This is a genomic window from Sphingobium xanthum, assembly GCF_019737615.1.
Taxonomy (GTDB): Bacteria; Pseudomonadota; Alphaproteobacteria; order Sphingomonadales; family Sphingomonadaceae; genus Sphingobium; species Sphingobium xanthum.
This window is the reverse complement of sequence record NZ_JAHKKS010000013.1, coordinates 56041-101747: the sequence shown is the minus strand read 5'-3', so window position 1 is coordinate 101747 and position 45707 is coordinate 56041. Positions and strand designations below refer to the sequence as shown.

Below are 45707 nucleotides of genomic sequence, written 5' to 3'. Positions count from 1 at the left end.
GCGCATGTTCTGTCGCTTCAAAGACTGGCGACGCATCGCCACCCGCTTCGATCGCAACCTCAAAAACTTCATGGGAGCCATCTGCATCGCCGCTGCCGTCATCTGGTGGCTGTAGTGAGTCCGGACCCTAATTTGCTTGGGTGTCGCGATTCGATCCTTTGTTTCTTCCTCTTGCGTCGATAGCAAATCAAACATCGATGTCTGAAGCGACTGAGGACGAATTTCGTATAGCTCCTCTTCCCAAGATTCCGTCCCGAATATCTGAGATAGCTTTGCGCGCTTGGCCTGATCAACGCCTTTTATATTATGTGCTAGCTGTTGAACCACGGCTTTCCGGGGGAAAAGATGCCAAACATCTACACGTTTTGTCTGAGCTAATATCTCTAGCGTCGACCAATCAACGCTCATTCCATACGGATCTAGAAAAACTACACCGCGCTGACGGCCGGCGTTTAAACCTCCACGCCAAGGCGGAGAAGTAAATAGCATATTCAGTGCAGCATTCGCTTCGCCGGTCTGTACGGTGATTTTACGGTCAAACTCGGTGATCAGCGAGCGCAGAACTTTTGCTCGACCCTGATGCTGTTCGGTGAACCAGTAGTGGCTGAACGGCGGGTCAATCTTAAGGGCCTTTCGAGCACTTCCATCGAGTATTATTTCGACTTGCTCAATAGGGCTATCTTCAAACATATCCCCCAGTTGCATCTCGGCATGCCGATCGCCTGTCCCAGCGAAAGCATCAATATACCAAGTTTCAAACCCCTGATTCTTAAGGGCATTCTGGTAAAAATGGAGATACTCAGTGAGGGCTTTAAGCTTAATCTCTGTCCAGATGCCACCGAACCGATGAGCTACCCGCTTTTTTGGAGTCAATGTTATTCCCTCCAACAAGAGTATTCGATCATACTTGAAAAAACTACACGCTCCAATGAAAATGTTCTGGCATTGTTCCTTAGGGAATCCCCCTTGACATCGTAACGCTGATCTGGTACAAATCAAGAACATCGCGAGCTGCAGGCGTCTGACCTGCGGCTCGCGTTTTCGTTTCAGCAGATCGGGATCATCCACATGGACAAGATCGGGACGGCGCTGGCGCCGCTCGTGGGGCACGTCGTGCGCCCGGAGAAGAACGGCAAGACCAAGATCATCCGCGTCGAGAGTCAGGCGCGCTGGACGGACAAGAGCGAGCGCATGTTCCTGGAGACGCTGGCGGGCACCTGTAACGTGCGGCTGGCGGCGGCGACCTGCGGCTTCTCGACCGTGACCGTCTACAAGCGGCGGGCGCGCTATCCGGGCTTTGCGGCGCTCTGGGCCGAGGCGATCGAGCAGGGTTATGCGCGGATCGAGGCGATGCTGGTCGAGCGGGCGACGGACAGCGTGGTGCGCGTCGAGCTGGACGGCGACTGGGAGCCGGAGGGGCCGCCGCTCTCCAATGCCGAGATGATGAACCAGCTGAAGCTGCATCGCGCCGCCGTGCGCGGGGGGCGGCCGCAAAATTATGGCTGGGCGAGCAAGCCGCCGGACATGGACGAGGTGCGCAAGGGGATCCTGCGCAAGATCGAGGCGATTGCGCGGCATGATGAGCGCGAGGCGGCGCGGAAGGCGCGGCGGGAGGCGCGGGCGGCGGAGAAGATGGCGGGGGAGGGTGGGGCCTAGGCAGGGGCCGCTCGCTCTGAAGGGGAGGGGCTAAAGGCAGCTTTTGCTCCGCCGAATTTGGCCACGCGGCCTCGGCTCTCTCCCAACAATCTCAGGAGACATATCATGACCTTGATCCGCGAGTTTTTCGTCGAGCGGCTGGAGCAGCGGCCCGAGCTTGAAGAGCGGGTGATGCGCGCGCTGACTCCGAAGGAGCGGGACGGGTGGACGGCGGACTGGCCGGAATGGGCGCATCCGGGGCAGCTGGCGCCGGCGGGCGACTGGCGGACCTGGGTGCTGATGGCGGGGCGGGGCTTTGGCAAGACGCGGGCGGGGGCGCAGTGGGTGGATGCGCTGGTGCGCGTGGCGGCGGTCTCGGGCGAGGGGCCGGTGCGGATCGCACTGGTGGCGGCGACCGATGTCGAGGCGCGGCGGGTGATGATCGAGGGGGCGAGCGGGCTGCTGGGCGTGCCGGCGCACAAGAACGAGCGGCCGGTGTTCGAGCCGAGCCGGGGGCGGCTGGTCTGGCCCGGCGGATCGGAAGCGACGCTCTATTCCGGCGCCAATCCGGAGGCGCTGCGCGGGCCGGAGCATCATTATGCTTGGTGCGACGAACTGGCCAAATGGCGGCACCCGCAGGCGACATGGGACAATCTGCAGCTCGGCCTGCGCGCCGGGGCGCATCCGCGCGCGCTGGTGACGACGACGCCGCGGGCGGGATCGGCGGTGCTCAAGGGGCTGCTGCGCGCGGAGGGGACGGTGCTGACGGAGGGGGCGAGCCGGCTCAACCCGCATGTGCCGGACGCCTGGCTGGAGGCGATGGAGGACGCCTATCTCGGCACGGCGCAGGGGCGGCAGGAGCTGGAGGGCGAGTTGATCGACGATGTGGCGGGGACATTGTGGCCGGCGGCCCTGATCGAGGCGAGCCGGGGCGCGATGCCGGCGCGCGCGCGGCTGGTGCGCGTGGTGATCGGCGTCGATCCGCCGGCGAGCGCGCAGGGGACATGCGGCATCGTGGCGTGCGGGATCGATGCGGACGATGTCGCTCATGTGCTGGCGGACCATTCGCGCGCGGGGCTCTCGCCGGAGGGCTGGGCGCGGGCGGTGGCGGCGGCGGTCGAGAGGCATGAGGCGGACCGGGTGGTGGCGGAGAGCAACCAGGGCGGCGACATGGTGCGCGCGGTGCTGGCGGGGGCGGGCGTGCGGCTGGGCGTGCGGCTGGCGACGGCGCTGGACGGGAAGGTGGCGCGGGCGGAGCCGGTGGCGGCGCTGTTCGAGTGCGGACAGGCGCGGCTGGCCGGGCGCTTCCCGGCGCTGGAGGCGGAGCTGGCGGGGATGATCGCCGGCGGGCGCTACGAAGGGCCGGGGCGATCGCCGGACCGGGCGGACGCGATGGTCTGGGCGATGACGGCGCTGGTGCTGGGGGCGGGCGGGGAGCCCAGAATTTGGAAGTCTGACTAGCCCCTCCCTTTCAAGGGAGGGCGCATCAGGTAAACAGCGCGGGGCGCTGTTTACCTGATGCGGGGTGGGTGTCGCGCAGCGATCAGCGAAGGTGCGGCACCACCCCAACCCCTCCTCTGAAGAGGAGGGGCTATAAGATTGGCTCAGTGCGGCTTTTCCGCGCCGTTCGGATAGTCGATGGGCTTGGGCGTGCGGAAGTCGTTGGCGGCGGGCGGGTCGCTGGAGGGGAAGGATTCGTCGGACGCCTGATCGAGCGCGTCCCAGTCCTCGCCGGTCTCGTCGCGGATATTGTCCGGCCCGGCATCGCGGGTCTGGACGGGCGAGGCGGGATGCGCGCCGGTGCCGGCGAAGGCGGCGGCGGGGGCTTCCGCTGACGCGGCGCGGTCTTTCAGAAATTTCCAGATCAGCGCGCCGGCGCCGGCAAGGCCCGCGACGAGGCCGAAGGCGACGGCGGCTTTGGCGGAGCCGGATGCGGACTTGAAGGTGCTGGCCATGTGAGATGTCCTCCCATATTGAATGCACTGGACGGAGAACGACCGGATAAGGGGAATCGTTCCGCGCGGGATGGCCGCTTTTCCTTGACTTTTGCGCGCGAATCCGCTTTTGGGCGGCGCTTCAATCCCTTGCAGGGGTCGGGCTGTTGGCAGTGGCCCTTATTCGCTGCCTGGTCTGGGGTCCCGTAAGACGGCCCCTTAACGAACGAAGGACAGACACATGCGTCATAAGGTTGGCGGCCGCAAGCTGCAGCGTACTGCGGGTCACCGCACCGCGATGTTCCGCAACATGGCGGCCTCGCTCATCAAGCACGAGCAGATCAAGACCACGCTCCCCAAGGCGAAGGAGCTGCGTCCCTATGTCGAGAAGCTGATCACGCTGGCGAAGCGCGGCGGCCTCTCCAATCGCCGTCTGGCCCATGCCCGCCTGCTCGACGACACGCAGCTGACCAAGCTGTTCGACGTGCTGGCCGAGCGCTATGCGACCCGCGAAGGCGGCTATACCCGCATCATCAAGGCCGGCATCCGCGCCTCGGACGCGGTGCAGATGGCGATCATCGAGCTGGTCGACCGCGACGAGAGCGCCAAGGGCCAGGACTCCGGCCCGGTGCAGACTGCCGACGAGGACGAGCTGGAAGCGGCCTGATCCCTGCCGGATCGCCGAACGAAGGACCCGCCGGTTTCGGCGGGTTTTTCTTTGGGCGTGGCGACGAGGCGGGCGTTTCAAATCCTCCACAAGCTTGCGCTGGGTGGTGGAAGGGAAATGGCGTGGGCTTTCCGCCTTGGAAGGTGAAGGGAGTCACGTGCCTCCCTTCAGCTCCGCCAGCCTCGCTGGTCCCCGTGTCGGGGAGGAATTGCGCGGTTCATCTCCGCTAAAGGCAAAAGCGCACACAAAGGCCGCACCCTCGCCAAGGGAGCGCTGCCCATGATTCGCAAGACCCTGCTTGCCCTCGCTGCCTGTTCCGTCATCGCCGTCGCCGCTATTCCCGGCGAAGCGAGCCTGCGCGATCGCATCCGCGAGCGCATGGCCAAGCGCATGGGCGAGCAGATCAAGGCCGACCAGACGACCGACGGCCGAGACATGGCCTATGGCGCGGACCCGCTCCAGACGCTGGCCTTCTGGTCGCCTGCCGCGAAAAGCGCCGGCCCCGCGCCGCTCGTCCTCTTCGTCCATGGCGGCGGGTGGAAGCGCGGCGACAAGAGCAATGGCACCGGCAAGGCCAAGATCGCGCATTATCGCGCGCAGGGCTATGCCGTCGCCTCGGTCAATTACCGCCTCGTGCCCGACGCCACGGTCGAGCAACAGGCATCCGACGTCGCCAGCGCGCTTGCCTATGTGAAAGCGCATGCCACCGATCTCGGCATCGATCCCGCGCGCATCGTGCTCATGGGCCACAGCGCCGGCGCGCATCTGGTCGCCCTGGTCGGCACCGATCCGCGCTATCTGCAAGCCGCGGGCCTCAGCGAGCGCGACGTGGCGGGCATCGTCCCGATCGACGGCGCCGCCTATGACGTGCCGAAGCAGATGCGCATCGGCGCGCGCATCATGGGCGAGACCTACGAACAGGCGTTCGGAACCGACCCCGGCCGCCAGCGCGCCATCTCGCCGACGCTTCAGGCGGCTGCGCCCAATGCGCCCGCCTTCCTCATCATCCATGTCCAGCGCAAGGACGGCATCGAGCAGTCGCGGGGCCTTGCCGATGCGCTGCGCAAGGCCGGCACCAGCGTCCAGATCAACGATTTCGAAGGCCGGGGGCTGCAGGGCCATATGGACATCAACCGCAAGCTCGGCCTGCCCGATTATCCCGCGACCCCCGTGGTCGATGCCTGGCTGAAGACGCGCCTCGGGGCCTGAGCGTCGGGGCCTGAGCGCCGCGACACCTCACTCGAAATAGGCGGTGCAGCGCACCTCGATGCTGGCCCGGATTTTCGTGTCCGGCAGGCTGGTGTCGTGAAAGGCGGTGTGCGGGCAGCGCCAGGTCACGTCATGATCGCTGTCGAAGAATTTGAACAGCAGCACGTCGTCCGCGCTCATGTTCGAGAAATACCACCAGCGATGCTCCGGCCGGTAGCGGAAGATCGACGCCGCGATCATCTGGTCCTCGCCCTCGACCGGCGCGGTGAGCGCATCGCCCTCCGGGAAGCTGTCGACCACGAACAGCGTGTTGCTGGCCAGCTCGTCGCCCACGATCGAGCGGCCGTCCATCACGGCCAGCGGCCAGTCTTGCGGTCCCGGCAGGAAGCTGCGCCAGAAGGAGAAGCAGATGTGCCGCTTGAAGCCGGGGCCGTCCGGCCGCCGCTGGCGATAGCCGCGCTCGCCGACCATCATGCCGGTGCGCGGATTATAGTCGATATGCGCTTCGCCGGCCGGGGGCTGGATGCCGCCGACATGCTGATAATTCTCGACTTTCTCCTTCGCCCGCGCCGTGAGGTCGGCGCTGGTGCGGATCATCCAGCCTTGCGCCACGACGAAGCTGGCGCCGGTCATCGCCTTCACCACCTCTTCTACCTCGGCGTTGTAGGCCTGATTGACCGTCTCGCGATCGTCGAAATCGGTTACGGCAGAGCGATGCTTGCCGATCGTGAAGCCGTGCGTATCGAGCGTGAAATGGTCGCGGATCGGCATGCCGTCGCGGATCCGGACGGGATGATCGACATACTCTCCCGTGTTGATCTCCGCGCCCTGCATCACATAGCGGCGCGTCACGAAATCGCCGTCGCCCAGATAGCGCACCAGCGCGGGCGCCTCGCGCATCCCGTTCTCCAGTTCTTCCGCCGTTTGCACCAGGGTCGCCATCGACAATCATCCTCGCCTGTCCGCGGAGCCAGTCGCTCCGCTCAGACGATTTATACAAACGTATAACGCAGTGCAAGGCGTTCTTTTACATTTGCATAAACGGCATCGTCCGGTCATGCCGACCCCATGGGGAAGGACGAGACGACGCGGCCGGATGAAACCAGGACGAGACTGTTGCAGGCCGCCGAGCGCATCCTGCTGGAGCAAGGCGTCCACGCGCTCACCGTCCGCCATGTCGGTCATGTGTCCGGCCTCAACGGCACGCTCGTCACTTATCATTTCGGCGGCGTGCGCAGTCTGCTGAGCGAACTCGCGCACCGCAATCTCGCGCTGATGGCTGCGGATTGGTCCGTCCTTCCCGGTCACGGCATGACGCTGGACGAGATTCTGACGGCCTGGCTGCATCCGCTGCTGCGCCCCGCCGCGTTCAATCCACAGGGACGCGCCCTCATCGTGCTCGATGAAATCGCCGCGCATGGCGCGGCCGAGCTCAGCGAGGACGTGATGGCGCATATGGTCGCGACCGGCCAGACCGTGCAACAGGCGCTCGCGCCGCATCTGCCGCACCTTGATGAGCAGACCCTGCGCGCCCGGCTGCGCTTCATTGCCGGCGCAGCGCTCGGCCCGCCCCCGCGCCTGCCCGAATCCGGCGCGTCGCTCGGCGATCTTGCCAGTTTCGATCAGTTCTTCGCCTTCGCCAGGGCGGCGCTCACACAATGAGCCGCAAGCGCATTCGATCCCGGCCCGATCTGCGCTAGGGAGCGCATCATGCAACTCATCCATTTCGATATCGACCGGTTCCTCTCCGACCATTGGCAGAAGACGCCGCTGCTGATCCGCAATCCTTGGCAGGACTGGGCCAATCCGCTGGCGCCGGACGAACTGGCCGGCCTTGCCTGCGAAGACGAGGTCGAATCCCGCATCATCCGGCAGACCAAGGGCAACTGGGCGCTGGAGCACGGCCCTTTCCCGGAGAGCCGCTTCGCCAGGCTCGGCAAGACGCACTGGACGTTGCTGGTGCAGGCGGTCGACCAGCATGTGCCGGATGTCGCCGCGCTCATCGCGCCGTTCCGCTTCATTCCCAACTGGCGCATCGACGACGTGATGGTGACCTATGCCGCCGATGAAGGCGGCGTCGGCCCGCATTTCGATCAATATGATGTGTTCCTCATCCAGGGCCTCGGCCGCCGCCGCTGGCAGATCGGCGCGCTGTGCGACGGCAGCACGGCCCTGCTGCCGCATGACGATCTGCGCCTGCTCGCCGATTTCAAGGCAACCGACGAATGGGTGCTGGAGCCCGGCGACATCCTCTATGTCCCGCCCGGCGTCGCGCATAACGGCGTCGCGGTCGGACCGGATTGCATGACCTATTCGGTCGGCTTCCGCGCGCCCTCCCGCAGCGACCTGATCGAAGGCTGGTCGGAGCATCTGCTCGACACGCTGGCCGACGATGACCGCTATGCCGACCCGGATCTGCGCGCGCAGCCCAATCCCGGCGAAATCTCCCCGGATGCGCTGGCCCGTCTCCACGCGATGGTCACGGCGAAGATGGCGGACCGCGACGCCTTCGCCCGCTGGTTCGGCCAGCATAGCAGCACGCCCAAATATCCCGAACAGGACTGGCGGCCGGACGAGCCGGTCGATGAGGCGGCGGTGCGCGCGGCGATTGCCGATGGCGCGGACTTGGCTCGCAATCCCGCCAGCCGCTTCTCGTTCGTGCGACAGAGGGAAGATGCGCTGCTGCTGTTCGTTGACGGCCAGTGCTTTGAATGCGGGCTGGACACCGCGCCGTTCGCGGAAGAGCTGTGCGCGACGGAACAGATGTCGCTCGATCCAGAACTTGTCGGATTGGATGAGGCGGTCGCTCTGATCGCAGCACTACTCAATCAAGGCAGCATCGCATTCGACGAGGACGAGTTTGAAACCTGAAACCCCGTCATTCCCGCGAACGCGGGAATCCAGAAACCAGCCGCGGTGGAGTTGCGCCCCTGGATTCCCGCGTTCGCGGGAATGACGAGGGATGGGCAGCAGCGCTCTCCTGCCTATCAGCGCAAGCGCCCCACATCCCCATCCTGCCATTCCCCCGGCGCGATCCCGTCCAGCGTCCACTCCCCGATTGCCCAGCGGACCAGCCGCAGGGTCGGCAAGCCCACTGCCGCCGTCATGCGCCGCACCTGCCGATTGCGTCCCTCGCGGATCGTCAGTTTCAGCCAGCAATCGGGCACCGTCTTGCGGAAGCGCACCGGCGGATCGCGCGGCCAGAGGGTAGGGTCATCGATCCGCTCGGCCTCTGCCGGCAGAGTGAGGCCATCCTTGAGCCGCACGCCCTCACGCAGCGCCTTGAGGCTCTCCTCACCGGCATCGCCCTCGACCTGCACCAGATAGGTCTTGGGCATCTTGTAGCGCGGCTCGGCGATCCGCGCCTGCAAGCGGCCGTCATCGGTCAGCAGCAGCAACCCTTCGCTGTCGAGATCGAGCCGCCCCGCCGGATAGACGCCCGGCACATCGACAAATTGCGAAAGCGTCGGCCGCGCAGACCCTTCCGTGCCCTTGTCCGTGAACTGACACAGCACGCCGAACGGCTTGTTGAACAGGATCAGCCGGCTCATGCGCCGACCAGCTCGGCACTCTCCGTCTCGGCGATCCAGCCGCCGCCAAGCACGCGCTCGCCCGCATAAAGCACCGCCGCCTGTCCCGGCGCGACGCCGAACTCGTGGCTCTCGAACACCAGCCGCTCGCACTCCAGCCGCGCCGCCACGGGCTTCGCCATCGAGCGCACCTTGGCGCGCAGCGGTCCGGCATGACCGCCACCCAGCCAGTTGATCTCCTCCAGCCGCGCGGCCTGCACGGCGAGCGCCGCCTTGGGACCGACGATCACGCGCTTCGATGCCGCCTCCAGCCGCACCACATAGAGCGGCTCAGCCTGCCCGCCGATCTCCAGCCCCCGGCGCTGGCCGACCGTATAATGGATCAGCCCCTTATGCGGCCCGAGCACGCGCCCATCGACATGGACGATCTCGCCGGCATCGTCCGCGTCCGGCCGCACCTTGCGCACCACCTTGGCATAGTCGCCGTCCGGCACGAAGCAGATGTCCTGGCTGTCCGGCTTCATCGCGACGACGAGGCCGAGCTCGGCTGCGATCGCGCGCACGGCCGGCTTCTCCATGCCGCCGAGCGGGAAGCGCAGATAGTCGAGCTGCGCTTGCGTGGTCGCGAACAGGAAGTAGCTCTGGTCCCGCGCCGGATCGACCGCGCGGTGCAGCTCTGCGCCGTCCGCGCCCATCACCCGCCGCACATAATGGCCGGTCGCCAGGCAATCGGCGCCGAGATCGCGCGCCAGCGCAAACAGATCGGTGAACTTCACGCCCATATTGCAGCGAACGCAGGGGATCGGCGTGCGGCCGGCGAGATATTCGTCGGCGAAGCGATCGATCACCGAATCCCGGAAGCGGCTTTCATAATCGAACACATAATGCGCGATGCCGAGCCGGTCGGCGACCTGGCGCGCATCGCGAATGTCCTGTCCGGCGCAGCAGCTGCCGACCCGGCCGACCGCCGCGCCATGATCGTAAAGCTGCAAGGTGACGCCGATCGTCTCCGCTCCCGAGCGCGCGGCGAGCGCCGCGACGACGCTCGAATCGACGCCGCCGGACATGGCGACGATGATGCGCTTGCCCGAAAGCGAGCCACCAAGCTGAAAAAGATCCTCCATTCGTCGCATATAGGCAGGTCCGGCGGATAACCCAACAATCTCGCGCGCCTGGGGTCGTCGAAGCGCTCTGAATGGCGGATTCCCCGCCGTCACGGCGCGGGCGGATGGGCGTTGCGGGCAGGCCGCCGCAAGCCGGATTCTCGAAGAGCGTTACCCGCCGTTTACGCGCCCTAACAAGCTGTGACCGCGCCTTTTACGCCCATTTATCCTTTCATCTGTAGACATTTGGCCATGGGCAATAGTGTACCACCCGATGCTCAGGGAACGCCTCTCAACCTGGCAGGGGGCCGTGGAACCCGGATTCCGGATCTGCGACTCCTGCTCGCCATGCACGCGGCGAAACAGGCGACGGCACCAACGGCACGGCTCGTCCGCGAGTCCGACCTTCCGGTCGTGACAGGCAACGAACCGGACCGGATGACCCTGATCTTCGCAACGAACGAGGCCAGTCCCGCGACCCTTCATCGGGTGGCAGGACCGTTCAACGCAGCGGTGGCGGCACATTTGGCGGTGGGGGCGGATGGTGAAGGCAGGGTTTACCCTGTGGCTTAGTCAGGGGGCAAAACTTTGCTGCCAACACCGTCGAACAAGGAACGAGTGAGACCGATCCCCATCGGTGAATGAGGAAACAATGATCGAGAACCAGAAGATTCGCCCCGCTCAAGTCGTTGGCCCCCTCGGGGAGCCGCTGACGATCGAGTCGCTTCCCGCGCCGGGCACGACGCGCTGGGTGGTGCGTCGCAAGGCGGAAGTCGTGGCGGCCGTCAATGGTGGCCTTCTCACCGTGGACGAGGCTTGCGCGCGCTATTCGCTGACCGTCGAGGAATTCGCGAGCTGGCAGCGCGCGGTCGATCGCTCCGGCATGCCGGGCCTACGCGTCACCCGTATCCAGCACTACAAGTCGCTGTACGAGCGCCAGCAGCGCTACTGATCGATCATCGGAACTGCCGGGCCGCGCTTCTCCCACAGCCGCCCGGCTCGTCTTGCAAGGCCTGCCCTCCTGGGGCGGGCCTTTTTCTTGTGCGCCGCTCCCGCGCCAGATGCGCTTCCTGCACGCATTGCGTGACAATCGCGCACGCAACATGGTAAATGTCCGTTACGGAATCGTTTGATCCGTGCCGCCTGTGGGAGCCCGATCGGGTCAGGTGGCTAGAAACGTGGGAGAATATTCATGAAGCTCGCAAAGACCGTTCTGACAGCGCTTGCCGCGCTGACGCTGCCAGCCGCCGCGCAGGCCGTCGTCATCGACTTCGATGACCTCGGCAATGGCGTTGTCGTCACCAATCAATATGCCGGCGTCACCTTCTCGTCCGATCCGGGTTTCGAGGTGCTGACCACCGCTCAGAGCCTCGGCTCCTCGACACCGAATTTCATCTGCTCGGGCCAGGGCGGTTCGATCAACTGCGTGAGCCCGATCTATGTCGATTTCGCCACTGGCGTCAGCGGCCTCAGCTTCCTGCAGGTCGGTGACAATACGCCCGGCGACGTCGGCGACGTGCGCGTCTTCTCCGGCGCTACCCTGCTCGGCACGGTCGATATCATGAGCGACGCCGCACCGTTCACGCCGGGTCTCATCGACCTCGGCGCGTTCAGCAACATCACGCGCATCGAGATCGTCAACATCACCGACGCGGCAGGCCTCGGCTTCGACGACTTCACCTTCACTGTGGGTGCCGGCGCGATTCCCGAGCCGGCGACCTGGGCGATGATGATCGGCGGCTTCGCGCTGGTCGGCGCCTCGATGCGTCGTCGCAGGACCGCCGTCAGCTTCGCCTGATCGCCGTCGCAATTCGACAATGAGAGTGCCGGGCCATCTGGTCCGGCATTTTCGCTTCCGGCTATGCGATGTGCTTGAGCGCCTCGCGCTTCGAGAGCCCGCTGAGGCGCGCCTCGTGCCGCTTCACATAGGCCGCGACCCAGGCCGGATCGGTCCGCGCATGTTGCCGCAACGCCCAGCCGATCGCCTTTCTCAGGAAGAACTCCTTCGACGCCATGGACGGCGCAATGCAGGCCTCCAGCAGGGCGAGATCGGTCTCGCTCCTGGCATTGAGCTGGCAGAGGATCGCGCTGCGGCGTTTCCACATATTGTCGCACACCGCCCAGTCCAGCATGGTGCGCTTCATTGCCGCCGGCTCCGCGCGCAGCAGGGCGATCAGCCTCTGCCCGGCAATCGCATCGACAATGTCCCACCAGGCGCCGGTGACGATCATCTCTTCGTACATGCCGAGCGCCGCCATCGTCTGGAATGGCCGCGCCGCGCGAATGCCGCTCAGCTCGATCGCCCCGTAGCGCTCCTCGCGGAACGTCGCGCCGCGCCAGATCGCCAGCACGTCGGCCTGCCAATCGGCGCTGCTCGCATAGTGCAGCTCCGAGAACAGCCGCTTGCAGACTTGCCGCAGCGGCACGGCCGAGACGCCGAGATAGGGCATGGCGGACTTCATATAGGCCTGCATCGCGCCCGCCCGCTCGGGCTGCGCGACCGCCTTCAGCCCGTCCAGCAACGCCTCGCGCAAGGCTGTCATGCCACGTCCCTTCGCCGTCGCATCGCCATTCCCACGCCCGCTGTCGCCAGCGCCGGCAACCAGATCAGCGCCAGCTCGGACCACACCGTCTCCAGCCCGCGCTCGGTGAAGAAGCGCGCGCCGATCGGCGAGACGCGGATCGGCTGCCAGGGCAGGAAATAGCGGGTGAGGTCGAACGGCCAGAAGATTGCCACGCCCTGTCCACCGTCGGTCAGCAGATCGAGCAGCGTATGCGAGGCCATGGCGCAGAACAGGAACAGCACGGCGCGCCGGCTGCGCGCTTCCCGCCAGACCAGCGCCACGAGCAGTGCCATGATGCCCGCGAACAGGAGCGAATGCGTGAACCCGCGATGCCCCCACTCGCTCGCATAGGTAATACCGAAGCGAAAACCGACCACGTCGAAATCCGGCACGATCGCCAGCCAGGCCCCGACCAGAGCGAGCCGCGGCGAGACTCGCGCCCGCCCGGCAGCGGCACCGGCGGCAAGCGGAACGAGCGCATGGCTGAAGATGGTCGGCATCGCCCTCTTGTGCCCGCTCTGACGCGGGAGGCAAGAGCGCCCCGGCTCGTCAGTATCCGACGGTCAGGCCGACCGCGACATATTTGGGCCCGGCATTCCCCTTGAGCGCGACCTTGGGAAAGATCGGCATCGCCACGGTCGCATAAACGCGCGGGTCATCCCCGCTGATCCGCACGCCCAGGCCGACGCGCGCCGTCATCGGCAGCGCGAACGTCGCCTCAACCCGGCCATAAGCATCCGTGTCCCCGTCGCGCAGATAGACGCCCGCGCTTGGCGTCAGCCGGAAGCCCGCAATGCCGATCGCGTAGCCGGCGCCGAGCTCGGTGCCCCACGAGCCATTGGCCCGGGCATAGTTCGCCTCGGCGCCGAGGCCTTCGGCACGAGCGGGGGCAGCGACGAGGCACAGGGCGAGCGCAGGGGAAAGCGCTCCAACAATACGAAATGTCATGATTTTTCAGTCTCCGGCGCCCCTGCCGTACCGGCGCTATGGGACAGGAGGCGACCGCTCAAGAGTCGCCGAGGCGAACCGAATCCTCGCCGCGACGAGCCGAATCCGGTCCACTCAACCTTGCCCGGCAGCTTCCAGGATCAGCCGCGCAATCTCCTGTGGATGCGAGATGAGCGACACATGGCTCGATCGCAGCTCGATCGTCCGAGCGCCCATGCGCTTCGCCATGAAGCGCTGCAGATCGGGATTGATCGTGCGGTCCTCCGTCGACACGGCGTAGAAGCTCGGCTTGCTGCGCCATGCGGCCTGCGTCGTCCGGCCGGTCAGCAGGGCGCGATTGAACGGCTGCTGGACGGCATGGAGCGCCTTCGCTCTGGCCTCCGGCAGATCCCCGGCAAAATCGCGCAGAAAGGCCGCCTCGCTCAGCCGCCCCTCGTCGCCATCATAGACGATGCCCGCGCTGGCCGGCGGCGGCGGATAGGTCGCGGCCAGCGCGCCATAATCCTCGCCTGCGTCCGGTGCTCGCGCCGCGACATAGACCAGAGCGGAAACGTCGGGATGCGCGCCCGCCTCGGACACGATCATGCCCGAGAAGCTGTGCCCCGCGAGCACGGTTGGGCCGTCCTGCCGCTCCAGCACGCGCTGCGCCGCGGCGACCGCCTCCGGCAATGTCGTCAGCGGGTTCTGCACGGAGGTGACGTTGAGTCCCCGCGCCTGAAGCAGCGGGATGACCTCGGACCAGGACGAGCCGTCGGCGAACAGCCCATGCACCAGCACGATATTGCGCGCCTTCTGCGGGGCAGCGGCAGCCGCCAGGGCGCGCGGCGCGGCAAGGGCTGCGGCTCCCGCAAGAGCAGCCTTCGTGAATGTACGGCGATCGATCACGGCATCTTCTCCTTCCGCGCCCGGTCAAGGTGAGCCGTCAAGCTCATTCCGGGTGATTCGGAGCGCAGCATACGCACCGTATCTGAACGGCGGCAGAGCGTGGAACCGCTATTTTCGGCCGTCACCGGCGGAATGGCCCGATGCACTAATCCTGTTCCCAGGCGACCGTGCCGAACCGCTCCACCACCTTCGTCCAGCCATCGCGCATGTTGCGATAGGCGACCTCCGCCGGGTCTATGGCGCCGGCGGCTCCTTGCGGAGCCGAGTGATCGGGGCGAAGGTCCCCCGGACCTTCGCTCTTACCCGATCACTCCCACTCGATCGTGCCCGGCGGCTTCGATGTATAGTCGTAAACCACGCGGTTGATGCCCTTCACCTCGTTGATGATCCGCGTCGAGACGCGGCTGAGGAAGGCGGCGTCGAAGGGGTAGATGTCGGCCGTCATGCCGTCGGTCGAGGTGACCGCGCGCAGCGCCAGCACATTGTCATAGGTGCGATAGTCGCCCATCACGCCCACGGTGCGCACCGGCAGCAGCACGGCGAAGGCCTGCCAGATCGCGTCATACAGCCCGGCATTGCGGATCTCTTCAAGATAGACCGCGTCCGCCTTGCGCAGGATGTCGCAGCGCTCGCGCGTCACTTCGCCGGGGATGCGGATGGCGAGGCCCGGCCCCGGGAAGGGATGGCGGCCCACGAAGATGTCCGGCAGACCCAGCTCGCGGCCCAGCTCGCGCACTTCATCCTTGAACAGCTCGCGCAGCGGCTCGACCAGCTTCATGTTCATGCGCTCGGGGAGTCCGCCGACATTGTGGTGGCTCTTGATCGTGACGCTCGGCCCGCCGGTGAACGAGACGCTCTCGATCACGTCGGGATAGAGCGTGCCCTGCGCGAGGAAATCGGCCCCGCCGATCTTGCGCGCTTCTTCCTCGAACAGGTCGATGAACGCGGCGCCGATGAACTTGCGCTTGGCTTCGGGATCGGTGACGCCGGCAAGACCGCCAAGGAATTTCTCGCTCGCGTCTACATGGACCAGTGGAATATTGTAGGCATTGCGGAACAGGCTCACCACCTGCTCCGCCTCGGCCTGACGCATCAGGCCATGGTCGACGAACACACAAGTCAGCTGCTCGCCGATCGCCTCATGGATCAGCACGGCGGCAACCGCGCTGTCGACCCCGCCGGACAAGCCGCAGATCACCCGACCCTTGCCGACCTGCTCGCGGATTTCCCTGATCTTGGTCGCGCGGAATTCCGCCATCGTCCAGTCGCCCGCGCAACCGCAAACATGGCGCACGAAATTGGCGATCAGCTTCGCGCCGTCCGGCGTGTGCGCCACTTCCGGGTGGAACTGCGTGCCATAGAAGCGCCGCTCGTCATTCGCGATCACCGCGAAGGGGGCACCATCCGAGACCGCGACGATGCGGAAGCCCGGCGCGAACTTGGTCACCTTGTCGCCATGGCTCATCCACACCTGATGGCGCTCGCCGACCTGCCACAGCCCGTCGAACAGCACGCAGGGCTCGGTAACGGTGAGGAAGGCCCGGCCGAACTCGCCGTCCCACTCGCCATTGCTTCCCGCCTCGACCGTGCCGCCGAGCTGGTGGCTCATCACTTGCTGCCCGTAGCAGATGCCGAGAATGGGGATGCCCGCCTCGAACAGCGCCTCGGGCGCGCGCGGCGATCCCTCCTCGGGCACGCCGGCCGGCGATCCGGAAAGGATGATGCCGCGCGGCTTCATGCGCTCGAACGCAGCCTGCGCCTGGGTGAAGGGAGCGATCTCGCTGTAGACGCCCGCCTCGCGCACACGCCGCGCGATGAGCTGCGTCACCTGGCTGCCGAAATCGACGATGAGGATGGAATCAGGATGTGCCGACATGGCAGGCCGATAGTGCGCGGGCGCGAGACTGTCCAGCCTCTCGCCCGCCACTTTAACCAGCTATGTCGCGCTCAGATCGACGCGCTGAAGCTCACGCCCTCGACCCGGCCATTGTCGAACGTGCAGCGGAAGCTGCGCGTGCGGCGGTCGTTCGCGCGATAGCTGCTGCGCTGGTCGATCGTGCCGGTCACGTCATAGCCGTTGTTGTAGGGCCGCACGTCGGTGATGCCGCGAATCTCGGCAAAGCCGCCCGAGCTCGCCGCCTGATCGCGCGCGGCGACGGCGCAGGCATCGACTGCCTCGTCCTCGCTCGCATAGGCGCGACCGCTGTCGTAGCTGCGATCGTCCGCGCGCCGCCCGTCATAGTTGCGATCGTCATAGGTCCGGCTGTCCGCGCGGCGCTCGTCATATTGCGGATCATAGCTGCGGTCGCCGGTGCGCGGATCATAGCCGCGCTGCTCGGCCTCGCGCTTCTTCTTCTCGTTGGACGCCGCGATCGCGGCGATCACGCCAACGCCGAGCAGGATGCCGAACACGGCGCCCGCGCTCGGGCCGTCATTGTGACGGTGATGGCGCCAGCGCCCGTCATAGCCGCGCGCGGCGGCGGGGCTCACCGAGCCGATCACCAGCGCTCCCGCCGCAAGGCCGAGAGCCAGTTTCGAACGCACCGTCATGGTCTTTTGCCCTTCCTGAGCGATCGGCACATTTGCCGACAAGGCGTGCAGAATTAGCGACTCGGCGATGAGCGGTGGCTGAATGAGGCGCCGGAGAGGCGCGCAGACGCCCCGACGCGAAGAATTTACAAGTCTGAAGGCCGCCACAATTCCTTGAATTTGCGTTCAATGTCACCATTGCGTCCCACAGCGGAACAAAGCCGCTCAAAACCAAGGTTAATCCTTCTTTTAGAAATCGGAAAAACGGCGCAAAGCAAGGTCGTATCGGGCTTCACCGTAAGGGAACGGGAAGCCCGGGTGGGAAAGGACTTGATCATGAAGCATCTTACTCTGGCCGCCGCCTTGTCGGGCGCCGCGCTTTTGGTGGCCGCTCCGGCCCAGGCCACGCTCGTTTTCCTCGGGCAGTTCGCCGGCAATGATTGCGTGGGCGGTTTCTCCACCTGTTATGCGACCCAGACCGGCGTGGTCCAGGGCAGCGGCAGCGGCGGGTCTCCGGCGATCTTCAAGTATAACAACGGCGGCACCACCGACACATCGACGCTGTTTCCGTCGATCGACGGCTCGGAATTCGCCATCACCTACGATGGTGGCACGAACGTCCTCTCGTTCACCTATACGCCGGGCGCGAACGATCCGATCGTGCATTACTTCACGATGAAGCAGGCCAACGGCCACATTCTCTTCTACGATTCCGATCCGATCACCTCGGGTTCGGTCGATCTGGACGCTTATTTCAAGCAGCCCGGCTACTCGCACATCACCTTCTTCGACACCGGTGCGCCGGCTGTTCCGGAGCCGGCGACCTGGGCGATGATGCTCGGCGGCCTCGGCCTCGCAGGCGTCGCCATGCGCCGCCGCAAGACGGTCGTCAGCTTCGCCTGACGCGCGGTCATAAAGACCTACGACAGGGCGGCACCGGTAACGGCGCCGCCCTTTTTGTTTCCGCGCCGTCAGCCGCCGAGCAGCTTGGCCAGGTTCGCCGCCTGCTCGCCGATCACCCCGTCCACGGCCGGCGCCACCGCATCGACGCCGAACGAGGCATGGCCGCCCACGACATAATCGACGATGATCTTCGTGCCCGTGCCCTCGGGCGTGATCAGATAGGTCAATGTGCCGACCAGCGCCTCGCTCTGCAGTGGCCCCAGCGATCCGCGCAGCCGCAGCACCTTGCCGGTCTGGATATGGATCACCCGCGCATGCTCCGCCCCGCCGCCGCTCCAGCGCTCGCAGAAGCAGCCGCCAAGCTGCGGATCGAGCGTCAGGTTCTTCGCATCGCCGGACCAGCTATGCGCGCTCGACCACCAGCGCGCAGGTTGTGCGAGCGCTGCCCAGACGTCGGCCGGGCTCGCCGGCACGGTCTTCACATGGCTGACCGTGAAGCCGCTGGCGTTCAATTCCTTGACCTCGGCCTGCGCGGGCGCCGCCATGAGCAGCGCGCTGAGCGCCAGAGCCATTCCATATCCCGTCTTCACCGCCATCGCTTCGCCCCCTTCGTCCTTCGGGAGATTAAGCGCCAATCGAACCGGAAGCGAGAGCAGAACGCATTTGCCTGGCGTCAGCGCATCATTGCGACGCGGGCATCTTTAAGCCCCTCTCCTTCAGGGGAGGGGGAAAGGGTGGGGGCGATGCGCAGGCATCGCTAGCGCGGCAATTGATCGGCAACCTCCAACCCCACCCCAACCCCTCCCCTGAAGGAGAGGGGCTAAGATCGAGCTATTTCCCCGTCAGCGCCAGCCCTGTCCAGTGGGCCACGAAGCTGTACATATCGGCATATTCCTCGATCACCTTGTCGGTCGGCTTGCCCGGCCCATGGCCAGCCCTCGTCTCGATGCGGATCAGGCGCGGCCTGGCGCCGAGATCGGCATGCTGGAGCGCGGCGGCATATTTGAAGCTGTGGCCGGGCACCACGCGGTCGTCCGTGTCCGCTGTCGTCACCAGGATCGCCGGATAAGCCGCGCCATCCTTGATGTTGTGATAGGGCGAATAGGAGAGGAGATTGCGGAAATCGGGCTCGCGGTCCGGATAGCCATAATCGTCCACCCAATAGCGCCCCGCCGTGAACCGGTCGAAGCGCAGCATGTCCATGACGCCGACCGACGGCAGCGCCGCCGCGAACAGGTCCGGCCGCTGGTTGACCACCGCGCCGACCAGCAGGCCCCCGTTGGAGCGCCCCTCAATCGCCAACTGCCCCTTGCCGGTATAGCCCATGAGCTGGAGATATTCGGCCGCCGCGATGAAGTCGTCGAACACATTCTGCTTGTTGGAGAGCCGCCCGGCATCGTGCCATTCCCGGCCGAACTCGCCGCCGCCGCGCAGTTGCGCGATCGCCACCACGCCGCCCTGCTCCAGCCACGCCAGCCGCGTCGGCGAGAAGCCGGCGGTCTGAGAGACGTTGAACCCGCCATAGCCGTATAGCAGCGTCGGCGCAGTCTTGTGCGAGGCGGCCAGATCCTTGCGCCGCACCACGAACATCGGCACCCGCGTCCCGTCCTTCGAGGTGTAGAAGATCTGCTCGATCAGATAGTTCGCCGGATCGAACGAGAGCCTGGGTTGCGCGAAGATCTCGGTCGTGCCGGTCTCGACGTTGTAGCGATAGATGGTCGTCGGCGTGGTGAAGCTGGAGAAGGCGAAGAAGGTCTCGGGATCGCCGACACTGCCGCCGAAGCCCGCCGCCGATCCCATGCCAGGCAGCGGCACCTCGCCGCGCAGCCGCCCTTCGAGATCGACGATCTCCGCAATCGTTCGTCCATTGGCCAGATAGGCGACCACGATCCGGCTGCCGACCATCGACGCCCCCGCCAGCGTCTGCACGCGCTCGGCGACGATTTCCTTGGGCTTCTTGCGCGGATTGCGCGCGTCGAGCGTCACCAGCCGCCCGCGCGGGGCGCCCACGGTCGTGCGGAAGTAAAGCGTGTCGCCGACATTGCCGACGAACTGCCATTCATGCTCCAGCCCGCGCACCAGCCGGATCGGCCGCGCATCGGGGTCGGTGAGCGAGAGCAGACTCGGCTCGTGGCGAGGGTCGGTGCCCTGCGTCGTCGTGATGACCAGCCAGCGCCCGTCATCGGTCACGCGCCCGCCATGGCGCAGCTCCGGCCGGTTCGGCGTCGCATGGATCAGCCGGTCGGCCGATTGCGGCGTGCCGACCTTGTGGAACCAGATCTGCTGGCCCTCGACGGTCGACTGATATTTGCTGCCGCTCGCCGGCGGATCGAAGCGCGAATAGAAGAAGCCGCTGCTGTCCCCGCTCCACGAGAGCGTCGAATATTTGACCCACTCGATCCGGTCGTCGAGCGTCTTGCCACTGTCGGCATCGACGACGCGCAGGATGCGCCAGTCCGTGCCGCCGTCCTGCACCGAATAGAGCAGATGGCGCCCATCGTCCGAGGGGAGCCATTCGGCCAGCGCCGTCGCCCCGTCCTGCGCAAAGCTGTTGGGGTCGAGCAGCTTGCGCTCCTCGCCCTGCAGCCCCTCGCGCACATAGAGCGGCGACTGGTTCTGCAGGCCCGAATTGCGCGTGTAGAAATAGCGGCTGCCCGCCTTGCGCGGCGTCCCGTAGCGCTCGAAATTGGTGAGCTTCGCCATGCGGTCGCGCAGCGCGTCGCGCCCCGGCAAGGTCTTGAGATAAGCGAAGGTCGCGTCATTCTCCGCCGCGACCCAGGCCTGAACATCCTTGTCGCCGCGCACGTCATTCTCGAGCCAGCGATAGGGATCCGCGACCGCCACGCCGAACTTGGTCTCGACCAGATCAAGCCGGCGCGTCTGCGGATAGGAGAGCGAAGGTCCGTCAAGGACGATCTCGGCCCGCTCATGCACCGCGACCGGCAGCGCTGCATCGTCATCCTTGCCCCACGCCGGACCTGCGCTCGCCAGCAACAGACCGACGGCACTCAAAACGGACTTGGCAAACGACATGGACAACGCGACTTTCACACACCCTCTCCATCACACACCCTATGCGCCGGACCGGGCTTTTCAAGCGCAGAGAGTACACATGCGCCGATGGAGCCTCCGTTAACGGTCCGGCCGTCGCTCTCTTTTGCGACAATCCGAGCGGAACAATCCTTCGCACTCGGCAGTTCACAAAATAGAATAAATCAACTGCGGACACCCCAATGCTCGTTTCCCGACAGGAAAGCGAACGCCTGCGTCAGGCTTTCGAGAATTTCATTCGCGCCAAGGACTTCCCCTGCGTCGGCGCCAAGTCGGCGCTCTCGCGTGGTACCTTGCGCACCCTCGTCGGCTGGTCGATCGAGAGCGGCTGGGACGATTTGCGCCTGCATGACGAACTGCTCGACTGGTCCGGCGAATATCGTGCCGATCCCGGCCTGTTCCGCAGCCTCGCGATCATCTTCGCCGACCCCGCCGCGCTGGACGAAGCCGCCTTCGAGCAGGCGCTCTGGGCGCGGCTCCAGTCGCTGGCCGACAAGGACGCCTGGCTCGGCCTCCCTTATGACGAGCGCGTCAGCGCCGATCCCGCCAATCCGCATTTCTCGCTGAGCTTCGGCGGCGAGGCGTTCTTCGCCGTCGGCCTGCATCCCCGCGCCAGCCGCCCCGCTCGCCGGTTCGAGCGCCCGGTCATCGTGTTCAATCTGCACGATCAGTTCGAGCGGCTGCGCGCCGAGGGCAAATATGAGACCATCCGCGAGACCATCCTGGAGCGCGACGTGCAGCTTGCCGGCTCGGTCAATCCCATGCTCGCGCGCCACGGCGAGACGAGCGAGGCCGGGCAATATAGCGGCCGCGCGGTCGACGAGGACTGGGAATGCCCGTTCCACGATCCGCGAGCGGCCGCATGAGCGTCGCTCAGCGCATCCCGCCGCGCTCCGCCGTCGCCATCGAGCTCGCCAAGGGGCAGCGCCTCACCGTCATCGACCCCGAGGGCTGCCAGGTCGCCGATCTGCTCGCTTATGGCCACGAGGATATCCGCGAGGTCCTCAGCAACGGCCGCACGCTGGACTATGAGGAGACCATCCGCCTCACCACCGGCAACCGCCTCTGGTCGAACCGTTCGCGCGTCATGCTGACAATCGAGGCGGACACGGTCGGCTGCCACGATTTCCTGCTCACGCCCTGCAGCATCGCCACCTTCGTGCATTTCTATCCCGACAAGCCGGTGCATCGCGGCTGCTTCGGCAATCTCGCCGAGGCGCTCGCGCCCTATGGCGTGACCGAGGATGCGATCCCCGTGGCCTTCAACGTCTTCATGAACGTCCCCGTCGCGCCGGACGGCAAGATCAGCGTCGAGCCGCCGCTCAGCAAGGCCGGCGACAGCTTGACGCTGCGTGCCGAGATGAATCTCGTCATCGGCCTCACCGCCTGCTCCGCCTATGCGAGCAACGGCGGCAGCTTCAAGCCGATCGACTACAAGGTCGAATGAGCGCACCATGCCGGACTGGCTCCTCGACGGCCTCCAATATTACGGCGCCGCCGCCGCCACGCTCGCCGCGCTCCTGGTCTCGCTTGATCTCGGCCGCCGCTGGACCGGCTATGCGATGGTCATCTTCGTCACCAGCTCGCTCACCCTCATCGCCTGGGGCTTCCTCCAGCCCGAAAGCGCCGGCATCGGCTTGCAGAATGTCGTGCTGCTGGGGATCAACCTGATCGGCGTGTGGCGCTATTTGATCCGGCCGCGGGAGAAGGCGGCCTAGTCTTTTTGCTGCCCGGAGGTCCCGCCGAGGTCTCGATTGATGCACCGCGCCGCCACCGGCATGCGCCTCCGAAGATCGCTCCAAGCCGCCCCCGGCTCGGTTAACCCCGGCACACCCTTGCCGTTAAGCTGGCGTCCACATGGCCTGCCTACCCACGGCGCGCCGGGGTCGAGCATCGCATGTCCAGGCCCACGCTAAAGGATGCTCGGACACGGGTCGACCCGTCGTGCGTCACCCCGGCAACCCGCTCGCGCTCAGGGCGCATCGTGAAAAATGATCCCCAGCGTATGCCGGGCGCCCGCGCGCAGCGTGCTCACCCCATGCCGCATCGTCACGCGGTAAGTCCCGCGCGTCCCGGTCACCGGCCGGCTGTTCACCGCGAACAAGGCCATTCCGCCCTGTTTCAGCGGCACCACCTGCGCGCGGGACTGCATGCGCGGCCGCTGCTCGGTCAGCACCAGTTCGCCGCCGGTGAAGTCGCTCTCCGGCTCGGACAGCAGGATCACTGCCTGGATCGGGAAAACCAGCGGCCCGTAAATATCCTGATGCAGCCGATTATAATCGCCCGGCCCATAGCGCAGGATGAGGGGCGTCGGCCGCCGCTGCCCCACCTCATGGCAGCGCGCCACGAAGTCCGCATGCGCCTCCGGAAACGTCACGGCCGCGCCCATCCGCGCCTGCCAATAATTCGCCAACGGCGCCAGCCGCGCATACAGCCCCGCCCGCAGCGCCGCCACCAGCGGCGGCAGCGGATAGGCGAAGTAGCGATATTCGCCTTGCCCGAAGCCGTGCCGCTGCATCACCACATGGCTGCGAAACCCCTCCGGCGCGTCGAACATCGCGGCCGCCTCCCGGCACGCCGCCGCATCGAGCAGCCCCGGCACGTGCGCCCAGCCCTGCTTGTCCAGCTTCTCCACCAGCCCCGCCCAGTCGAGCGCGGCGATCCTCTGCTCCATGTCCTTCTTCATGGCGCCGGGTCTAGTGCCCCACGGCGCCCGGCGCTTCCCGGCGCTTGCGTCCAAAGCGCGCCTCGAAAAGCCTCTTGTCGAATCGATATTTCAACGATAGTAGAACTATCGAACAACGGAGACCCGACATGAAACGCATGCACCTCCACGTCAGCGTGCCGAATATCGATCAGGCCATCGCCTTCTACAGCACCTTGTTCGATGCGCCGCCGGTCGTCGTGAAGCATGACTATGCCAAGTGGATGCTCGACGATCCCCGAGTGAACCTCGCCATTTCCTCCCGCGCCCGCGCCATCGGCGTCGATCATGTCGGCATCCAGGTGGACGCGCCAGAGGAGCTGGCTGAGCTCGCCACGCGCCTCAAGGCTGCCGGCAACATCACGGTCGATCAGGAAGCAACGACCTGCTGCTACGCCGTGTCGGACAAGAGCTGGGTGACGGACACGGCCGGCGTCCGCTGGGAGACCTTCTATACGATGGGCGACGCAACCGCCTATGGCGAGGATGAGGTCATCCCCGCGCCGTCCTCCGCTGCCTGCTGTGCGCCGAAAGCGGCCGGCTGCTGATGCTGCTGCCGGACGCCGTCGAGAGGCTTTCCGCGCTCGCGCACGGGCATCGGCTCGCCGTATTTCGGCTTCTCGTGTGCGCCGGTGCGGAAGGGATGCCGGCCGGCGAGATTGCGCGCGAGATCGGGCTGCGGCCCAACACGCTGTCGAGTCATCTGACGATCCTGTCTCATGCCGGCCTCATCAACTCGCGCCGCGAAAGCCGATCGATCATCTATTCGGCCAGTTATGACGGGATGAGCGATCTGCTCGGTTTTCTCGTTGAGGATTGCTGCGCGGGACGGCCGGAGATTTGCGCGCCGCTCGCCGACGTGGCGCAAAGCTGCTGCGATCCGCAATGAACCACTTCCGACGCTTCGCCGCGGAAGGCGTCGGCACGGCGCTGCTGCTCGCCGTGGTCGTCGGCTCGGGCATCATGGGCGAGCGCCTGTCGGACGGCAATGACGCCATTGCCCTGCTCGGCAATACGATCGCGACGGGCGCGGCTTTGGTCGTGCTGATCCACATCTTCAGTCCGGTGTCCGGCGCGCATTTCAATCCCGCCGTGACGATGATGGCCCTGCTCCGGCGCGAACTGCCCGGATCGACAGCGGCCGTCCATGTCGTGGCGCAGTTCCTCGGCGCGATCGCCGGCGTCTGGCTCGCGCATGCCATGTTCGCCGAGCCGCTGCTGCAGGTCTCGACGAAGTTGCGCGACGGGCCGTCGCAGGGCTTGTCCGAGTTCGTCGCCACCTTCGGTCTGATCGGGACGATCCTCGGCACCGCGCGCTCGCGCCCCGCCTTCGTGCCGGTCGCCGTCGGTCTCTACATCACCGCCGCCTACTGGTTCACGGCGTCAACGTCCTTCGCCAATCCGGCGGTAACGGTGGCACGGAGCCTGTCCGACACCTTCGCCGGCATCGCGCCTTCGTCCGCCCCTTTGTTTATCGCGGCGCAGCTCACAGGCGCGCTGGCGGCGGTCCTGTTCTTCGGCTGGCTGTTCAAGGAGGAGCCCTCGACATGACCGACCCGTTCCCGATCACCATCTATCACAATCCCGATTGCGGCACCTCGCGCAACACGCTGGCGATGATCGAGGCGGCGGGATACGCGCCCATAGTGGTCGAATATCGCCTGACCGGCTGGACCCGCCCGCAGCTCGAAGCGCTGTTCACCGCGATGAGTGCCGCGCCACGCGATCTCATCCGCGAGAAGGGCACGCCCGCCGCCGATCTCGGCCTGCTCGGCGGCGATGTCTCCGATGAGGCGATCCTCACCGCAATGATCAACCACCCCATAATCGTGAACCGCCCCATCGTCGTGACGCCCAAGGGCACGCGCCTCTGCCGCCCGTCGGAAGTCGTGCTGGAGCTGCTCGATGTGCGGCCCGAGCATTTCACCAAGGAAGACGGCGAGATCGTGCGCTGACATGCGGCGGCAACCGCCTCAGCGACTGGCGCGCACGAAATTCTGGCTGATCTGCTGCCCGGACCTGCCCAGTCTGCGCACCTCGGGTAGCCGGGACGCTTCGTAGGAGCGCAGCGCGCCGAGCGGATCGGAGCGCAGCGCTTCAGCGTCCAGAAACCGCGCCAGGGTCAGCGCATCGTCCGCTGCCGTCGCAAAGCCATTGCCCGTCATCGGCGTGCAGACATGCGCGGCATCGCCGACGAGGCAAACCCGTCCGGAGGCGAGCCGATCTGGCAGATATTGCACGACGGGCGTACCCAGCACCGCCTTGCGCGCGATGCATTCCAGGATTGCGTCGCGCCACGGCGATGGCCAGTGCCGGCGCGCCAGTGCTGCCAGCTCGTCGAACAGGGCGTCCGGCATGTCGGCCGGGCGCAGGGAATGCCGCACCAGATCGCCTTCGACCGCGCCGGTCTCGCGCAGGATCGCATTGTGCCCCGCGTCGTACCAGCCCCAGCCCACCCGGCGGCGGCCGCGCTCGGGGCTGCCGTCCGCGGCGGTGAGCGGGAAGCCGAGCAGCAGATAGGGACCGGACTCCAGAAATTCGAGATGGGGCGGAAAGCGGGCCGAAAGCGCCGATTCCTCGGCAAAGCCGACCCAGGCCAGATAGTCCGCGAACATGGCATCCGGCCGCTCCGGGCAGAGATAGCGCCGGACAATGCTCTGATAGCCGTCGGCACCGATCAGGACAGCGCCTTCGAACCGCCGATTGTCGACGGTCGTCGCAAAGGCGCGCCCCTCATCCTCGCCGACCGTCTCGACACGGGCATTCTGCAGGATCAGCATGCCCGCGTCTTCCGCCGCCCCACGCAAACCCCGATAGACCGATTGCCATGCCTGAACGCCCGTTGCGAGCATGCCCGGCGCATGTCGGCGACCGGTCAGTTGCTCGAGCAATCCATAGCCGACCTGCAGGGCAGCGCCGGTCCGGTCGGTATCCGTCGAACGCTCCAGCAGTGCGATGGAGAAGCCGTGCCGCGAGAGCGCGAGCCCCGTCATGAGGCCGGCGAGCGATCCTCCGACGATCAGGATGTCGCTGACGTGCGCCTGACCGGACGACATCAGCTCTTCAAAGTCACCCAGACCTCGACCGGCGCGACAAACTTCCCCGGCGCCGGCTTGCCGACCTGGACCCGATCAGCCGTCACCAACTCGCCCGTCGCAAGATTGAAGCTGGCCCAGGGCTTTGGCATGCGGCCAAAGGTCATTTTCTGGATCGGCTGGCCCGTGGCCGAATTCATGATGGTCGCGATTACACTCATGCGGGGGCCGATAGCCACCGGGACATATATCGGTCCAGCGAGAAACACGCCGCGCGCCTGACGAGAGGCCCCGTCGGAGCGTGAGAGCCTTCGGCTACGCGCGCGGCGCATTTGGGGCCGTTTTGCCGACCTCTCTTATTCCTCCCCGTGCCGGGGAGGATTTGCTGTTGACTTGCGATCCGCCCCACAGCTAGGGCGCGCCGCGGAACGGGCGAGCGCCCTTGATTCCATCCGGTCGCCGAGTCCTGTCGAAGGGCGGTCCGGATCCGCTCTGGCAGGGCGGAGGACGTATATCCATGGCAAATGTAACGGTCATCGGCGCCCAGTGGGGCGATGAAGGCAAGGGCAAGATCGTCGACTGGCTGGCGAGCCGGGCGGACTGCGTCGTGCGCTTCCAGGGCGGCCACAATGCCGGGCACACGCTGGTGGTGGGGGACACGACCTACAAGATCAGCCTCGTCCCCTCGGGCATCGTCACCGGCACGCTCTCGATCATCGGCAATGGCGTGGTGCTCGACCCCTGGGCGCTCAAGGCCGAGCTGGAGAAGCTGGCGGGGCAGGGCGTCACGGTCGATCGCAGCAACTTCGCGGTCGCGGACAATTGCCCGCTGATCCTGCCGTTCCACCGCGACCTCGATGCGCTGCGCGAGACGGCGGCGGGCAAGGGCAAGATCGGCACGACCGGGCGCGGCATCGGCCCGGCCTATGAGGACAAGGTCGGCCGCCGAGCGATCCGCGTGTGCGATCTCGCCCATCTCGACGATCTGGACGCTCAGCTCGATCGGCTCTGCGCGCATCACGACGCGCTGCGCGCCGGCTTCGGCGAGCCGCCGATCGACCGCGCGAAGCTGATCGAGGATCTGCGTGGGATCGCCGATTTCGTGCTGCAATTCGCCGAGCCGGTGTGGAAGCGGCTGCGCGACGTGCGCAAAGCGGGCAAGCGCATCCTCTTCGAAGGCGCGCAGGGCGTGCTGCTCGATGTCGATCACGGCACCTATCCGTTCGTGACCTCGTCCAACACGGTCAGCGGCACGGTCGCCTCGGGCACCGGCATGGGGCCGAATGCGGCGGGCTTCGTGCTCGGCATCGTCAAGGCCTATACGACGCGGGTCGGCTCCGGCCCGTTCCCGAGCGAGCTGGAGGACGAGACCGGCGAACTGCTCGGCAAGCGCGGCCATGAATTCGGCACGGTGACGGCGCGCAAGCGGCGCTGCGGCTGGTTCGACGCGGTGCTGGTGCGCCAGACCTGCGCGCTCAGCGGCGTGACCGGCATCGCGCTCACCAAGATCGACGTGCTGGACGGCTTCGAGACGATCAAGATCTGCACCGGCTACCGGCTCAATGGCGAGATCATCGATTATCTGCCCGCGCATGCCGCGGATCAGGCGGCGGTCGAGCCGGTCTATGAGGAAATGGACGGCTGGGAAGGCACGACGGTCGGCGCGCGCAGCTGGGCCGACCTCCCGGCGCAGGCGATCAAATATATCCGCCGCATCGAGGAACTGATCGAATGCCCGGTGGCATCGGTCTCGACCTCGCCGGAGCGGGACGACACGATTTTGGTGCGCGATCCGTTCGAGGGGTGAAGGGGGGGCGCTTGCTTCCCCTTTTCGTTCGCCCCGAGTTTGTTGACGCCAGCCCCAATCTGCAAGGACAGGCTTCGACGCAAACAATGGATGAGGCGTGTGGAGAGTTCCAAAGCGGATCGGCGCGGGCCGGCCAAGAGATAGGGCCAAGAGATTGCCCTTTTTCGCGCAAGGCCGTAAGGCGCGGCGCATCATGAGCCGGCCGATCATCTTCGCCATTCCCAAAGGACGAGTCCTCGATGAGGCGCTACCGCTGCTGCGGCAGGCGGGCATCGAGCCGGAGGCGGAGTTCTTCGCCAAGGAGAGCCGGGCACTGCGCTTCGCGACCAATGTCGAGGGGCTCTCGATCATCCGCGTGCGCGCCTTCGACGTGGCGACCTTCGTGGCGCATGGCGCGGCGCAGATCGGCATCGTGGGATCGGACGTGATCGCCGAATTCGGCTATTCCGAGCTTTATGCACCGGTCGATCTCGCCATCGGCCATTGCCGCCTGTCGGTCGCCGAGCCGGCCGATGCGCAGCCCGAGGAACTCTCGCAGGCAAGCCACGTGCGCGTCGCGACCAAATATCCGCACCTGACCCGCGCTTATTATGAGCGGCAGGGCATTCAGGCCGAGTGCGTGAAGCTCAATGGCGCGATGGAGCTGGCGCCCTCGCTCGGCCTCTCGCGGCGGATCGTCGATCTGGTCTCGTCGGGTGCCACCCTCAAGGCGAACGGACTGGTCGAGACCGCGACGATCATGGAGATTTCCGCGCGGCTGATCGTCAATCGCGCCGCGATGAAGATGCGCGCGGCCGAGCTGGTGCCGATGGTCGAGCGCTTCCGCGCCGCCGTGGAGACGAGCCGTGTCGCTTAGGCTGGACATGGCGCAGGCCGATTTCGCGGACAGGTTCGATGCGCTCGTCAATGGCCGGCGCGAGGCGGACGAGGATGTCGCGCAGGCGGTGCGTGAGATCATCGCGCGGGTGCGGGGCGAAGGCGATGCGGCGCTGGCCGACCTGACTGCGCGGTTCGATGGCTTCGATCTCGATGCGCAAGGCTGGGCGATCACCGCCGAGCAATGCGCGCAGGCGCATGAGGAGATTGCCGACGATCTGCGCGAGGCGCTCAATCTCGCGGCGCGGCGGATCGCTGCCTATCACGAGAAGCAGAAGCCGGAAGCCAGCGCCTGGACCGATCAGTCCGGCGTGCGGCTCGGCGCGCGCTGGAATGCGGTCGAGGCGGCGGGCATCTATGTGCCGGGCGGCCTCGCGGCCTATCCCTCCTCACTGCTGATGAATGCCATTCCGGCCAAGGTCGCGGGCGTGGAGCGCATCGTCATGATGTCGCCGACGCCGGGCGGGCAGCTCAATCAGGCGGTACTCGCCGCGGCGCATATCGCCGGTGTGAGCGAGATCTGGCGCGTCGGCGGCGCGCAGGCCGTGGCGGCGCTGACCTATGGCACGCAGCGTATCGCGCCCGTAGATGTCGTGGTCGGCCCCGGCAATGCGTGGGTCGCCGAGGCCAAAAGGCAGGTTTATGGCACGGTCGGCATCGACATGGTCGCCGGGCCGTCGGAGATCGTGGTTGTCGCCGATGGCCGCAACGATCCGGAGTGGATCGCGGCCGACCTTCTGAGCCAGGCCGAGCATGACCCGACCAGCCAGTCGATCCTGTTCACCGACGATGCGGCCTTTGCCGATGCCGTGGCGGCGGCGGTCGATCGGCAGCTCGCCGAGTTGTCGACCGGCGAGCGCGCGGCGATCAGCTGGCGCGACAATGGCGCGATCATCCTCGTGTCGGACCTGCTGGCGGCGATCCCGCTGGTCGATCGACTGGCACCCGAGCATCTGGAGCTGGCGGTCGACGCGCCGCAACCTTTGTTCGATGCCGTGCGCCATGCCGGATCGGTGTTCATGGGCCGCATGACGCCCGAGGCGATCGGCGACTATGTGGCCGGGCCGAACCATGTGCTGCCGACCGGGCGGCGCGCGCGCTTCTCGTCCGGCCTTTCGGTGCTGGACTTCATGAAGCGGACCAGTTTCCTGCAGCTCGATCAGGCGGCGCTCGATGCCATCGGCCCGGCGGCCGTGGCGCTGGCGCACGCCGAGGGACTGCCGGCCCATGCGGCCAGCGTGGCAAAGCGTCTCGGCCGTAGCACAAGCAAATAAGGAGAAGCCCGATGGCCTTTTCACTCTTCGACGCGACCATTCCCAATTTCCTGCAGGGCATCGGCGCCGTGCGCGGGCTGGTCGGCAAGGCTGAGGCCTTTTGCGCCGAGACCGGGACGGCGCCCGAGGAGATCATCGGCGCGCGGCTGATCGATGACATGCTGCCCTTCGCCTATCAGGTGAAGTCGGTCGCCGTGCACTCGCAAGGCGCGATCGAGGGCGTACGCAAGGGCCAGTTCTCGCCCGACATGAGCGAGCCGCCGGCCAGCTTCGCGGCGATGATCGAGCGGCTGGATACGGCGCAGGCGGCGCTCGAAGCGGTCGGGCGCGATGAGGTCGAGCAGTTCATCGGGCGCGATATGGCCTTCGTTATCGGCGAGCGGCGCATGGAGTTCACGGCCGAGACCTTCCTCATGACCTTCTCGACGCCCAATTTCTTTTTCCACGCGACGACGGCCTATGCCATCCTGCGCGGCAAGGGCGTGGCGATCGGCAAGCGCGATTTCATCGGCCAGATCCGCCTGAAGGTGCCGGCATGAACGGTCGATCCAAGACGCGCTCTGCGGCCCGCCTCGCGGCGGTGCAGGCGCTCTATCAGCTCGAGATGGAGCAGACGCCGCTGGCCGTGCTGCTGCACGAGTTCCACCAGCACCGGCTGGGCGCGACGATCGAGGACGTGACCTATCACCCGGCCGAGGAAGCCTTTTTCGACGATGTGGTGAAGGGCGTGGATGCGCGGCGCGAGGAGATCGATGCGCTGATCGCCGGGCGGCTGGCGCAGGGCTGGTCGCTCGAGCGGCTCGACAAGCCGATGAAGCAGATCCTGCGCGCGGGCAGCTATGAACTGCTGGCGCGGGCCGATGTGCCGGTGGCGAGCATCATCAGCGAATATGTCGATGTCGCCCATGCCTTTTACGACAAGCGCGAAGCGGGCTTCGTGAACGGCCTGCTCGACGCCATCGCGAAGACGGCGCGTCCGTGAGTATCTGGCCTAAATGAGCGGCGAGGCGGATTTTCTCCGCCGGCTGAAGCGGATGGCCACGGACCCGGCGGCGCGGGGCCTGATGGACGATGCCGCCGTGCTTGCCGCGCGGGCGGATCAGCTCGTGCTCACCAGCGACACGATGATCGAGGGTGTGCATTTCCGGCCGGACGATCCGGCGGAAACGGTCGGCTGGAAGCTGGCGGCCGTCAATCTCTCCGATCTCGCCGCCAAGGGCGCAACGCCCTTCGCCTGCCTGCTCAATTATGCGCTAAAGGGCGATCATGGCTGGGACATGGCGTTTATCGAGGGGCTGGAGAAGGCGCTGACGCAGTATGGCATGCCCCTGATCGGCGGCGATACGGTGTCGCTGCCGGCGGGCGCCCCGCGCATGATCGGGCTGACGGCGCTGGGCGAGGTGCCGTCGGGGCAGAGCGTGCCGAGCCGGGCAGGGGCGCGGCCGGGCGACAGGCTCTACGTGTCCGGCCCGATCGGCGACGCTGGCGCGGGCCTCGCTCTGCTGAACGAAGGCCACGAAGCGCCGGATGCCCTGGTGTCCGCCTATCGCCTGCCGCAGCCGCATGTGGCGCTGGGGCGATCACTGGCCCCGATGGTGCGGGCAATGATGGATGTGTCCGACGGTCTGCTTATCGATGCGCGGCGGATGGCCGATGCCAGCGGCTGCGCGGTCGAGATCGGGCATGTGCCTTTGTCGCAGGCTTTCGAGGCGGAAAGGGGCGCGTCCGTCGAGGCACGGCTAACTGCTGCGACGGCCGGGGACGACTATGTTCTGCTCGTGGCGCTGGGGGCCGATGTCGCTCCACCGGAGGCATTGATCGAGATCGGCCGCTTCACGGACGGCGAGGGCCTCTCGATCCTGCTCGACGGTCAGCCAGTGCCTGTGCCTGACCGGTTGGGGTATGAGCATGGCTGATTTGGGTTGGAAGGAATGGCGTCGCTTCCGGACTGTCCGCGCGCCAGCGCCCCATATAGGCGGATCACCCCTAACCGCCGATTAGGCTTACTATCGCGGAAGTCACGTCGCTTTGCGCCTGCGCAACGCATGGGCACTAGAGGACATGCCCGGGGACCGCGTGGGAGCTTCATCATGACTTTTTCCCTGGGGGGATTTTCGTCTCCCGGCGCTGCCTCGCCGCTTCAGCCGGGGCTTCCGCTTCTCGGCGGCGCATCCGGGGTGCAGGCCGTGGCCTCGGCGTCCGAGCCGACGCCGGCGGCGGCGTCTCCCGGCGTCGTGTACGAGCCGGGCGAACCGGAAGATGGCGACGTGCTGACCTATTCCCCGCCCGCAGTGCCGCCACCACTTGCGCGGGAAGCAGAGCCTGAGCGGATCGCTGACGACGATGCGGCCGCGACGGCCTATTTGGGCATCGGCGACGGCGCGCAGAATTATGGAACTGTGCCTGCTCCCTCGAGCGCGCCCGCCCAGTTCGTGCCCGCGACCTCCGCACCCGATGTTGTGACGGTCGCCCTGCCGTCGCACGCGCCGTTCCCTGCCCAGGGTCCGTCCGGCGCGCGGGTGTTGCAGGGCATTGCCGACCTCGCCATGCCCCAGCTGACGACGGCACGGCCGGCTGAGACGCAGACGCAAACCGCTGCTCAGGCGGCCTATTCGCAGGTGGCGGAAGGCCAAAGCGGCGAGGAGGACGGTGGCGAACGGGTCAAATTCGCCTGACGCTCGCGCCACGGGGGGGCGGTCTGTTCCGGTCCCGTCGCTTTTCCCTTCCGGTTCCCCGGCTGCTGGCCGGTTTATCCGCTTGACGCGGCAAGCTACACCTTTACGTTCCCGGCCCAAAGCCAAACAGGGTGGAAAAAGCCCGGCAAATAGGAGCAGGGGAAATCGATATGACATCGGTGTTGATCGCCATTGGCTGCGGCCTCTTGGCCGTGATCTATGGTTTCGTGACCAGCCGCCAGGTGCTCGGGGCATCGGCAGGCGACGCAAAAATGCAGGAAATCGCCGGCGCAATTCAGGAAGGCGCCAAGGCCTATCTAGGGCGGCAATATACCACCATCGCCATTGTCGGCGTGATCGTTGCCGTCATCGTCGCCGCGACGCTCGGCGTGCTCCCCACCGTCTCCTTCCTGATCGGCGCCGTGCTGTCGGGCGTGGCCGGTTATGTCGGCATGCACATTTCGGTGCGCGCCAATGTGCGCACGGCCGAGGCTGCGCGCACATCGCTGCAGGGCGGCCTCACCTTGGCCTTCCGCTCCGGCGCGATCACCGGCATGCTGGTGGCGGGTCTCGGCCTGCTCGCGATCGCCGTGCTCTATTGGTATCTGACCGGCCCTGGCGGCATGGCCCCCAATGATCGCGAGATCGTGCTGGCGCTCACCGCGCAGGCGCTCGGCGCTTCGCTCATCTCCATCTTCGCGCGTCTCGGCGGCGGCATCTTCACCAAAGCCGCGGACGTCGGAGCCGATCTCGTCGGCAAGGTCGAGGCCGGCATTCCCGAGGACGACCCACGCAACCCGGCCGTGATCGCGGACAATGTCGGCGACAATGTCGGCGACTGCGCGGGCATGGCGGCGGACCTGTTCGAGACCTATGTGGTCACGATCGGCCTCACTATGGTCTCCATCGCGCTGCTGGTCGATGCACCGGCTGCGCAGCTCATGCAGCTGATGTCGCTCCCGCTGATCGTCGGCGGCGTGTGCATCATCACCTCGATCATCGGCACCTATTTCGTGCGCCTCGGCGCGTCCAACAACATCATGGGCGCGCTTTACAAGGGCTTCTGGACGACCGCGATCCTCTCGGTCCCCGCCATCTATTTCGCGACCAGCTATGCGCTGGGCGGCGACATGTACACGGCGATCGGCGCGGGCATCGACGGCACCGGCGGCTACGCCGGCATGGATCTCTTTTACTGCATGCTGATCGGCCTCGCGGTGACCGGCCTGCTGGTGTGGATCACAGAATATTACACTGGCACCAACTATCGCCCGGTCAAGTCGATCGCCAAGGCGTCGGTCACGGGTCACGGCACCAACGTGATCCAGGGCCTCGCCATCAGCCTCGAATCGACCGCGCTGCCGACTCTGGTGATCGTGGTCGCCGTGGTCGCGACGTTCCAGATCGCCGGCATCATGGGCGTCGCCTTCGCCGCGACCGCGCTGCTGGCGCTCGCCGGCATGGTCGTCGCGCTCGACGCTTACGGCCCGGTCACCGACAATGCGGGCGGTATCGCCGAAATGGCGGGCCTGCCGGACGACGTGCGCACGCGCACGGACGCGCTGGATGCGGTCGGCAACACCACCAAGGCTGTTACCAAGGGCTATGCCATCGGCTCGGCGGCGCTGGCGGCACTGGTGCTGTTCGGTGCCTATACCGAAGACCTCAAGCAGTATTTCCCGGACGTGACGGTCGATTTCTCGCTGAGCAATCCTTACGTCATCGTCGGCCTGCTGCTGGGCGCTTTGCTGCCCTATCTGTTCGGCGCCTTCGGCATGACTGCCGTGGGCCGCGCGGCCGGTGCGGTGGTCGAGGACGTGCGCGAGCAGTTCCGCAGCAATCCGGGCATCATGGAGGGCACCTCGCGGCCCAATTATGCCCGCACCGTGGACATCGTGACCAAGGCGGCGATCAAGGAGATGATCATCCCCTCGCTGCTGCCGGTGCTGGCGCCGATCGTGGTCTATTTCGTGATCACGGCCGTCGCGGGGCAGGCGGAAGGCTTTGCCGCCGTCGGTGCGCTGCTGCTGGGGGTCATCGTCTCGGGTCTGTTCGTCGCCATCTCGATGACCTCGGGCGGCGGCGCTTGGGACAATGCCAAGAAGTATATCGAAGACGGCAATCATGGCGGCAAGGGCTCTGACGCTCACAAGGCCGCGGTGACGGGCGACACGGTCGGCGATCCCTACAAGGACACGGCTGGCCCGGCGGTCAATCCGATGATCAAGATCACCAACATCGTGGCGCTGCTTCTGCTCGCCGCGCTGGCGCACGGGGCGATGTAAAACAGCTCCGGCGCATATCCCGGTAGACGGGAGAGGAGGGAGCCCGTCCGGACTGAGAGGTCCGGGCGGGCTCTTCCCGTTATGGGGCAATCAGGCTTGCGCGGCCATGCTTAACGGCATGGCGTTTTGCGTTAACCTTTGCTATTCATCGCGACGCGGTCGGAATGGGAATCCTTCCGCTTGTGGGAGTCATGATCATGAAGCTTTCCTTGCTCGTCGCGGCATCGGCGCTGGCGCTTAGCCTGCCGGCCAATGCGACCAATCTTCTGACCGACAATTTCGATGGCGAAGCGGGCGCGTCGATACTCAACTATGCCGGTTTCGCTAATTTCGACGTTGTGGATGGCACGGTCGATTATCTGAAAGGCTTTCCGGGCCTGAACTGCGCCAGCGGCGGCTGCGTCGATCTGGACGGATCGACGGGCAATGGCGGCCGTCTCGTCACGAAGAGCGTGTTCGGTTTCAGCGCCGGCGACCTCGTCTCGCTGACCTTCGACCTGAGCGGCAGCCAGCGCGGATCGACGGAAGACGTCAATTACGGTTTCCTGTCGCAGTCGGGCGCGATGATATACGAAGACGTCACGATCACGATCGGCGGAAGCCCGTTCGTCTTCGGTGACATCAACAGCACGAATCTCGATGCGACCACGTTCAGCATTCCGAGCAACTATGGTTACATCACCTACTCGCTTTCGTTCACGGCAAGCGTTGCGGGCAGCTTCAAGGCCTATATCGGTTCGCCGAGCGCCGACAATATCGGCGTGATCATCGACAACGTCTCGATCGATCGCGTCGCACCGGGCGCCGTTCCCGAGCCAGCGACCTGGGGCATGATGATCGGTGGCTTCGCGCTCGCCGGTGCCGCCATGCGCCGCCGCAAGGCCTCCGTCAGCTTCGCCTGATCGCTTTTTCCTTTGGGGACTGGGAGAGCCCGTCCGGACTGCGGTCCGGGCGGGCTTTTTCTTTCATGTCCAGTCGCCTCCGTTAACGATGTTTCTTCTGTCGGGAGGCTTCAAACTGCCCGCAGCCTGCGGCAAGAGAGGCGCAGGGGGAAGAAGGATGATCGATTCTGTGGTGACTGTTGCGCGCGCGCTGAAGGGCGCTGCGCTGATGGGTCTCGTGTCGCTTGCCACGACGAGTTTTGCGCAAGATGCCGCTCCGCCTGCATTGTCGCCGGCCGCCATTGCCGCGCAAGAGGCAGTCCCGCCGATCATTCCGAGCGCGGCTTTCGCCGAAGTGCCCTGGTACAGCGACTTCAAGATTTCGCCGGACGGCCATCACCTGCTAGCGCGCAGCAACCAGGACAAGCAGACGAAACTGGTCGTCTTCGACCTGCTCGGCAAGGCCGAGCCGTTCGCCATGACCATCCCCGAGAAGTTCGAACTCGCCAACTATCGCTGGGCCGGGAGCAAGCGCCTCCTCATCAGCCTGGCGACCACCGTGCCCTGGTATGGCGACGAGGCGCGGGCGACCCGCCTGCTTTCTTACGATATCGAGACACGAGAGCCGAAATTCGTCGGTCGCAAGCAGCAGGGGCTGGAGGGCGACGATGTGCTCTACGTCGATCCCGACGGCGCGTGGATTCTCCTCTCAATCCAGAAGACGATCTACGAATATCCATCGGTCTTTCGCTTCGATCTGGCGACCGGCGAAAGCAAGGAAGTCACCAAGGCGCGCAGCTACATCTGGGAATGGATCGCCGACAATGCGGGCGTGGTACGCATGGGACTTGGCTTCTCGGGCAGGACCTACCGCGTCGTCTACCGGCGTGCGGAGGGTGAGGACTTCCAGACCATCGCCAAGCCGAAAGTGGACGACGAGGATGCGATCCTCGATGTCATCCGTGTCTACCAGGGGTCCGATGAGGGCTACACGCTCTCCAACGAGAATTCGGGCCGCTACGCGCTTTACAAATTCAACCTCGCGACGCGCGAGATCGGCGAGAAGGTTTATGACCATCCGGTCAACGACATAACCGATTACGATACGACAGCCGACGGCAAACAACTGCTCTACGCGAGCTACACCGACGACCGGGAGCGCATCCACTTTTTCGACAAGGAGCTTTCCGAGCTTCAGGGGCTGATCGACGGTGGGCTCAAGGGTCGACAGAACTGGATGACCTCCTGGAGCAGGAATAAAGGCGTCATCATGGTGTGGAGCGGGGACAGCAATGACCCGGGCCGCTACTACATCTTCGAACCCGCACAAGGGAAGATGACCCGCTATTTCGTGCCCTTTGCGAGACTGAAGCCGGCGGACCTGCCGAAGACGCGCTATGTCACCTACAAGGCGCGAGACGGCCTCGAAATCCCCGCTTATCTTACCTTGCCCAAGGGGCGGCCCGCTAAAGGTCTGCCGTTGGTCATCCTGCCGCATGGCGGGCCCTATGGCGTGCGCGACGACCTCAGCTTCAACACCGAAGTCCAGTTCCTCGTCAATCGCGGCTACGCGGTGCTACAGCCCAATTTTCGCGGGTCGAGCGGCTATGGTAAGGAGTTTTCCGACAAGGGCTATGGCCAGTGGGGCCGCACCATGCAGGACGATCTCGACGACGGCATGGATTGGCTCGCCAAGGAAGGGATCATCGACCCGAAACGGGTCTGTCTCGTGGGCTCGTCCTATGGCGGTTACGCCGCGCTCTGGGGCGCGATCCGCAATCCCGAGCGCTATCGCTGCGCGGTGAGCTTCGCGGGCGTGACGGACCTCAAGCGGCAACTGAGCTATCAGCTCGATTTCTTCATCAGCAAGAAATATCAGAACGACTGGCGCGAAAAGGTCCGTGGCGCGGCGGATTTTGACATGGCGTCGGTCTCCCCGGTGCAGCAGGCGGCAAAGCTCCAGGTGCCGGTGCTGATCGCTTATGGCGAGCAGGACACAACGGTGCCGCCCCGGCAGAGCAAGATGCTGATCGATGCGCTCAAGCTGGCGGGCAAGAAGTTCGAGACGCACAGCTATGCGGACGAGGGCCATGGCCTCGACAAGCCGGAGAATCTCAAGGACTGGCTGGACCGGCTGGAGAAGTTTCTCGCTGCGCACAATCCGGCCTGAGCGCGCGTAGCCAGAGGGGACAGGGGCGGCTATAGGCCCGGCATGACGGCGACGCTCGATCCCTTTCGTGCGCAGCTCGACGCGCTGGAGCGGCGAGCGCGGCGGCGCGTGCTCATGCCGCGCGCGGGGCATGATTTCGCGTCCAACGACTATCTCGGCCTGGCGGGCGATCCGGTGATCGGTGCGACGATCGCGCAGGCGGTGGCGCGGGGCGTGCCGGCGGGTTCGGGCGGATCGCGGCTGCTGCGCGGCAATGCGCCCGAGCATGAGGCGCTGGAGGCGCGGGCTGCGGCGATCTTCGGCAGCGAGGCGGCACTATATCTCGGCAATGGCTTCGCGGCCAATATGGCCCTGCTCGCAGGGTTGCCGGGGCCGGAGGATCTGATCGTTGCCGATGCGCTGATCCATGCGAGCGCGCATGACGGGATGAAGCTCAGCCGGGCGACATCGGTGCTGGTGGCGCATAATGACCCGCAGGGATTCGACGATGCGATTGCGGGATGGCGCGCGGGGGGCGGGACCGGGCGGCCGTGGATCGTCGTGGAGACGCTCTATTCGATGGACGGCGATGTCGCGCCGGTCGGGGCGCTGGCGCAGGTCGCGGCGCGGCATGACGGCATGCTCATCCTCGACGAGGCACATGCGACGGCGGTGCATGGGCCGGGCGGGCGCGGCATCGGCGCGGCGCTGGAAGGGCGCGAGGATGTCATCGCGCTGCACACCTGCGGCAAGGGGTTAGGTGTCGAAGGTGCGCTGGTGACGGCGGCGCGGCCGATCATCGATCTGCTGGTCAATCGCGGGCGCAGCTTCGTCTTCTCGACGGCGCCCTCGCCGCTGATGGCGGTCGGCGTCGCGGCGGCGCTGGAGCGCATGCTGGCAGCGGACGATCGGCGGGCGCGGCTGGCCCGGCTGATCGATCATGCTGCGCAGCATATTTGCGCCCCGCTGGGTCTGGCCGCGCCGACGAGCCAGATATTGCCGGTGATCCTGAGTGATGATGCGCGGACGATGCGCATGGCGACGGCATTGCAGGCGGCGGGCTTCGACGTGCGCGGCATTCGGCCGCCGACCGTGCCGCGCGGGACGGCGCGGCTGCGTATCTCGCTGACGCTGAACGTGGATGAAGCGATCGTTGAGGCGCTCGGTGAAGCGCTGCAGGCCGCACTGGCGGTGGAGCAAGCATGAGCGGTGTGCTCATCGTCTCGGGCACGGACACCGGCATCGGCAAGACGGTGGTCGCGGCCGGGCTGGCGGCGGCGCTGGGGAGCTCCTACTGGAAGCCGGTTCAGGCGGGACTTGAGGACGGGACGGACAGTGGTCGTGCCGTCTCGCTTGGTGTCCAGGACGAGCGCGTGTTGCCCGAGGCCTATCGGCTTGATCTTCCGGCCTCGCCGCATCTGGCAGCCGAGCGGCAGCGCATCGACCTGCAGGATGATCGGCTGAGCCTTCCGGACGTGCGGCCCTTGATCGTGGAAGGCGCGGGTGGGCTGATGGTGCCGATTCGCCGTGCGCCGCCGCATCTGATGATTGACCGGTTCGCGCTCTGGGGCGCGCCGGTGCTGCTGGTGGCGCGCACATCGCTCGGGACGATCAATCACAGCCTGCTCAGCATCGAGGTACTGCGCACCCGCGGCGTTCCGGTCGCCGGGCTGCTGTTCGTTGGCGAGGCGCATGAGGACAATGAGGCAACGATCCCGGCGCTGGGTGGCGTGCGCAGCTTCGGGCGACTGCCGGTGCTTGATCCGCTCGATGCGCCGACGCTGGCGCGGGCCATGAACGAGCATATCGATCTCTCGGGATTGCGCGCGGCCATAGGGCTGGGGGCATGAGCTCGCCGGTCTGGCATCCGTTCACGCAGCATGGGCTGGAGGAGGCGATCCCGGAGATCGTTTCCGCATCGGGCGCCTGGCTGGACTGCGCGGACGGCACGCGGCTGCTCGACGGGATTTCGAGCTGGTGGGTCATCACCCACGGCCATTGCGAGCCGCGCATCGCGGCGGCGATTGCCGAGCAGGCGGGGCAGCTCGATCAGATGATCTTCGCGGGCTACACGCATCCGCAGGCGGAGGCGCTGGCGCGGTCGCTCGTCGCGCTGACGCCGGGGCTCGATCATGTGTTCTTCTCGGACAGCGGATCGACCGCGGTGGAGGTCGCGCTCAAGATGGCGCTTGGCCATTGGCACAATCGCGGCGAGGCGCGGCACCGCATCCTCGTGCTGGAGCACAGCTATCATGGCGATACGATCGGCGCGATGTCGGTCGGCGCGCGAAGCGTGTTCAACCGGGCCTATGAGCCGCTGCTGTTCGATGTGGCGACCGTTCCGTTTCCGGCCGAAAGGGCACAGCAAGACTGCCTCGATGCGCTCGAACAACTCTGCCGCGCGCCGGACAAGCCTGCTGCGTTCATCGTCGAGCCGTTGATCCTCGGCGCGGGCGGCATGCTGGTCTATTCGCCCGACATCCTGCGGCAGATGGCGGCGATTTGTGCGCAGCATGATGTGCTGTTCGTTGCCGATGAGGTGATGACCGGCTGGGGTCGGACCGGCACTTTGTTTGCCTGCGAGCAGGCCGGGGTGACGCCGGACCTCATGTGCCTCGCCAAGGGGCTGACCGGCGGCGCGGTACCGCTGGCGGCGACGCTGGCGAGCGCAGCAATTTTCGAAAGTCACCGCAGCAATGATCGCGCGCGGATGTTTTTCCATTCGTCGAGCTTCACGGCGAACCCGATCTGCTGCGCGGCCGCCAATGCCAACCTCGATATCTGGCGCGAGGAGGATGTGCTGGGGCGTGTGGATGCGCTCGGCGCGGCATTGGACGAGGGACTGTCCCAATTTGCTGCACATTCCCGTCTGCACAACGCACGGCGGATCGGCGCGATCGGCGCGATCGATCTGCGGGCGGGGGACTCCGGTTATCTCTCCGATGTTGCACCGAAACTGCGCGCTTCCGCCTTGTCCGAGGGCCTCTTGCTAAGGCCGCTCGGCAATACCATCTATCTCATGCCGCCTTATTGCACGACGCCCGCGGAGATCGCGCGCGCCTTCGCGGCCATCGGAAATGCCATCGACGCGCTGACCGGTTGATACGACCGGTTGCTCTTGACTTTCCAATGGCCGGTTTTGCCGCTATGGGGCGCCATTCGCGAAAAACTGGAAGCACATGGCCAAAGAAGAACTCCTCGAAATGCGCGGGCAGGTAGTCGAACTGCTGCCGAATGCGATGTTCCGCGTCCGTCTCGAAAATGACCACGAAATTCTCGGGCACACGGCAGGCAAGATGCGCAAGAACCGTATCCGCGTGCTGGTCGGCGACGAAGTCCTCGTCGAGCTGACGCCCTATGACCTCACCAAGGGTCGGATCACCTATCGCTATATGCCTGGCCGTGGTGGCCCCGGCCCTGACCGGCCCTGATATTCTCATCGCGCGCGTGGCCTGTTAGGGGCCGCTCATGACATTGAAACTGGTTCTGGCCTCGACGTCCCCGCGCCGGCGCGATCTGCTGGCGCGCATCGGCGTGGTGCCGGATCGGATCGTCGGCCCGCATATCGACGAGAGCCCGAAGAAGAACGAGCTGCCGCGCGTCTATGCGCTCCGCCTGGCGGAGGAGAAGGCGCGCGCGGTGGAGCGCGGCGAGGGCGAGGTCGTCCTTGCGGGCGACACGACGATCGCTTGCGGCCGCATGATTCTGCCACCTGCCGAGACCGAGGAAATCCAGCGCGATCTTCTAAAGCGTCTCTCGGGCCGTCGCCATCACGCGCTCTCGGCGGTCTGCGTGATTGATGCTGCGGGCAAGGCGCGGACGCGGCTGGCCGACACGATCGTCGCCTTCAAGCGGCTGAGCGACGCGGAGATCGAAGCTTATGTCGCGTGCGGCGAAGGGCTGGGCAAGGCGGGCGGCTATGCCATTCAGGGCCGGGCCGAAGCCTGGGTGCGATATCTGGCCGGCAGCCATAGCGGCGTGATCGGCCTGCCTTTGTTCGAGACGCGGGCGCTGCTCGCGAGTGCGGGAATTCTCAATGGCTGAGTGGCTCTACGAAGAAGGCATTGGCGAGGCGCGCGCCGCGCTGGTCCATAACGGCCGCATCATCGAGGCGCAGATCGAGCGCGACGACAAGCGTGTCCGTGCCGGTGGCGTGCATGGCGGGCGGCTGGCAAGCACGCTCATCCAGCGCAAGCGCGGCCTTGTCCGCCTCGACAGCGGCGAACTGGTGCTGATCGAGCCGATCCCGCCCAAGGTGGCGGAAGGCTCCGTCGTGCGCGTGGAGATTTTGCGCGAGGCGATCAGCGAGCCGGGGCTGGATGAGGAGCGCGAGAAGCTGGCCAAGGGTCGCATCGCGCAGGCGGGCATGCAGGCCGGGCCGGGGCCGACGCTTTATCAGCGCCTCTCGGCTGGCGATGTGCCGGTCATGCCGTGTCCCGCGCACGAGGAAGACCGGTTCGAGGCCTCGGGCTGGAGCGAGCTGCTGGCCGAGGCGATGAGCGGCGAAGTCGGCGCCGAGGATGCGGCGCTGCGCCTGTTCCCGACACCGGCCATGACGCTCATCGATGTCGATGGCAGCCTGCCGCCGGCGCAGCTTGGCCCCAAGGGCGCGAAGCTTGCCGCGCAGACGATAAGGCGGCTGGGGATTGCGGGGTCGATCGGCATCGACCTGCCGACAATGAACAACAAGGACGAGCGGCTGGTGGCGGCCGCTCAGATCGACAAGTTCCTGCCCCAGCCGTTCGAGCGCACGGCGGTCAACGGCTTCGGCTTCGTCCAGATCATCCGCAAGCGCGAGCGCGCCTCGCTCATCGAGCTGCTGCGCGCCGATCCGGTGCGCACGGCGTCCCTCGCGGCGCTGCGTGCGGCCGAGCGGCATGAGGGCGCGAGTGGCGGCGCGGGTGCGCTGAAGCTCAGCGTCGCGCCCGCCGTCGCGCGCGACATCAAGGCGCATCCGGAGTGGCTCCGGCTGCTGGAGCGGCGGCGGGGCGGGGCTGTCGAGATCGTCGGCGACGAGACGCTCGCCATCGGAGGCCATCATGCCCATTAAGACGCGCTGCCCGATCTGCCGGAAGCCCACGGTGCACGAGTTCCGGCCCTTCTGTTCGAGCGCTTGCCGTGATCGCGATTTCATCAGCTGGGCGGACGAGAGCTACCGCGTCCCGGTCGCGGCGGACGAGCAGGATTCGACGGAGCGCGACGAGGGTTAGGCTATCGTCCAACGGAGCCTGTTGCGAGACGAGACCCCAAAGCCCGTTCATCCCCGGTTCCGGAACTTTCGGCCATGTTCGGGCGTAGTTCCAGCATGCAGGCTGGCGAGAAACGCCGGCTGCACAACGACGCAAAGAAGGGAGCGGGTCATATGAAAACCGCAAAGATTTTGATCGGTCTTGTCGGCGCCAGCCTGGTGGCGACGCCGGTGCTCGCCGAAACCACGCTTGGCCCCAAGGATCGCGTCCGCGTCGCGCGCGCCGCACCGGGCGAGCGCGATGACGTCCGCTATTGTCTCATCCAGCGCAAGAAGGGCGCGAAGAAGGGCACGATCATCGGCGCGGCCGGTGGTGCTGGCACGGCGGTGATCGCCGGCGGCAATGTCGGAGAGACGCTGCTCGCGGCGGGCGCGGGCGCACTCGCCGGCAATCTCATCGGCAAGGGCAGTGGCACCAACCGCGCCTGCGACGACGTACTGCGCCGCAACCGCTGAGCTTGAGTCTTGCGCTATAGCGCCTTGTAAAAGCGAATACGGACGGCGGTGACCTTGCCGCCATCGAACACTGGCTCGAGCGTGCCCGTAAAAGCGGTGCGCCCGAGCCATTCATACTTACCGACCGGTGCTTCGAGCACCGGATGCGTGCGCACGGGCGCCGGCTTGCCGTCCGCGCCGGGGCAGATGTTACCGGTGTTGACGACATTGATGATCGCGCCGTCGTCGGTCTTGAGAAAATAGTCCGCTTTCACCTGCAGGCAGCCGTCCGGGCGCAGGAGTTGCCAATCCCATCCACCGGGCATGACGATGCCCTTGAGGCCCGGCCCCTCGAAGGTACCGCCGGTGATCGGGATGATGAAGCGTTCGCCGAGCGGCGTCTTGCCGGCGGGGATGCGCTCGGCGAGGAAGACGACTTCCTCCAGTACAAATTCGAGCTTCGGTGCGGACGGTTTCTGAGCGGCGACGGGCGCCGCGACGGCGAGTAGGGCGGGGGCGAGCGCGAGGCACGCCAATTGAATGGGCTTCACGGGCATCTCTCTCCTGACTCTGGCGGTCAGGGAGAGGACTAATCAACCCCGCTGCACATAGCCATAGCGCCGGTTGGACGGTGAAGCCCCGGCGGCCAGATAGTCGCTACGCAGCGCGGCGAAGCGATCGGCCATCACGGCGTCCGCTTCGGCCTGTTCGAGGCCATAGAGCCGCGCATTGTTGCCGCCGAAGATCGCGTTCTTGACCGGGCCATCGGCCGGGCCGAGTTCGGCGAAACCATGCGTCTTGCGCATGTCCTCGGGGATTTCGAGGCGGCGCAGGCCCTCGATCTGCCACTGTGGCGATCCGGTCCACACCGCGTCCGTGCCCCAGCAGACATGATCGGCGCCGAGACCCTTGACGAGCTGGCCCATCATCGCGGCGCAGAGCGCGGGCTGCGCGACCAAGGTCTGCGCGAAGATCTGGCCGAGATCGGCATAGACGTTGGTGACGCCGTGCTTTGCCGGGATTTCGGCCAGGTCCGTCACCCAGTCGACACGGCCGGTCTTGTGAAATTCGGCCAGTGCCCAGTCCGGATCGTCGAGGCGATAGGCGGCGTGATAGATGATGAAATTGAGCTGCGGCCAGTCCTTCGCGGCCCTGGCGATATCCGCGACGCGGGCATGCGCGGCGAGGTGCGGGAAGCGGGTGTCGAGCGCGCGGCCCCACAGGCCCTTATGGACGCAAATGTTCCGGATGCCGGCCTTCACGGCCCTCTCATAACCCTTGTAGGTTTCCTCGCTGTCCATCCGCCAGGGATAGCGGGCCAGTTCCTTGTGGGTGTTGTCGCCGACCGTATAGCCCTTGAGACTGTCGGGCTTGAGCGCG

General features: G+C 66.1%; 51 protein-coding genes and 2 pseudogenes (1 of these 53 running past the window's edge). 35 read left to right on the top strand and 18 right to left on the bottom strand.

Annotation, left to right across the window (positions count from 1 at the left end; genetic code table 11):
• Positions 1 to 115, top strand: a pseudogene (locus KM135_RS19885) (IS5/IS1182 family transposase); the annotation flags it as partial.
• 20 nt (positions 116 to 135) lie between these two features.
• Here KM135_RS19885 and tcmP read toward each other — a convergent pair.
• Positions 136 to 1005 (bottom strand): annotated as a pseudogene (tcmP, locus tag KM135_RS17915) (three-Cys-motif partner protein TcmP); the annotation flags it as partial.
• Positions 1006 to 1068: 63 nt separating this feature from the next.
• On the opposite strand from tcmP, the gene KM135_RS17910 reads away from it, so the two are divergent.
• Together KM135_RS17910 and KM135_RS17905 are read left to right on the top strand one after the other, a co-directional pair.
• Complete coding sequence (locus tag KM135_RS17910; protein WP_221715435.1) at positions 1069 to 1656, top strand: hypothetical protein; 588 nt, start codon at positions 1069 to 1071, stop codon at positions 1654 to 1656.
• A gap of 105 nt (positions 1657 to 1761) precedes the next feature.
• Positions 1762 to 3096: a DNA-packaging protein gene (locus tag KM135_RS17905; protein WP_221715434.1), complete on the top strand. Its 1335-nt coding sequence runs from the start codon at positions 1762 to 1764 to the stop codon at positions 3094 to 3096.
• A 143-nt stretch (positions 3097 to 3239) separates the two neighbouring features.
• Here the strand turns inward: KM135_RS17905 and KM135_RS17900 are convergent, their stop codons facing one another.
• Positions 3240 to 3590 carry a hypothetical protein gene (locus KM135_RS17900; RefSeq protein WP_221715433.1) on the bottom strand — a complete coding sequence of 117 codons (351 nt, stop codon included), beginning with the start codon at positions 3588 to 3590 and terminating at the stop codon, positions 3240 to 3242.
• A gap of 220 nt (positions 3591 to 3810) precedes the next feature.
• Between KM135_RS17900 and rplQ the strand changes: the two genes are divergently transcribed.
• Both rplQ and KM135_RS17890 read left to right on the top strand, forming a co-directional pair.
• A complete protein-coding gene (rplQ, locus tag KM135_RS17895; protein ID WP_221715432.1) occupies positions 3811 to 4236 on the top strand; it encodes a 50S ribosomal protein L17 in 426 nt (141 codons plus the stop codon).
• A gap of 378 nt (positions 4237 to 4614) precedes the next feature.
• The gene (locus KM135_RS17890) at positions 4615 to 5445 is read left to right on the top strand and encodes an alpha/beta hydrolase (protein WP_221715447.1); all 831 of its coding nucleotides are present in this window, start codon (positions 4615 to 4617) and stop codon (positions 5443 to 5445) included.
• 27 nt (positions 5446 to 5472) lie between these two features.
• Here the strand turns inward: KM135_RS17890 and KM135_RS17885 are convergent, their stop codons facing one another.
• A complete protein-coding gene (locus KM135_RS17885) occupies positions 5473 to 6387 on the bottom strand; it encodes a CmcJ/NvfI family oxidoreductase (RefSeq protein ID WP_221715431.1) in 915 nt (304 codons plus the stop codon).
• A gap of 126 nt (positions 6388 to 6513) precedes the next feature.
• Here KM135_RS17885 and KM135_RS17880 point away from each other — a divergent pair, with 126 nt between their 5' ends.
• Together KM135_RS17880 and KM135_RS17875 are read left to right on the top strand one after the other, a co-directional pair.
• Positions 6514 to 7107: a TetR/AcrR family transcriptional regulator gene (locus tag KM135_RS17880; protein WP_221715430.1), complete on the top strand. Its 594-nt coding sequence runs from the start codon at positions 6514 to 6516 to the stop codon at positions 7105 to 7107.
• A gap of 48 nt (positions 7108 to 7155) precedes the next feature.
• On the top strand, positions 7156 to 8316 hold the full coding sequence (locus KM135_RS17875; protein WP_221715429.1) for a ribosomal protein uL16 3-hydroxylase: 1161 nt from the start codon (positions 7156 to 7158) through the stop codon (positions 8314 to 8316).
• Between the two features lie 116 nt (positions 8317 to 8432).
• On the opposite strand, the gene KM135_RS17870 is transcribed toward KM135_RS17875, so the two are convergent.
• Entirely contained in the window at positions 8433 to 8996 is a 564-nt protein-coding gene (locus KM135_RS17870; protein WP_221715428.1) for a pseudouridine synthase, read from the bottom strand.
• A complete protein-coding gene (gene mnmA, locus KM135_RS17865; protein ID WP_221715427.1) occupies positions 8993 to 10099 on the bottom strand; it encodes a tRNA 2-thiouridine(34) synthase MnmA in 1107 nt (368 codons plus the stop codon). The genes KM135_RS17870 and mnmA overlap by 4 nt, the downstream gene beginning before the upstream one ends.
• A gap of 631 nt (positions 10100 to 10730) precedes the next feature.
• Between mnmA and sciP the strand changes: the two genes are divergently transcribed.
• The gene (gene sciP, locus KM135_RS17860) at positions 10731 to 11030 is read left to right on the top strand and encodes a CtrA inhibitor SciP (RefSeq protein WP_221715426.1); all 300 of its coding nucleotides are present in this window, start codon (positions 10731 to 10733) and stop codon (positions 11028 to 11030) included.
• 240 nt (positions 11031 to 11270) lie between these two features.
• Positions 11271 to 11876, top strand: coding sequence for a PEPxxWA-CTERM sorting domain-containing protein (locus KM135_RS19880; protein WP_246606308.1), 606 nt, complete (start codon positions 11271 to 11273; stop codon positions 11874 to 11876).
• A 61-nt stretch (positions 11877 to 11937) separates the two neighbouring features.
• On the opposite strand, the gene KM135_RS17850 is transcribed toward KM135_RS19880, so the two are convergent.
• The 6 genes from KM135_RS17850 to KM135_RS17825 all read right to left on the bottom strand — a co-directional run bounded on the left by KM135_RS17850 (position 11938) and on the right by KM135_RS17825 (position 17025).
• Positions 11938 to 12621: a DNA alkylation repair protein gene (locus KM135_RS17850; RefSeq protein WP_221715425.1), complete on the bottom strand. Its 684-nt coding sequence runs from the start codon at positions 12619 to 12621 to the stop codon at positions 11938 to 11940.
• Positions 12618 to 13142: a metal-dependent hydrolase gene (locus tag KM135_RS17845; protein ID WP_221715424.1), complete on the bottom strand. Its 525-nt coding sequence runs from the start codon at positions 13140 to 13142 to the stop codon at positions 12618 to 12620. Before KM135_RS17845 ends, KM135_RS17850 begins: the two co-directional genes overlap by 4 nt.
• A 49-nt stretch (positions 13143 to 13191) precedes the next feature.
• Positions 13192 to 13590 (bottom strand): hypothetical protein, encoded by a 399-nt coding sequence (locus KM135_RS17840; RefSeq protein ID WP_221715423.1) that lies wholly within the window; start codon positions 13588 to 13590, stop codon positions 13192 to 13194.
• A gap of 114 nt (positions 13591 to 13704) precedes the next feature.
• A complete protein-coding gene (locus KM135_RS17835) occupies positions 13705 to 14475 on the bottom strand; it encodes an alpha/beta fold hydrolase (protein ID WP_221715422.1) in 771 nt (256 codons plus the stop codon).
• A gap of 307 nt (positions 14476 to 14782) precedes the next feature.
• Positions 14783 to 16351, bottom strand: coding sequence for a glutamine-hydrolyzing GMP synthase (gene guaA / locus KM135_RS17830; protein ID WP_221715421.1), 1569 nt, complete (start codon positions 16349 to 16351; stop codon positions 14783 to 14785).
• Positions 16352 to 16422: 71 nt separating this feature from the next.
• Entirely contained in the window at positions 16423 to 17025 is a 603-nt protein-coding gene (locus tag KM135_RS17825) for a hypothetical protein (RefSeq protein ID WP_221715420.1), read from the bottom strand.
• Positions 17026 to 17340: 315 nt separating this feature from the next.
• Here KM135_RS17825 and KM135_RS17820 point away from each other — a divergent pair, with 315 nt between their 5' ends.
• Entirely contained in the window at positions 17341 to 17907 is a 567-nt protein-coding gene (locus KM135_RS17820) for a PEPxxWA-CTERM sorting domain-containing protein (RefSeq protein WP_221715419.1), read from the top strand.
• Positions 17908 to 17975: 68 nt separating this feature from the next.
• On the opposite strand, the gene KM135_RS17815 is transcribed toward KM135_RS17820, so the two are convergent.
• Positions 17976 to 18503, bottom strand: coding sequence for an SRPBCC family protein (locus KM135_RS17815; protein ID WP_246606307.1), 528 nt, complete (start codon positions 18501 to 18503; stop codon positions 17976 to 17978).
• Between the two features lie 235 nt (positions 18504 to 18738).
• Complete coding sequence (locus KM135_RS17810; RefSeq protein WP_221715418.1) at positions 18739 to 20940, bottom strand: prolyl oligopeptidase family serine peptidase; 2202 nt, start codon at positions 20938 to 20940, stop codon at positions 18739 to 18741.
• A gap of 200 nt (positions 20941 to 21140) precedes the next feature.
• On the opposite strand from KM135_RS17810, the gene gntA reads away from it, so the two are divergent.
• The 3 genes from gntA to KM135_RS17795 are packed head-to-tail and all read left to right on the top strand — an operon-like array spanning position 21141 to position 22676.
• A complete protein-coding gene (gene gntA, locus KM135_RS17805) occupies positions 21141 to 21824 on the top strand; it encodes a guanitoxin biosynthesis heme-dependent pre-guanitoxin N-hydroxylase GntA (protein WP_221715417.1) in 684 nt (227 codons plus the stop codon).
• Positions 21821 to 22405 carry a DUF1989 domain-containing protein gene (locus KM135_RS17800; protein ID WP_221715416.1) on the top strand — a complete coding sequence of 195 codons (585 nt, stop codon included), beginning with the start codon at positions 21821 to 21823 and terminating at the stop codon, positions 22403 to 22405. Before gntA ends, KM135_RS17800 begins: the two co-directional genes overlap by 4 nt.
• A 7-nt stretch (positions 22406 to 22412) precedes the next feature.
• Positions 22413 to 22676 carry a hypothetical protein gene (locus KM135_RS17795; RefSeq protein WP_221715415.1) on the top strand — a complete coding sequence of 88 codons (264 nt, stop codon included), beginning with the start codon at positions 22413 to 22415 and terminating at the stop codon, positions 22674 to 22676.
• A 254-nt stretch (positions 22677 to 22930) separates the two neighbouring features.
• Here the strand turns inward: KM135_RS17795 and KM135_RS17790 are convergent, their stop codons facing one another.
• The gene (locus KM135_RS17790; protein WP_246606306.1) at positions 22931 to 23644 is read right to left on the bottom strand and encodes a 2OG-Fe(II) oxygenase; all 714 of its coding nucleotides are present in this window, start codon (positions 23642 to 23644) and stop codon (positions 22931 to 22933) included.
• Positions 23645 to 23772: 128 nt separating this feature from the next.
• Here KM135_RS17790 and KM135_RS17785 point away from each other — a divergent pair, with 128 nt between their 5' ends.
• Genes KM135_RS17785 through arsC form a run of 4 tightly spaced genes read left to right on the top strand, consistent with a single transcriptional unit; the run spans position 23773 to position 25617 of the window.
• On the top strand, positions 23773 to 24210 hold the full coding sequence (locus tag KM135_RS17785) for an ArsI/CadI family heavy metal resistance metalloenzyme (protein WP_221715414.1): 438 nt from the start codon (positions 23773 to 23775) through the stop codon (positions 24208 to 24210).
• Positions 24210 to 24551: an ArsR/SmtB family transcription factor gene (locus KM135_RS17780; protein WP_221715413.1), complete on the top strand. Its 342-nt coding sequence runs from the start codon at positions 24210 to 24212 to the stop codon at positions 24549 to 24551. Before KM135_RS17785 ends, KM135_RS17780 begins: the two co-directional genes overlap by 1 nt.
• A complete protein-coding gene (locus KM135_RS17775; RefSeq protein WP_221715412.1) occupies positions 24548 to 25213 on the top strand; it encodes an MIP/aquaporin family protein in 666 nt (221 codons plus the stop codon). Before KM135_RS17780 ends, KM135_RS17775 begins: the two co-directional genes overlap by 4 nt.
• Positions 25210 to 25617 carry an arsenate reductase (glutaredoxin) gene (gene arsC / locus KM135_RS17770; RefSeq protein ID WP_221715411.1) on the top strand — a complete coding sequence of 136 codons (408 nt, stop codon included), beginning with the start codon at positions 25210 to 25212 and terminating at the stop codon, positions 25615 to 25617. Before KM135_RS17775 ends, arsC begins: the two co-directional genes overlap by 4 nt.
• 18 nt (positions 25618 to 25635) lie before the next feature.
• Here arsC and KM135_RS17765 read toward each other — a convergent pair whose 3' ends face one another.
• Together KM135_RS17765 and KM135_RS17760 are read right to left on the bottom strand one after the other, a co-directional pair.
• Positions 25636 to 26718: an FAD-dependent monooxygenase gene (locus tag KM135_RS17765; protein WP_221715410.1), complete on the bottom strand. Its 1083-nt coding sequence runs from the start codon at positions 26716 to 26718 to the stop codon at positions 25636 to 25638.
• Positions 26718 to 26918: a hypothetical protein gene (locus tag KM135_RS17760; RefSeq protein WP_221715409.1), complete on the bottom strand. Its 201-nt coding sequence runs from the start codon at positions 26916 to 26918 to the stop codon at positions 26718 to 26720. The genes KM135_RS17765 and KM135_RS17760 overlap by 1 nt, the downstream gene beginning before the upstream one ends.
• A 296-nt stretch (positions 26919 to 27214) precedes the next feature.
• Between KM135_RS17760 and KM135_RS17755 the strand changes: the two genes are divergently transcribed.
• From KM135_RS17755 to KM135_RS17670, 18 genes are all read left to right on the top strand, one after another.
• On the top strand, positions 27215 to 28504 hold the full coding sequence (locus tag KM135_RS17755; protein WP_221715408.1) for an adenylosuccinate synthase: 1290 nt from the start codon (positions 27215 to 27217) through the stop codon (positions 28502 to 28504).
• Between the two features lie 193 nt (positions 28505 to 28697).
• On the top strand, positions 28698 to 29360 hold the full coding sequence (hisG, locus tag KM135_RS17750; RefSeq protein WP_221715407.1) for an ATP phosphoribosyltransferase: 663 nt from the start codon (positions 28698 to 28700) through the stop codon (positions 29358 to 29360).
• Complete coding sequence (gene hisD / locus KM135_RS17745; protein ID WP_425517090.1) at positions 29350 to 30654, top strand: histidinol dehydrogenase; 1305 nt, start codon at positions 29350 to 29352, stop codon at positions 30652 to 30654. The genes hisG and hisD overlap by 11 nt, the downstream gene beginning before the upstream one ends.
• Before the next feature lie 11 nt (positions 30655 to 30665).
• The gene (locus KM135_RS17740) at positions 30666 to 31193 is read left to right on the top strand and encodes a DUF1993 domain-containing protein (protein ID WP_221715406.1); all 528 of its coding nucleotides are present in this window, start codon (positions 30666 to 30668) and stop codon (positions 31191 to 31193) included.
• On the top strand, positions 31190 to 31636 hold the full coding sequence (gene nusB, locus KM135_RS17735; protein ID WP_221715405.1) for a transcription antitermination factor NusB: 447 nt from the start codon (positions 31190 to 31192) through the stop codon (positions 31634 to 31636). Before KM135_RS17740 ends, nusB begins: the two co-directional genes overlap by 4 nt.
• Before the next feature lie 13 nt (positions 31637 to 31649).
• On the top strand, positions 31650 to 32570 hold the full coding sequence (thiL, locus tag KM135_RS17730) for a thiamine-phosphate kinase (protein ID WP_221715404.1): 921 nt from the start codon (positions 31650 to 31652) through the stop codon (positions 32568 to 32570).
• A 174-nt stretch (positions 32571 to 32744) separates the two neighbouring features.
• Positions 32745 to 33329, top strand: a complete 585-nt coding sequence (locus tag KM135_RS17725) for a hypothetical protein (protein WP_221715403.1) — start codon at positions 32745 to 32747, stop codon at positions 33327 to 33329.
• A 170-nt stretch (positions 33330 to 33499) separates the two neighbouring features.
• Positions 33500 to 35614 carry a sodium-translocating pyrophosphatase gene (locus tag KM135_RS17720; protein ID WP_221715402.1) on the top strand — a complete coding sequence of 705 codons (2115 nt, stop codon included), beginning with the start codon at positions 33500 to 33502 and terminating at the stop codon, positions 35612 to 35614.
• A 197-nt stretch (positions 35615 to 35811) separates the two neighbouring features.
• A complete protein-coding gene (locus KM135_RS19875; protein ID WP_246606304.1) occupies positions 35812 to 36516 on the top strand; it encodes a PEPxxWA-CTERM sorting domain-containing protein in 705 nt (234 codons plus the stop codon).
• 157 nt (positions 36517 to 36673) lie between these two features.
• A complete protein-coding gene (locus KM135_RS17710) occupies positions 36674 to 38665 on the top strand; it encodes a S9 family peptidase (RefSeq protein ID WP_221715401.1) in 1992 nt (663 codons plus the stop codon).
• Between the two features lie 42 nt (positions 38666 to 38707).
• Positions 38708 to 39850, top strand: coding sequence for an 8-amino-7-oxononanoate synthase (locus tag KM135_RS17705; protein ID WP_221715400.1), 1143 nt, complete (start codon positions 38708 to 38710; stop codon positions 39848 to 39850).
• Complete coding sequence (gene bioD, locus KM135_RS17700; protein ID WP_221715399.1) at positions 39847 to 40494, top strand: dethiobiotin synthase; 648 nt, start codon at positions 39847 to 39849, stop codon at positions 40492 to 40494. Before KM135_RS17705 ends, bioD begins: the two co-directional genes overlap by 4 nt.
• On the top strand, positions 40491 to 41747 hold the full coding sequence (locus KM135_RS17695; protein ID WP_221715398.1) for an adenosylmethionine--8-amino-7-oxononanoate transaminase: 1257 nt from the start codon (positions 40491 to 40493) through the stop codon (positions 41745 to 41747). The genes bioD and KM135_RS17695 overlap by 4 nt, the downstream gene beginning before the upstream one ends.
• A 76-nt stretch (positions 41748 to 41823) precedes the next feature.
• Positions 41824 to 42075 (top strand): translation initiation factor IF-1, encoded by a 252-nt coding sequence (gene infA, locus KM135_RS17690; protein ID WP_221715397.1) that lies wholly within the window; start codon positions 41824 to 41826, stop codon positions 42073 to 42075.
• 43 nt (positions 42076 to 42118) lie between these two features.
• Complete coding sequence (locus KM135_RS17685; protein ID WP_221715441.1) at positions 42119 to 42688, top strand: Maf family protein; 570 nt, start codon at positions 42119 to 42121, stop codon at positions 42686 to 42688.
• Positions 42681 to 43694: a ribonuclease gene (locus KM135_RS17680; RefSeq protein ID WP_221715396.1), complete on the top strand. Its 1014-nt coding sequence runs from the start codon at positions 42681 to 42683 to the stop codon at positions 43692 to 43694. The genes KM135_RS17685 and KM135_RS17680 overlap by 8 nt, the downstream gene beginning before the upstream one ends.
• Positions 43684 to 43854, top strand: coding sequence for a DNA gyrase inhibitor YacG (locus tag KM135_RS17675; RefSeq protein WP_221715395.1), 171 nt, complete (start codon positions 43684 to 43686; stop codon positions 43852 to 43854). The genes KM135_RS17680 and KM135_RS17675 overlap by 11 nt, the downstream gene beginning before the upstream one ends.
• 152 nt (positions 43855 to 44006) lie before the next feature.
• Complete coding sequence (locus tag KM135_RS17670; protein ID WP_221715394.1) at positions 44007 to 44348, top strand: hypothetical protein; 342 nt, start codon at positions 44007 to 44009, stop codon at positions 44346 to 44348.
• Between the two features lie 14 nt (positions 44349 to 44362).
• Here KM135_RS17670 and KM135_RS17665 read toward each other — a convergent pair whose 3' ends face one another.
• Complete coding sequence (locus KM135_RS17665; RefSeq protein WP_343228225.1) at positions 44363 to 44878, bottom strand: DUF3237 domain-containing protein; 516 nt, start codon at positions 44876 to 44878, stop codon at positions 44363 to 44365.
• Positions 44879 to 44920: 42 nt separating this feature from the next.
• Positions 44921 to 45707 carry the 3' portion of an amidohydrolase family protein gene (locus KM135_RS17660; RefSeq protein ID WP_221715392.1) on the bottom strand. 701 nt of this gene lie beyond the right edge of the window, so the window shows 787 of its 1488 coding nt (coding positions 702–1488); its start codon lies off the right edge, out of view; the stop codon is at positions 44921 to 44923.

Excerpts from the sequence above, each read along its gene's own strand:
- KM135_RS17905 (WP_221715434.1), top strand. The coding sequence starts at position 1,762 with ATGACCTTGATCCGCGAGTTTTTCGTCGAGCGGCTGGAGCAGCGGCCC.
- KM135_RS17845 (WP_221715424.1), bottom strand. The coding sequence starts at position 13,142 with ATGCCGACCATCTTCAGCCATGCGCTCGTTCCGCTTGCCGCCGGTGCC.
- KM135_RS17820 (WP_221715419.1), top strand. The coding sequence starts at position 17,341 with ATGAAGCATCTTACTCTGGCCGCCGCCTTGTCGGGCGCCGCGCTTTTG.
- KM135_RS17880 (WP_221715430.1), top strand. The coding sequence starts at position 6,514 with ATGGGGAAGGACGAGACGACGCGGCCGGATGAAACCAGGACGAGACTG.
- KM135_RS17780 (WP_221715413.1), top strand. The coding sequence starts at position 24,210 with ATGCTGCTGCCGGACGCCGTCGAGAGGCTTTCCGCGCTCGCGCACGGG.
- KM135_RS17710 (WP_221715401.1), top strand. The coding sequence starts at position 36,674 with ATGATCGATTCTGTGGTGACTGTTGCGCGCGCGCTGAAGGGCGCTGCG.
- arsC (WP_221715411.1), top strand. The coding sequence starts at position 25,210 with ATGACCGACCCGTTCCCGATCACCATCTATCACAATCCCGATTGCGGC.
- sciP (WP_221715426.1), top strand. The coding sequence starts at position 10,731 with ATGATCGAGAACCAGAAGATTCGCCCCGCTCAAGTCGTTGGCCCCCTC.
- KM135_RS17870 (WP_221715428.1), bottom strand. The coding sequence starts at position 8,996 with ATGAGCCGGCTGATCCTGTTCAACAAGCCGTTCGGCGTGCTGTGTCAG.
- KM135_RS17695 (WP_221715398.1), top strand. The coding sequence starts at position 40,491 with ATGAGCTCGCCGGTCTGGCATCCGTTCACGCAGCATGGGCTGGAGGAG.
- KM135_RS17740 (WP_221715406.1), top strand. The coding sequence starts at position 30,666 with ATGGCCTTTTCACTCTTCGACGCGACCATTCCCAATTTCCTGCAGGGC.
- gntA (WP_221715417.1), top strand. The coding sequence starts at position 21,141 with ATGCTCGTTTCCCGACAGGAAAGCGAACGCCTGCGTCAGGCTTTCGAG.
- KM135_RS19875 (WP_246606304.1), top strand. The coding sequence starts at position 35,812 with ATGAAGCTTTCCTTGCTCGTCGCGGCATCGGCGCTGGCGCTTAGCCTG.
- KM135_RS19880 (WP_246606308.1), top strand. The coding sequence starts at position 11,271 with ATGAAGCTCGCAAAGACCGTTCTGACAGCGCTTGCCGCGCTGACGCTG.
- bioD (WP_221715399.1), top strand. The coding sequence starts at position 39,847 with ATGAGCGGTGTGCTCATCGTCTCGGGCACGGACACCGGCATCGGCAAG.
- KM135_RS17850 (WP_221715425.1), bottom strand. The coding sequence starts at position 12,621 with ATGACAGCCTTGCGCGAGGCGTTGCTGGACGGGCTGAAGGCGGTCGCG.
- KM135_RS17675 (WP_221715395.1), top strand. The coding sequence starts at position 43,684 with ATGCCCATTAAGACGCGCTGCCCGATCTGCCGGAAGCCCACGGTGCAC.
- KM135_RS17790 (WP_246606306.1), bottom strand. The coding sequence starts at position 23,644 with ATGAAGAAGGACATGGAGCAGAGGATCGCCGCGCTCGACTGGGCGGGG.
- KM135_RS17795 (WP_221715415.1), top strand. The coding sequence starts at position 22,413 with ATGCCGGACTGGCTCCTCGACGGCCTCCAATATTACGGCGCCGCCGCC.
- KM135_RS17815 (WP_246606307.1), bottom strand. The coding sequence starts at position 18,503 with ATGGCGGTGAAGACGGGATATGGAATGGCTCTGGCGCTCAGCGCGCTG.
- KM135_RS17705 (WP_221715400.1), top strand. The coding sequence starts at position 38,708 with ATGACGGCGACGCTCGATCCCTTTCGTGCGCAGCTCGACGCGCTGGAG.
- thiL (WP_221715404.1), top strand. The coding sequence starts at position 31,650 with ATGAGCGGCGAGGCGGATTTTCTCCGCCGGCTGAAGCGGATGGCCACG.
- rplQ (WP_221715432.1), top strand. The coding sequence starts at position 3,811 with ATGCGTCATAAGGTTGGCGGCCGCAAGCTGCAGCGTACTGCGGGTCAC.
- KM135_RS17680 (WP_221715396.1), top strand. The coding sequence starts at position 42,681 with ATGGCTGAGTGGCTCTACGAAGAAGGCATTGGCGAGGCGCGCGCCGCG.
- guaA (WP_221715421.1), bottom strand. The coding sequence starts at position 16,351 with ATGTCGGCACATCCTGATTCCATCCTCATCGTCGATTTCGGCAGCCAG.
- KM135_RS17765 (WP_221715410.1), bottom strand. The coding sequence starts at position 26,718 with ATGTCGTCCGGTCAGGCGCACGTCAGCGACATCCTGATCGTCGGAGGA.
- KM135_RS17785 (WP_221715414.1), top strand. The coding sequence starts at position 23,773 with ATGAAACGCATGCACCTCCACGTCAGCGTGCCGAATATCGATCAGGCC.
- KM135_RS17760 (WP_221715409.1), bottom strand. The coding sequence starts at position 26,918 with ATGAGTGTAATCGCGACCATCATGAATTCGGCCACGGGCCAGCCGATC.
- KM135_RS17825 (WP_221715420.1), bottom strand. The coding sequence starts at position 17,025 with ATGACGGTGCGTTCGAAACTGGCTCTCGGCCTTGCGGCGGGAGCGCTG.
- KM135_RS17775 (WP_221715412.1), top strand. The coding sequence starts at position 24,548 with ATGAACCACTTCCGACGCTTCGCCGCGGAAGGCGTCGGCACGGCGCTG.
- KM135_RS17900 (WP_221715433.1), bottom strand. The coding sequence starts at position 3,590 with ATGGCCAGCACCTTCAAGTCCGCATCCGGCTCCGCCAAAGCCGCCGTC.
- KM135_RS17725 (WP_221715403.1), top strand. The coding sequence starts at position 32,745 with ATGACTTTTTCCCTGGGGGGATTTTCGTCTCCCGGCGCTGCCTCGCCG.
- infA (WP_221715397.1), top strand. The coding sequence starts at position 41,824 with ATGGCCAAAGAAGAACTCCTCGAAATGCGCGGGCAGGTAGTCGAACTG.
- nusB (WP_221715405.1), top strand. The coding sequence starts at position 31,190 with ATGAACGGTCGATCCAAGACGCGCTCTGCGGCCCGCCTCGCGGCGGTG.
- KM135_RS17840 (WP_221715423.1), bottom strand. The coding sequence starts at position 13,590 with ATGACATTTCGTATTGTTGGAGCGCTTTCCCCTGCGCTCGCCCTGTGC.
- KM135_RS17800 (WP_221715416.1), top strand. The coding sequence starts at position 21,821 with ATGAGCGTCGCTCAGCGCATCCCGCCGCGCTCCGCCGTCGCCATCGAG.
- KM135_RS17670 (WP_221715394.1), top strand. The coding sequence starts at position 44,007 with ATGAAAACCGCAAAGATTTTGATCGGTCTTGTCGGCGCCAGCCTGGTG.
- KM135_RS17875 (WP_221715429.1), top strand. The coding sequence starts at position 7,156 with ATGCAACTCATCCATTTCGATATCGACCGGTTCCTCTCCGACCATTGG.
- KM135_RS17810 (WP_221715418.1), bottom strand. The coding sequence starts at position 20,940 with ATGTCGTTTGCCAAGTCCGTTTTGAGTGCCGTCGGTCTGTTGCTGGCG.
- KM135_RS17885 (WP_221715431.1), bottom strand. The coding sequence starts at position 6,387 with ATGGCGACCCTGGTGCAAACGGCGGAAGAACTGGAGAACGGGATGCGC.
- KM135_RS17910 (WP_221715435.1), top strand. The coding sequence starts at position 1,069 with ATGGACAAGATCGGGACGGCGCTGGCGCCGCTCGTGGGGCACGTCGTG.
- mnmA (WP_221715427.1), bottom strand. The coding sequence starts at position 10,099 with ATGGAGGATCTTTTTCAGCTTGGTGGCTCGCTTTCGGGCAAGCGCATC.
- hisG (WP_221715407.1), top strand. The coding sequence starts at position 28,698 with ATGAGCCGGCCGATCATCTTCGCCATTCCCAAAGGACGAGTCCTCGAT.
- KM135_RS17720 (WP_221715402.1), top strand. The coding sequence starts at position 33,500 with ATGACATCGGTGTTGATCGCCATTGGCTGCGGCCTCTTGGCCGTGATC.
- KM135_RS17755 (WP_221715408.1), top strand. The coding sequence starts at position 27,215 with ATGGCAAATGTAACGGTCATCGGCGCCCAGTGGGGCGATGAAGGCAAG.
- KM135_RS17890 (WP_221715447.1), top strand. The coding sequence starts at position 4,615 with ATGGCCAAGCGCATGGGCGAGCAGATCAAGGCCGACCAGACGACCGAC.